This window comes from [Clostridium] aminophilum (assembly GCF_900101295.1).
GTDB lineage: Bacteria > Bacillota > Clostridia > Lachnospirales > Lachnospiraceae > Clostridium_R > Clostridium_R aminophilum_A.
In genome coordinates, this window is the sequence record NZ_FOIL01000024.1 from 1 (window position 1) to 46,655 (window position 46,655).

At 52.6% G+C, this 46,655-nt stretch carries 45 protein-coding genes; 32 read left to right on the forward strand and 13 right to left on the reverse strand.

Annotated elements, in window-relative coordinates; genetic code table 11:
* Window positions 1-6: 6 nt before the first annotated feature.
* The 5 genes from BMW41_RS15305 (at window position 7) to ggt (BMW41_RS07655) (ending at window position 5,924) form a co-directional block, all read left to right on the forward strand.
* Window positions 7-138 (forward strand): iron hydrogenase small subunit, encoded by a 132-nt coding sequence (locus BMW41_RS15305; protein ID WP_083378839.1) that lies wholly within the window; start codon window positions 7-9, stop codon window positions 136-138.
* Window positions 139-552: 414 nt separating this feature from the next.
* A complete protein-coding gene (locus BMW41_RS07640) occupies window positions 553-1,992 on the forward strand; it encodes a sensor histidine kinase (protein WP_242870310.1) in 1,440 nt (479 codons plus the stop codon).
* Window positions 1,949-2,671 carry a response regulator gene (locus BMW41_RS14950; protein ID WP_242870311.1) on the forward strand — a complete coding sequence of 241 codons (723 nt, stop codon included), beginning with the start codon at window positions 1,949-1,951 and terminating at the stop codon, window positions 2,669-2,671. Before BMW41_RS07640 ends, BMW41_RS14950 begins: the two co-directional genes overlap by 44 nt.
* Before the next feature lie 284 nt (window positions 2,672-2,955).
* Window positions 2,956-3,990, forward strand: a complete 1,035-nt coding sequence (locus BMW41_RS07650) for a succinylglutamate desuccinylase/aspartoacylase family protein (RefSeq protein WP_074649581.1) — start codon at window positions 2,956-2,958, stop codon at window positions 3,988-3,990.
* Between the two features lie 98 nt (window positions 3,991-4,088).
* Complete coding sequence (ggt, locus tag BMW41_RS07655; protein WP_074649611.1) at window positions 4,089-5,924, forward strand: gamma-glutamyltransferase; 1,836 nt, start codon at window positions 4,089-4,091, stop codon at window positions 5,922-5,924.
* 281 nt (window positions 5,925-6,205) lie between these two features.
* Here the strand turns inward: ggt (BMW41_RS07655) and BMW41_RS07660 are convergent, their stop codons facing one another.
* The 6 genes from BMW41_RS07660 to pgsB all read right to left on the reverse strand — a co-directional run bounded on the left by BMW41_RS07660 (window position 6,206) and on the right by pgsB (window position 11,607).
* Window positions 6,206-6,589 (reverse strand): hypothetical protein, encoded by a 384-nt coding sequence (locus tag BMW41_RS07660; protein ID WP_074649582.1) that lies wholly within the window; start codon window positions 6,587-6,589, stop codon window positions 6,206-6,208.
* 12 nt (window positions 6,590-6,601) lie between these two features.
* Window positions 6,602-6,841 (reverse strand): hypothetical protein, encoded by a 240-nt coding sequence (locus tag BMW41_RS07665; protein WP_074649583.1) that lies wholly within the window; start codon window positions 6,839-6,841, stop codon window positions 6,602-6,604.
* Window positions 6,842-6,931: 90 nt separating this feature from the next.
* Window positions 6,932-8,578: a dicarboxylate/amino acid:cation symporter gene (locus BMW41_RS07670; RefSeq protein ID WP_074649584.1), complete on the reverse strand. Its 1,647-nt coding sequence runs from the start codon at window positions 8,576-8,578 to the stop codon at window positions 6,932-6,934.
* A gap of 157 nt (window positions 8,579-8,735) precedes the next feature.
* Window positions 8,736-9,839, reverse strand: coding sequence for a poly-gamma-glutamate system protein (gene pgsW / locus BMW41_RS07675; RefSeq protein WP_074649585.1), 1,104 nt, complete (start codon window positions 9,837-9,839; stop codon window positions 8,736-8,738).
* A gap of 51 nt (window positions 9,840-9,890) precedes the next feature.
* Complete coding sequence (gene pgsC, locus BMW41_RS07680; protein ID WP_074649586.1) at window positions 9,891-10,298, reverse strand: poly-gamma-glutamate biosynthesis protein PgsC; 408 nt, start codon at window positions 10,296-10,298, stop codon at window positions 9,891-9,893.
* A 76-nt stretch (window positions 10,299-10,374) separates the two neighbouring features.
* Window positions 10,375-11,607, reverse strand: a complete 1,233-nt coding sequence (gene pgsB, locus BMW41_RS07685) for a poly-gamma-glutamate synthase PgsB (RefSeq protein WP_074649587.1) — start codon at window positions 11,605-11,607, stop codon at window positions 10,375-10,377.
* Window positions 11,608-11,845: 238 nt separating this feature from the next.
* Between pgsB and BMW41_RS07690 the strand changes: the two genes are divergently transcribed.
* From BMW41_RS07690 to mutY, 10 genes are all read left to right on the forward strand, one after another.
* Complete coding sequence (locus BMW41_RS07690) at window positions 11,846-12,553, forward strand: DUF6305 family protein (RefSeq protein WP_074649588.1); 708 nt, start codon at window positions 11,846-11,848, stop codon at window positions 12,551-12,553.
* Window positions 12,554-12,820: 267 nt separating this feature from the next.
* The gene (locus tag BMW41_RS07695) at window positions 12,821-14,107 is read left to right on the forward strand and encodes a TRAP transporter large permease subunit (protein ID WP_031474301.1); all 1,287 of its coding nucleotides are present in this window, start codon (window positions 12,821-12,823) and stop codon (window positions 14,105-14,107) included.
* 16 nt (window positions 14,108-14,123) lie between these two features.
* Window positions 14,124-14,279 (forward strand): hypothetical protein, encoded by a 156-nt coding sequence (locus BMW41_RS14570; RefSeq protein WP_169738158.1) that lies wholly within the window; start codon window positions 14,124-14,126, stop codon window positions 14,277-14,279.
* Between the two features lie 12 nt (window positions 14,280-14,291).
* A complete protein-coding gene (locus BMW41_RS07700; RefSeq protein WP_031474303.1) occupies window positions 14,292-15,416 on the forward strand; it encodes a M14 family metallopeptidase in 1,125 nt (374 codons plus the stop codon).
* A 111-nt stretch (window positions 15,417-15,527) separates the two neighbouring features.
* Window positions 15,528-17,399, forward strand: coding sequence for a gamma-glutamyltransferase (ggt, locus tag BMW41_RS07705; protein WP_074649589.1), 1,872 nt, complete (start codon window positions 15,528-15,530; stop codon window positions 17,397-17,399).
* A gap of 173 nt (window positions 17,400-17,572) precedes the next feature.
* A complete protein-coding gene (locus BMW41_RS07710; protein WP_074649612.1) occupies window positions 17,573-18,895 on the forward strand; it encodes an acetyl-CoA hydrolase/transferase family protein in 1,323 nt (440 codons plus the stop codon).
* A 90-nt stretch (window positions 18,896-18,985) separates the two neighbouring features.
* Window positions 18,986-19,513 (forward strand): hypothetical protein, encoded by a 528-nt coding sequence (locus tag BMW41_RS07715; protein ID WP_074649590.1) that lies wholly within the window; start codon window positions 18,986-18,988, stop codon window positions 19,511-19,513.
* Between the two features lie 124 nt (window positions 19,514-19,637).
* Window positions 19,638-20,105, forward strand: a complete 468-nt coding sequence (locus tag BMW41_RS07720; protein ID WP_051684795.1) for a PaaI family thioesterase — start codon at window positions 19,638-19,640, stop codon at window positions 20,103-20,105.
* Window positions 20,106-20,337: 232 nt separating this feature from the next.
* Window positions 20,338-21,744, forward strand: a complete 1,407-nt coding sequence (locus tag BMW41_RS07725) for a sodium-dependent transporter (RefSeq protein ID WP_074649591.1) — start codon at window positions 20,338-20,340, stop codon at window positions 21,742-21,744.
* Between the two features lie 9 nt (window positions 21,745-21,753).
* A complete protein-coding gene (gene mutY, locus BMW41_RS07730; RefSeq protein WP_074649592.1) occupies window positions 21,754-22,860 on the forward strand; it encodes an A/G-specific adenine glycosylase in 1,107 nt (368 codons plus the stop codon).
* A gap of 150 nt (window positions 22,861-23,010) precedes the next feature.
* On the opposite strand, the gene sufU is transcribed toward mutY, so the two are convergent.
* The 5 genes from sufU to sufC form a co-directional block, all read right to left on the reverse strand.
* Window positions 23,011-23,442: a Fe-S cluster assembly sulfur transfer protein SufU gene (gene sufU / locus BMW41_RS07735; protein ID WP_074649593.1), complete on the reverse strand. Its 432-nt coding sequence runs from the start codon at window positions 23,440-23,442 to the stop codon at window positions 23,011-23,013.
* A 98-nt stretch (window positions 23,443-23,540) separates the two neighbouring features.
* On the reverse strand, window positions 23,541-24,779 hold the full coding sequence (locus BMW41_RS07740; protein ID WP_074649594.1) for an aminotransferase class V-fold PLP-dependent enzyme: 1,239 nt from the start codon (window positions 24,777-24,779) through the stop codon (window positions 23,541-23,543).
* Complete coding sequence (locus BMW41_RS07745) at window positions 24,776-25,834, reverse strand: SufB/SufD family protein (RefSeq protein WP_074649595.1); 1,059 nt, start codon at window positions 25,832-25,834, stop codon at window positions 24,776-24,778. Before BMW41_RS07745 ends, BMW41_RS07740 begins: the two co-directional genes overlap by 4 nt.
* A gap of 10 nt (window positions 25,835-25,844) precedes the next feature.
* Complete coding sequence (gene sufB / locus BMW41_RS07750; RefSeq protein WP_074649596.1) at window positions 25,845-27,260, reverse strand: Fe-S cluster assembly protein SufB; 1,416 nt, start codon at window positions 27,258-27,260, stop codon at window positions 25,845-25,847.
* A gap of 38 nt (window positions 27,261-27,298) precedes the next feature.
* Entirely contained in the window at window positions 27,299-28,042 is a 744-nt protein-coding gene (sufC, locus tag BMW41_RS07755; protein WP_031474325.1) for a Fe-S cluster assembly ATPase SufC, read from the reverse strand.
* 350 nt (window positions 28,043-28,392) lie between these two features.
* Here sufC and BMW41_RS07760 point away from each other — a divergent pair, with 350 nt between their 5' ends.
* The 9 genes from BMW41_RS07760 to dnaB all read left to right on the forward strand — a co-directional run bounded on the left by BMW41_RS07760 (window position 28,393) and on the right by dnaB (window position 35,482).
* A complete protein-coding gene (locus BMW41_RS07760) occupies window positions 28,393-29,151 on the forward strand; it encodes an NAD-dependent protein deacylase (protein WP_083378836.1) in 759 nt (252 codons plus the stop codon).
* A 131-nt stretch (window positions 29,152-29,282) separates the two neighbouring features.
* The gene (locus tag BMW41_RS07765; RefSeq protein WP_031474329.1) at window positions 29,283-29,471 is read left to right on the forward strand and encodes a DUF951 domain-containing protein; all 189 of its coding nucleotides are present in this window, start codon (window positions 29,283-29,285) and stop codon (window positions 29,469-29,471) included.
* A gap of 202 nt (window positions 29,472-29,673) precedes the next feature.
* Window positions 29,674-29,961, forward strand: coding sequence for a 30S ribosomal protein S6 (rpsF, locus tag BMW41_RS07770; protein WP_031474331.1), 288 nt, complete (start codon window positions 29,674-29,676; stop codon window positions 29,959-29,961).
* Between the two features lie 18 nt (window positions 29,962-29,979).
* Window positions 29,980-30,462, forward strand: coding sequence for a single-stranded DNA-binding protein (locus tag BMW41_RS07775; protein WP_074649597.1), 483 nt, complete (start codon window positions 29,980-29,982; stop codon window positions 30,460-30,462).
* Between the two features lie 26 nt (window positions 30,463-30,488).
* Window positions 30,489-30,758: a 30S ribosomal protein S18 gene (gene rpsR, locus BMW41_RS07780; RefSeq protein ID WP_031474335.1), complete on the forward strand. Its 270-nt coding sequence runs from the start codon at window positions 30,489-30,491 to the stop codon at window positions 30,756-30,758.
* Between the two features lie 204 nt (window positions 30,759-30,962).
* On the forward strand, window positions 30,963-31,577 hold the full coding sequence (locus BMW41_RS07785; protein WP_074649598.1) for a cytidylate kinase-like family protein: 615 nt from the start codon (window positions 30,963-30,965) through the stop codon (window positions 31,575-31,577).
* 16 nt (window positions 31,578-31,593) lie between these two features.
* Window positions 31,594-33,636 carry a DHH family phosphoesterase gene (locus tag BMW41_RS07790; protein ID WP_074649599.1) on the forward strand — a complete coding sequence of 681 codons (2,043 nt, stop codon included), beginning with the start codon at window positions 31,594-31,596 and terminating at the stop codon, window positions 33,634-33,636.
* A gap of 1 nt (window position 33,637) precedes the next feature.
* Window positions 33,638-34,084, forward strand: a complete 447-nt coding sequence (gene rplI, locus BMW41_RS07795) for a 50S ribosomal protein L9 (RefSeq protein WP_074649600.1) — start codon at window positions 33,638-33,640, stop codon at window positions 34,082-34,084.
* 33 nt (window positions 34,085-34,117) lie between these two features.
* Complete coding sequence (dnaB, locus tag BMW41_RS07800; RefSeq protein WP_074649601.1) at window positions 34,118-35,482, forward strand: replicative DNA helicase; 1,365 nt, start codon at window positions 34,118-34,120, stop codon at window positions 35,480-35,482.
* Window positions 35,483-35,663: 181 nt separating this feature from the next.
* On the opposite strand, the gene BMW41_RS07805 is transcribed toward dnaB, so the two are convergent.
* Both BMW41_RS07805 and BMW41_RS07810 read right to left on the reverse strand, forming a co-directional pair.
* Window positions 35,664-35,834, reverse strand: a complete 171-nt coding sequence (locus tag BMW41_RS07805) for a DUF362 domain-containing protein (RefSeq protein ID WP_074649602.1) — start codon at window positions 35,832-35,834, stop codon at window positions 35,664-35,666.
* A gap of 237 nt (window positions 35,835-36,071) precedes the next feature.
* Window positions 36,072-36,902, reverse strand: a complete 831-nt coding sequence (locus BMW41_RS07810) for an adaptor protein MecA (protein ID WP_074649603.1) — start codon at window positions 36,900-36,902, stop codon at window positions 36,072-36,074.
* Between the two features lie 1,185 nt (window positions 36,903-38,087).
* On the opposite strand from BMW41_RS07810, the gene BMW41_RS07820 reads away from it, so the two are divergent.
* From BMW41_RS07820 to BMW41_RS07855, 8 genes are all read left to right on the forward strand, one after another.
* Window positions 38,088-38,327, forward strand: a complete 240-nt coding sequence (locus tag BMW41_RS07820; RefSeq protein ID WP_031474599.1) for a hypothetical protein — start codon at window positions 38,088-38,090, stop codon at window positions 38,325-38,327.
* 188 nt (window positions 38,328-38,515) lie between these two features.
* Window positions 38,516-40,189, forward strand: coding sequence for a glycosyl hydrolase family 18 protein (locus BMW41_RS07825; protein WP_177171195.1), 1,674 nt, complete (start codon window positions 38,516-38,518; stop codon window positions 40,187-40,189).
* A 139-nt stretch (window positions 40,190-40,328) separates the two neighbouring features.
* Window positions 40,329-41,393 carry an L-threonylcarbamoyladenylate synthase gene (locus BMW41_RS07830; RefSeq protein WP_074649606.1) on the forward strand — a complete coding sequence of 355 codons (1,065 nt, stop codon included), beginning with the start codon at window positions 40,329-40,331 and terminating at the stop codon, window positions 41,391-41,393.
* Window positions 41,394-41,788: 395 nt separating this feature from the next.
* A complete protein-coding gene (locus tag BMW41_RS07835) occupies window positions 41,789-42,454 on the forward strand; it encodes an AIR synthase-related protein (RefSeq protein ID WP_083378838.1) in 666 nt (221 codons plus the stop codon).
* Complete coding sequence (locus BMW41_RS07840) at window positions 42,451-42,933, forward strand: Lrp/AsnC family transcriptional regulator (RefSeq protein ID WP_031474591.1); 483 nt, start codon at window positions 42,451-42,453, stop codon at window positions 42,931-42,933. The genes BMW41_RS07835 and BMW41_RS07840 overlap by 4 nt, the downstream gene beginning before the upstream one ends.
* On the forward strand, window positions 42,930-44,105 hold the full coding sequence (locus tag BMW41_RS07845; RefSeq protein WP_074649607.1) for an aminotransferase class I/II-fold pyridoxal phosphate-dependent enzyme: 1,176 nt from the start codon (window positions 42,930-42,932) through the stop codon (window positions 44,103-44,105). Before BMW41_RS07840 ends, BMW41_RS07845 begins: the two co-directional genes overlap by 4 nt.
* Entirely contained in the window at window positions 44,098-44,595 is a 498-nt protein-coding gene (locus tag BMW41_RS07850; protein ID WP_074649608.1) for a tRNA (cytidine(34)-2'-O)-methyltransferase, read from the forward strand. The genes BMW41_RS07845 and BMW41_RS07850 overlap by 8 nt, the downstream gene beginning before the upstream one ends.
* Before the next feature lie 85 nt (window positions 44,596-44,680).
* Window positions 44,681-46,381 (forward strand): EAL domain-containing protein, encoded by a 1,701-nt coding sequence (locus BMW41_RS07855; RefSeq protein WP_074649609.1) that lies wholly within the window; start codon window positions 44,681-44,683, stop codon window positions 46,379-46,381.
* Window positions 46,382-46,655: the final 274 nt, after the last annotated feature.

Genomic DNA, 46,655 nt, shown 5'->3' on the forward strand with positions numbered 1-46,655 from the left:
AGCAATCTGAGATTCTCTCACGAAAACCCGTCCATCAAACAGGTTTATCAGGATTTCCTGGGGGCACCGCTCTCGGAGAAGGCCGAAGAACTTCTGCACACCAATCATCATGACTGGCGAATGCCGAACGAGAGATAAGACGACAAAGAGAACTGAACTCAGGCCGGAATTGCTGCCGGGACGTTTCGTTCCGGCAGCAGATTTCGGTCTTTTCGTTTCATAGGAAATTTCTCCGAAATTCCCTATGAAACAAAAACGCTCCGCGAGGATGCGCACGCCGCTGTAAGGAAGCTGTCACCTAACGGTGACCAGCGGCGGCGCGCAAAGTCCGCGGTGCTCCCCTCAGGACTGAGGGGATGGGGGAGCCGAAGTCCGCTTGCGGACTTTGTTCTGTGTTATCCGTTATGGCACAGGAAAGCTCTCCGGATTTTCCTATGACATAAAAATGCTCTGCGGGGATGCGCGCGATGTGGAAAGAAAACTGCTTCATTTGCCGGATGGCGCGGAGAAGAGTTATAGTAAAAGAAATTGGAACTGGATACGGGAGGAAACGTGGATAAGAATGTGAGTGTGTATCGTCGGGGAAAATATGAAATTCTCTACGACCCGGAGAAACTCCGCATAGGCTTTGGCGTTTATCTTCTGGGGCTTTGGGGACCGCTCATCGTGCGTCCCGACGGGTTCGGAATCTATGATCATCTTCGCCGCGGACTGGCGGAAGACCGGTGTTCCGATATGATTCTGGCGGCGCTGATGCTGGTAATGATGAATGTTGTGCGAATGATGCCGCATTACCTCGGCGCATTTCTGATTGACGAGTCCATTGAGTTTCAAAAAGCCGGAAAACGGCGCTTTGAGTGGAATGTCTGGCTTACCTTCGGACTCATTCTCGGTATGTACCGGCTGATCGATATTATTCACGGCGCAAGCTATGACTTCGGTTTCCCGGCACTGTTTACCGTCAGTGTGATTCTGCTTTTGTCGTATATGAATCTATTCGGCGTCAGCCCATTCAACAAAGTCATCGTCGTGATGACGATGCTGCTCAGCATTCAGTGGCTGGATGTCATGCCGGCACTGACCCGTTACGGTTTTGGCCGCGGAGAAGTGTCCAGAGATATCAAGACCTTCGCCTTTGCGATGGGAGAGGCGGATACACTGACGATTTTTGCGGTATGTCTGACCGTGATCTTTACCTTCGCGTCCGCCATGCAGATTGCCCTCCTATGGAAAGAACACAAACTCCGGATTGCCGGAGAAGAAACGAGAAGGGCGCAGCAGAATCTGTATGAATCGCGGATTGAGGCACTGAATATGAGGAGCACGACGGAGGCGCAGAGTCTGGTCCATGATCTGAAAAGTCCGCTGACCACAGTGCAGGGGCTGATCAGTCTTGCGGAGATGATGGAGGAAAACCCGCTGATCCGGGAATATTTCGCCAAGATCACAAAAGCACTCAGCAATATGAGTGTGATGATTTCGGAGATCCTTTATGAAAACCGGAAAAAACCGCTGAATATGGATGACCTGTTCCATGATGTGCTTGCGCAGGTTTCCATCATGATTCCTGCGGAGATGATCCGCTATGAAAATGAGTGCCCGGAGGCGCAGATTCTCGGAAACCGGATTCGACTGGTCCGTGCGGTGATCAACCTCATCAACAATGCATACGCGGCTGTGGACAAGAAAAAAGGCCGGATTGATCTGATCGTCGGCCGGAGGAACGGCGGTATTGAGATCATGGTGCAGGACAATGGATCCGGAATGACGGAACAGGAGCGGGTACAGGCATTTGAACTCGGATATTCCGGGGCCGGATCTTCGGGACTGGGGCTTGCATTTACCCGACAGGTAATCACTGCCCACGGAGGAACCATCGGAATTGAAAGCGAGAAGAATCGCTACACGCGGGTGAAAATCCTGCTGGATGAAGTAAGGGAGGAAGAACATGACGGAAATGACGGCGCAGACGGTCAGGATTCTGGCGATTGATGACAATCCGGATATTCTGTACACATTGGAACAGATCTGCCGGTTTCAGGGGTGGATACCGCTGATGGCGAACGGTTATGATGAGGCGGTGGAAGTGATCCGCAGTCAGACACCGGATCTGGTTCTGGTGGATTATCATATGCCGGGCCGGGACGGGATCAGCACCGTCAGCGAGCTGCGAAAAATTCTTCCGGAAGTACCGATCGTTGTGCTCACGATAGAGGAGAGTGACGGTGTGGTGCAGCGTTTTGCGGAAGCCGGGGCGGACGATTATGCCCTGAAACCAATCAAGGCGATTGATCTGATCTCCCGGATCAAGGTTCATCTTCAGCTGGCGGCAAAAAGAGTATCGTTACAGGCTTCCGGTACGGAGGATCATGGGGGCAGAGCCGCGGAAGCCGGCGAAAATCAGGCCGACACCGGAGAGAAAAATCATCGTCAGGATGTTTTCCGAGAGAAGGGGATCAGTGAGGTGACACTCACAAAACTTGAGAAGGCATTGAAAGGGGAAGCCGGCTTCCGTGATATTGACGAGATCGAAACGGCGACGACCATCAAGAAGAAGACTCTTTACCGCTATCTTCAGTTTCTTCTCAAAGAGGGAAGGATTGAGCAGGATTATTCGTACGGCGAGATGGGGCGCCCCAGAACGCTGTACCGTTGGAAAAACGAGCATTAGGTATAATACGGCGTCGGGGGATGTGGATCGGATTTTTTTCGGAATGAATGTAATGGGGGCGAAGTCTGTTTTGGGACTTCGTCCCCATTACATTTGAAGGCAGCGGTCCGGAAACTGCAGCGCAGGTATGGTCAGAATCCCGCAGACGGGAAGAAATTCTGTGAAGATAAAAATGAGAAAAATGAGAGAAAATAGACAAGATGTGTAGAATTCTGTAATTATAAGATTATGCGCGGCATAAAAATGAAAATTCAGATTTGATTGCGTTTCGGGAGAAATAACGTATGAAAAGACAACACGGAATCGTTTTTCCGGGGCCGTTGATCGAGGGAGCAGGTATGTCGAGACACATTCCGGCAGCATTGTCTGCGATAGGGATTGCTTTGGCGGCAGCCGGCTGCGGATCTTCCGCTTTTTCTGCGGCGATTCCGAGTCGGACGGCGCAGGAAACCGGTCTGAATGGTTCGGAATGTCGCGAAGACAAAAACGGGAATGATGCTTTAAAACCGGAACTGTTATCCAAAACAGATGAAAGGAATTCGGATGTATCTGAAAAAACAGAGAATATGACCGGGAACGATACCGAAGAACCGGAAGAAAAGCGGATAACAGACCGGAATATTATCAATTCTTCGGAACAAAGCATCGAGAGTTACACGATTCCGTCGGGAAGCGGTCCGAACACCGTGATTCACATCCGAAGCGGAAAGAAAGGTCCGGTTCTCTATATCGAAGCCGGGATCCACGGCGATGAAACAGCCGGTCAGGGGGCGGTCCGGAAGCTGGCAGAGACACTGTCACAGGGAGAAGAACTCTCTGCCGGAGAAATTTACCTGATTGAAGCGGTGAACCGGTACGGAGCGGAACACGGAAAGCGGACCACAAGAGAGAATGAAGACATCAACCGGGCATTTCCGGGAGAGAACAACGGAAGCGGAGCGGAAGTGACTGCTGCGGCGCTCTTCCGGGACATTCGGGAGAAGAAACCGGATCTGGTGTTGGATCTGCACGAGGCGAGAAAACATGCGGACGGGATCGACCAGCTCGGCGAAAGTGTGATCGCCGGTTCTCTGGACGGGATCGAAGATCTGATCCTCGGTCTCATCGCCGATTCCGAACAGAACCCGGAAATCGGCGTCAAACTGGATTTGTTTGGATCACCGCCGGAAGGCAGCATCAACCGGACAGTGACGGAACAGCTTCATATTCCGGTCATCACGATCGAGACGTCGAGAGAAAAGCCGGAAGCGGAGCGGATCCGTGTGCAGCTCGGTATCATTCAGTATGTTCTTGATTTCTATCATATGCGCGGCCGGTAGGGCAGCCATAAGCCGGCATGGATGGAAATGGAGATAGCGCAGCCGTGGCGGACTGCGGAATCAGAATGGAACGGAATGACAAAGGAAGGAGAGAAAGTATGAAAAAGAAACTGCGCAGAATAGTCAGCGCGGCACTTTCCGCGGCGATGGCAACCAGCCTTGCAGCCTGCGGAAACACGGCGGCGACCTCCACCACAGCGGCAACCTCGGAGACAAACGCAGCGGCGGAAACAGAGACAAAGGCGGAAAAACCGGCTCTGACACCGGCATACAGTGTTGCGGATTTCCAGACAGTGGATGCGGAAGGAAACCGGATCACGACCGGACGCGATGCAACCAGCAAGAAGGCGGTAGCGGTTGCTTCCAAGTATGAGGTATCCCAGGTCGGCGCGGAAATTATGAAAAAGGGCGGAAACGCGGTTGATGCGGCAGTAGCCATGGGGTTTGCGCTCGGCGTCTGCGAACCGTTTACGTCCGGTCTCGGCGGAGGCGGTATCGCAACCATCCATATGAAGGACGGATCGAATTATTTCATCGATTTCCGGGAGGTTGCTCCGGCACTCGCAACGCTGGATAAGTATGTGGATGAGAAGGGCGAGCCGAACGGCAACACCAAGAAGGGCGGCCTGGCATCCGGTGTTCCGGGCGAGTGTGCCGGTCTCCTCTACATGCTGGAGAAGTACGGCACCATGACCCGGGCAGAGGTTATGGCTCCGGCGATCCGCATTGCGAACGAGGGATTTACGGTATCCACCTACTGCGCAAATGCCATCAATGACGCTTATCAGACCGCACAGGAGTTCCCGGAGATGCAGAAGGTCTATTGGGACGAGAATGATCTTCCGTACGGCGAGGGCGCGGTGATCAACAATCCGGATCTGGCAAAGACACTGCAGAAGATTTCTGATGAAGGCGCAGATGCATTCTACAAGGGTGAGATCGGACAGGCCATGGTCGACACTCTGAAAGAGTACGACGGTGTCATGACCATGGAAGATCTGGCAAAATACACCGTTCTTGAGCATGAGCCGGTGGAAGGGGAATACAGAGGATACAAGATTATCTCTTCCCCGCCGCCGTCTTCCGGTGGTACTCACCTGATCGAGATCCTGAATATTCTGGAAAATTATGACATCGGCAGCATGAAGATCAACTCTCCGGAGTACGTTCACACCTTTACGGAGGCATTTAAGCTTGCCTTTGCGGACCGTGCGAAGTATATGGCGGATACCGCATTTACGGACGTGCCGCTTGATGGCCTGACCAGCCAGAAGTATGCGGATGAGAGAGCGAAGAAGATTGATCCGGCCAAGGCGATGGAAGAGGCTGCACCGGATGATCCGACACTCTTTGAACACACCGATACCACACACTTCTCTGTCGGCGATATCGACGGCAACTGCGTGGCGATCACCAAGACCATCAACTACTACTTCGGCAGCGGCGTCATGGTCAAGGGCTGCGGATTCATGATGAACAACCAGATGGATGATTTCTCGACCGATAAAGACAGTGTCAATGTGATCGAGCCGGGCAAGAAGCCGCTTTCATCCATGAGCCCGACAGTGGTACTGAAGCCGGACGGCACGCCGTTCATGGTTACCGGTACTCCGGGCGGATCCCGCATCTTCTCCTCGGTAGCACAGACCATCTCCCGTGTCATCGATCACAAGATGACGCTTCTGGATGCGATCTGTGTTCCGAAGATCTGGAACTGCAGTAACAAGAATAAGCTTGACTATGAGAAGAATCTGAAGGGATACGAAGAGTATGCCGTAACGGAGGATACGATTGCAAAACTGACCGAGATGGGCCATGGCGAGATCAAGACCGCGGCCAGCGGCAGCGTAAACTCCATCATCTATAACGATGACGGCACGATCACCGGCGTTGGCGATCCGCGCCAGGACGGCAAGGCGGTCGGTGTAGACTGACCCCGGATGGAACTGAGGGACGGGGGCAGCGGTTCATTTTGCCCCATCCGGACCGCAGCCCGTTCAAAAAATACGTTTAATAGATAACAGCAAAAGCTTCCATACTTGCCGGATAATGAGGTCACGGCGAGAATGCGAGAAAGAATCAAAGCGCATAAAGACAGGCCAAGAGCCCGGCGGACTGCCCCCGCCGGGCTCTTGGCCTGAATGAAAACGGTATTCTGTGATGAGGGTTTATCAAAGCATCAAAGAATTCTTCAGAGTCATAAGAAATGAGGTGGTCAGGCTTCGTAGGGAGGAATATCTGATAAAGTAATACGGGCATATGAGCCATTCTTTTTGTCTTCAGGATGCGGTTCTAAACCGATAATGGTGATAGATTGATCATCAGGACCATAAACCCAATACATACGCATTGCACCGCTGGTCTTATTCTCGAGATAGGACTGCCAGACCCGCTCACCGTATCGATCCGATAATGCTTCAATATCATGTGTCTTAAGGCTGGGATGTCGGGGATTCTCCGAGAGCAGCTTTAAAGCCTTGCCCCATTTTTTGAATAGGAGAGCGTTTTTTTTGCTGATTGTTCCGGTTCTATAGTCTGACAAAAGTTTATTCCATAATTCATCCATTTCTGGAATGCCCATTCGAATTAAAAAATGCATAATGCATACCCTTTAAAAATCAGACAGATCGATCGGATCGGAAACTTTGCCGGATTTGAAATTGCGAATTGCATTATCCATATCTTCCAATGTTTGAACAGATATTGTTTCTGGTACGGTCAATTCGCGTGGCTCTAACATGATGCATCCGTTCTCATATTCTTTTACGTTGTAATATTGATAGATGGCTCCTCGCAAAGTGATGCGCTTTTTGCTGTCAAGGTGAACGTTATAACTTTTTACTGCTTCCATGTTGCACCTCCCTATCGGAAGTGGGAATTCCCACGTGATTATATTTATAATATGCTATATTGGGTCATGTGTCAATGGCAGCAAAAGCAGTTATGAATTGAATTTTTTCGTATCGAGAAGTCCTTCTCGCTTGGCAACGATCGTGGATACCACTGCGTCTCCGGTTACGTTAGTGCAGGTCTGCATCATTCCAACCAGCGGGTATAATCCCATGATAAGGCTTATTGCCTCCGCCGGAACACCGATCTGTGGAATCAAAAGCGCGATGCAGACCAGATTTCCGCCCGGAACACCGGGGCTTCCGACAGAAAGTACCATGATCGAAATAAACAGAGACAGCAGTACGCTCGGAGTGACCGGTATCTGGAAGATCTTTGCGCAGAATAAAGCGGATATCAAAAGTGAAATGCAGCTTCCATCCATATTGATCGTTGCTCCCAGTGGCAGGGAAAACGAATAAATCTTCGGCGAAATTCCCATTTTATCGCATCGCTCGATGGAAGTGGGGAGCGCCGCATTACTCGATGCACAGGTAAATGCGGAAACCATTGCGGGAAAATATTTTTTGAGGAATTTGTGCGGAGCCAGACCGGCAAACACTGCCAACAGGATGATATACATTCCGATCATCAAAATGTCTCCGAAGTAAACAACCGGTGTCCATACGAATACATTTAAGAGAGTTCCAAAGTCCATTGCGATCATCATTTTTGCCATAGAGCAGAAGACAACGATGGGAATTAATTTTACTATCACAGATGTAATTTTGGAAAAAACAGCATTAAAAATTCCCAGCATTCTTTTGAATTCCGGCATTTTTCCTGCCAGAGAGGCCGCAGCTATGCCGAATATCACAGCCATAAATATCAGCTGAAGCATATCGGATTTCTGAAATGGTGTAATGATATCACTTGGTATGATGCCTACAAGCGTGTCCTTGATGGAAATTGTTACGCTTTCCGCTTTCTGCAGTGTCGACTCTGCGGTCTCTTCGGAAACCGCCATTGCCAGATCAGTATTTCCGATTGGAAAAAGCTGATATGTGAAATATCCAACAAAGATCGCGATGACAGAGGTCATGAGATAAAAGATAACCATCTCGAACGCAATCCTCCCAAGTGCTTTCAGATCCCTGAAGTCAGCAATGCTGTAAGCCACAGAGAAAAAGACAAGCGGAGCCACGATCATTTTCAGGAAATTGATGAACATGGTATATATCGGTGTAATGATGATCGTGCTGATGTTTTTTCCGACTGCCGCAGGAAATAACTTATGGATCAGAAATCCCGTCAGAATACCAAGTACCAGCGCAGCAATCGTATAGACCAGACTGGAGTACGGAGATTTTTTTACAGGAAACGTGACGGTGGTCTTTCCCCTGCTATTACGTATGGAAAGGGTGTCTGCAAATAACTTATCGTAAAGTTTTCGGATAACATCGCCTGCGTCTTCATCAAATTCATCAATCCTGAGATTCTCATAGATATCAGAAACCGCAAAAACTTCGCAGGCTGATTTTATCTGAATTGCCAGATTCCCAAAATGCCCCTTGATTTCTATCACAATATCACTTTCCGCAGGAGCAGATTCCAAAATCTTGGCCAGTACCTCCTCAGAAGTCAAAAGGGTCTGAGCAATCTTTCGCTTGCTAATATCCCTTGCTTTCAGCGATTCCTGAATAAAATTTACTCCGTTTGCAATTGCATCACGATCTGCTTTTAATACCTTCTTGTTCATACGGATCTCCCTATGAAAAATGTTGTAAGAATCTTCCGGTCAATTTATGGTCGCGTGAGGTATATTGTGACCATCTATTCTTCTACTTCGCCATTTTCTTTAAAAACATAAATTTTCCATGATTGATTAATAAGAGAAGGTTTTAAGATAACGTATATTAAAGCGGTATATGCCGTCTCGGAAAGATCCGAAAGCATAGAAATGACAGAATGAAAAATCCCGCACCGAGAAAACCGGCAATTTTCCGGTCATAGCGCAGTTCCGAGTAGACATCTCCCTCGCCGACCGCCGGAAGCGGGACCGGATCGTAGGGGAGACCGTTGGCCGGCATCAGCGTCTTCATATTCAGAAGATGGATGACCGGTGTTCCATGGCGGAAGAAATACGGGATCAGGCCCTGCGGTTCGGAGGAGGATCGGACTTCTGTCACGATGCCGTCGGCCGCCGTCAGTTTTTCCTCCGCGCCGGCGAAGGACAGGAGATTTCCTCCGACATTGATGAAGCACACCGGTTTTTCCGGCACGGCCGCGTAGATTTCCTTCCGGATCTCCAGATTTGCGGACAGATCCGGTTCGTGGATATAGGAAAGTCCATGGGAACGCGCACGTCGGACGATCTCTTCCGTCACTTGCTCCGGCATACCGGTTCCGACATCTCCTGCCCCGCCCAGTGAGAACCATTCTGCATGATTCCGGATCAATCCCTTTCCGAGAAGCTCCTGTTCCATATCGAGATAGGTCAGATCCGAAAGATTGGCTCCATAGGTGGAGGCACCGACGGAATTGATGATAATGCCGTGGGCTCCGATGCTGTCCAGTGCACAGACTGTTGCGAGGTTCAGCGTCGGAAAAGAGCTGGAGAAATTGCAGGCGACGTAGTCCCCTTCCTTCACGCCGCACCGGATCAGAAGATCTGTGACCATGGCGGCACTGTTGGGATTGGCGGCAGAGCGTTTGGCTTCCAGAATGCCGTGCGTGGTCGTGATATCGGTCAAAAGATCGCCGATCATTCCGGTTTCGTTCGGATCATCGAGTTTGTCGATGGGATGTCCCAGCGAAAGACGGAGATCCTTTATCGCACCGAACGCAGTATTCAGCTGCTCGGAGGCCTGAAGCATGATATCCGCATACGGCTTGGGAGCGCGGTATCGCGTGGCTTGAAGGAGGCCGCAGCTTCCGCCCAGATACACGGTCAGAAGACTGAGAAGAATCAGGCGTTTCCGGGAATCGGAGAGCGCCGAAAAACGGGATGACAGGAACAAGGGACACCTCTTTTCGGATGATAGGAAACAGGGTTTCGTCGGAGATATTCTCTACCGCAGAAGAAGGATCACAAAATAGGTGGCAAGGGTCACCACCGCCAGTGAAAGGAGTGTCGGCAGGATGTGCTGCCGCTCCATCTCACGGCCGAGAATTCCCGGGATCAGGCTGCCGATGGAGAGTGCCGTGCTGCCGATCAGCGCCGACATCAGCACCTTCAGCAGGACGCCGGAGATCAGGAAAACGGCGTACCGTCTTCTGCCGTAGAGGATCATGTACCGGGACAGAAAACTTACGATCAGCATTGTTACAAGGGCGGCGGCTACCGTTGTGAGAATCCGCACGGGGCTTGCGAGATAGAGCGCAAAATATGCCGGGACGATGACGCCGCCCGGAGACAGATCGGTAAATTCGGTAAAGATCAGGGCAAAAATGATGCCGATCAGGAGTGTTTCGTTCATGTGGTTCCTTCTTTCATAGAATGTTCGCCTTAAAAAAACGCGGGCTTTGTTTTGAAACCGGATTGTTGATTTGTAATCAGGTCCGGCCGGATTCCAGCGTCTCGATCAGATGATAGGCGGGACCTTTGATGTTTCCGATACCGGTGATCAGGATGCGGGGAATGCATTCGGATCTGGCGGCGGGAACCGTTTTGTCTGCCGGATCCGTAGTGCGGATCATATTCCGGAGCACCTCCGGTGTCAGCTCTTTCTCCCCGAGAATCCGGATATTTTCCGCGCCAGCCTCCCGGAAGAACCGGGCCGCAAGTGCTCCTCCTTTTCCGGAAATGAACCACCGGGCGTCGCGGTGGAGCGGCACGAAGTGCTTCGCAAACAGGATGGCGCGGTCCGGACGGTCGAGTCGGTGGTTGTAGAGGAAAATGACCTCGGCCGGTGCCCGGAGTTCGCCGGCAGGACTGTTTTTTTTCACCTCTCGGAGTTCGTCGGCAGGACTGTCTTTTGCTGCCCCCCGGAGCTCGTCGGCCAGATTGCTTTCCGTCGATTGGGGATCGTTGGCGGAGAACAGATTGAGAAAAGCGAGTTGTCTTCCGGATACTTCTCCGAGCCGGTAGACTCTTCGGATTCCGAAATCCTGCTTTGTGCGGGAGAGTCCGTCCCATGCATCGGATTCCGGAATTCCGAGAGTGCGGGCAACGGCCAGCGCAATGCCCTCATTTTCGGCGGCGGTATCGGTGGATGGGCAGGTGATGAGCCTTGTTCCCCGTTGGCGGCATTTTTCGCCCCAGTATTCTTCGGCATGCGGGTCGGCGGAGATCAGGATGCCGTGATCCGGAATGACGGCGCTCAGCGATTCGGCAATCTCCGGAAGGGTGTCACCCATTTCGAAGGTGTGATCGTAACGGACGTTGGTGATGATGCTGATTTTGGACCGGAGGATCCGTTCCTGGGCGATTTTCTGCAGATCGGGGCGGACCGCCATACATTCGAGAATAAGAACCTCGGCGCCCTCCTTCCGGGCTTTCCGGATGGTACGGATCTGCTCGTGGATGTTGGCAGGGCCGAGACGCTTTACGGGGTGTTCCGCTCCGTCGACACCGATGCAGACTGCGTCGGTTCCGGTGGTTTTTGTGAAGACCCGGTAATGTGTCCGGAGTGCGGCGTCAATCGCACGGCAGGTCGAGGTCTTTCCGCGGATTCCGTTGACGTGAATGACATATCGAAACGAGGAAAGCGCCCGCCGGTTAAATTCATTTTCCAGAAAAAGACCGGCAAGATAGGCCGCGGTCAGAAACAGAAGCAGGATGAGCATTCCGATGTGATCCTCCTTAAAAATGTTGCGATCAATACAATGTATATAGAAGTTTATCGCAAATCGCAGAGAAATTCGAGTTCTTCTCCCGTACAATCCATGAGAAAAATGAGAGAAAATAGACATTTGAAGTTGAATTTTGTAATCTTAAAGACATCAGGATGAAAACTGTGAAAATGTCGCAGAGAATTCCGATTCTTAATGAGGTACTGAAAACCAGCAGAAAGGGAGAAAAAACATGAAAAAGAGAAATCTTGTACTTGCACTTGCAATGGCAGCAATGACATCCGCAGCAGCATGCGGCGGAAGTTCCGCACCGGCGGCAGCAACGACAGCAGCGGCTGCAGCGACCACAGCGGCTGCAGCAGAGAGCAAAGTCGAGGAGACAAAGGCAGCAGATACAAAGACTGCGGAGACCAAGGCTGCGGACGCGGCAAAGAGCGATGCGAAGGCAGAGGCATCTCTGGAAACTCCGGCTGTTCTGACCAGCATCGGTCAGTCCGCAGACGTTGACATTGTAAAGACACTCTGCACAAAGGCAGGACTTACCATCGAGACCAACGGAACCCTGAAGGCTGACGATCTTCCGGCAGACTGCAAGACGCTGATCCTTGCGGTGGGCGGATCCTCCAAGGGTCTGGGTGCTGCAGGAATTGATGCGGACGGCGAGCTTGCCCGCACAAAGGCACTTCTTGAGAAGGCAAAGAGCCAGGGCACCAAGGTTCTTGCAATGCACACCGGCGGCTCCGCAAGACGCGGCACCCTGTCCGACAGCTTCATCAAGCCGGCATTCGAGGCTGCTGATGTGGCAATCGTTGTTTCCGAGGGCGATTCCGACGGACTGATGAAGGGAATCATCGACGGCAACGGCGCACAGGGCGTATACGTTGAGAAGATCACCGATGTTCTGACTTCACTTCAGGGACTGTTCGGCGTTTCCAAGTAATTCAGGATCTGTGGCGGTATCGTGCGCTGCGCGCGGACGGAGAACAGAATGTCCGCATGCCGTTATCCGGATGCCGCGTTTATGAATGAAATTCCGGAAATCCAAAAGAATTTCATCTTGTTGGGGATATTTATTTCGATATAGCAAACACGTTTCTATCTTTATTTCTCAAAACTATAAAAAGCTTTTTATAATAAGAACTTCATAACACGCCCGGAATGCCTTTAGGGGAGACATTCCGGGTCTCACCTGAAAAAGGAGATACCTATGACTGGCTATCTGATTACATTCCTTATCATGCTCGGTGTCTTCATGATCGGATGTTTCGCCTTTAAACTTCCGGTTGGTGTGTCCATGCTTCTCGCAGCAGTTCTGGGTGCACTCGAAGGCGGACTCGGCATCGACGGTATCCGTATGATGGTTGAGGGCGAATTTGGTTATGTTGACACGATTCTCACCATCGGAACCGCGATGATCTTCATGAAAGTATTCGAGGATTCCGGTGCGCTGGATGCGCTGAGTTCTCTGATTATCGAGAAATTCCACAAGGTTCCGGCCGTTCTTCTGATCCTGATCATGCTCATCATCATGTTCCCGGGTATGATTACCGGATCTTCCACCGCAGCGGTTCTCTCCGCGGGATCCATTATGGCGCCGGTACTGACGCTGATGGGAATTGACGCGGTTACGGCAGGTTCGATTATCGCCGTCGGCGCTCTTCTCGGCATGATCGCTCCGCCGGTTAATACCGCAGCGCTGATCATCTGCGCCGGCATTGACGTTCCGTATGTCGGTTTTGAAGGCCCGCTGGCACTTCTGACATTCCCGCTTGCTGTCCTCTTTGTACTGATGCTCGGATGGAAGCAGGCAAAGAACATTGACTATGAAAAACTGAAACCGGCTCTGGTAAAGCAGGACGAGGTCAGAAAACAGTACGGATTCCGCATTTACGTTCCGCTGTTTGTACTGGTGATCCTGATGATCCTCTTTAAGGTGGTCAAGATCGGAGAGGATATCGGCATGCCGCTGATGTTCCTTCTGTCTGCCATCTCCGGACTCTTTACCGGTAAGAAGATCAACGTTCTGGAGAGCGTTCCGGCGGCAATCCGTACTGCAGCTCCGGTTATGGGTATCCTGATGGGCGTAGGAATGTTCATCGAGGTTATGACCGCAACCGGTGTCCGCGGCCTCATTGTTACCAGCTGCCTCAGAATTCCGTCCTCTCTCTGGCTTCTCGCATGCTGCATCAGCATTCCGCTGTTCGGCGCGGTTTCTTCTTACGGAGCCTGCTCGGTTCTCGGCGTGCCGTTCGCGTACATTTACGCTTCGCTCCTTGGCGGAAATGCCGTCGTTGTACTGGCTGCCATCTCTCTGATCGCATCCGTCGGCGATATGATGCCGCCGACCGCTCTGGCCGGACTCTTTGCCGCACAGGTTGTCGGAGTAAAGGATTACACGAAGATTCTGAAGAAATGTATCATTCCGATCGTGATTCTTCTGGTATATGCAGCATTTGTCCTGGCGAATTCCAAGATGATCGCCGGCCTGTTCTGAAGAAAGGAGTGCAACCATGTCAGTTATCACAATTATTTATCTGGCGATCGCAGCGCTCGTCTTTGTGAGCACGCTGTATAACATGATCTTCAAGGAGGAGAGAATTGTCGATCAGATCAATGCCGCGATGATTCTCATTCCGCTGGTGTTAAGAATCTTTCTAATCAAATAAGGAGGGCAGACCATGAAGAAACAATATGCATCCGCAGCTGCTATTCTGGTCGCTGCCGCCATTGTCGGAGGGATCGCAGGAAACAGCTTTTATACCAAACGTCATTTTAAAGAAGATATCGTGAAGGGCGACGGGGTAACCGAAGTGCGTATGCTCTCGGATTACAACCCGAGACTCAAGGGAACCATCGCCGATACCGAGATTTACGTGCTCAAGGGTGAAGAGCCGGGCGGATCGGTTCTGGTACTCGGTTCCACTCACGCGAATGAGCCGGCAGGACACATGGCCGGAATCGTGATCGAGGAGAACGCGAAGGTGAAGAAGGGTACCGTCTATGTCATCCCGAGTGTCAATCAGTCGGCGCTGACGCACAATGATGCCCTTGACGGCGCACCGCAGTACATGCATTACACTACGAAAACCGGTGAGCTGAGAACCTTCCAGTACGGATCCCGTGCAACCAACCCGATTGACCAGTGGCCGGATCCGGATATCTACACACACCGCTCTTCCGGTCAGTCTCTGTCCGGTTCGGAGACAAGAAACCTGAACCGCTGCTATCCGGGCGTGGAAGACGGAACCATATCCGAGCAGGTCGCGTATGCGGTTAAGAACCTGATCACCACGGATGACATCACCATGGAGATCGACCTTCATGAGTCGAGTCCGGAGTACGCGGTAAACAATGCGACGGTCGCGCACGAGAGAGCAATGGGCATCGCCTCCGAAGGTGTTCTGAACCTTCAGCTTGAGGACATCGCCATGAGCCTTGAGCCGTCTCCGGCAACCCTGCACGGTCTGACCCACCGTGAGCTGGGTGATTTCACCAATACGTATGCACTTCTGATGGAGACCGGAAACCCGTCCCAGGGCCGTTTGCGCGGAAAGACCGATGAGGCGCTGGTTCAGACCGGTATCGATCCGTGCTATGTGGTCAACTACGGTCTTGGACTTCTCTATGTAGACTACAGCTCCGGAAGCTTCCCGATGGAACTCCGTGTAGGCCGTCACCTGCAGGGAATTTCGGAATACATCGCCGCGCTCGGCAACAACGAGCCGGATAAGGCGATTATCGTAGAAGGCATTCCGAGTTATCAGGAAATGCTGGACAACAAGGTCGGCTTCTACCTGAAGTGATGGTACATTTTCCCGGAAACGGGATATGTAAGGCACCGGACCGGCTTTCCGGTCCGGTGTGATACAGCAACCTGTCAACGTTCATATGTTACCAAAAGAGGGGAGTAATTTATGAAAAGACAACTTGCACTTGCTGCCGCCATGATGATGGGCGTCAGCTCCATCGCGGCATGCGGAAACGGATCCGCAGCAGCAACCACAGCAGCAGCGACGACAGCAGCAGAGTCCGCCGCTGAAGAAACCAAGGCAGAAGAAGTAAAGAAGCCGGAAACATTCCACGGTGAAGATGTATGGCTTCCTTACGACGAGAAACTGGAGAAGAAGAAGGATGACCGCGACGCCACCGGAACCAAGGGCGCGGTTGCAGCATGCTCCTGGTATGCATCCAAGGCCGGTCTTGAAGTTCTTCAGAAGGGCGGAAACGCATTCGACGCGGCAGCAGCGACTGCTTACGCACTCGGTGTGGTAGAGCCGTATTTCTCCGGTCTCGGCGGCGGCGGTTTCATGACGCTGTACGATGCAAAGACCAAGGAAGTCAAGGTAATCGACTTCCGAGAGACTGCTCCGGCAGCAGCAACTCCGGAGATGTGGCTCGGTGAAGACGGCAAAGTAAAGAATTACACACCGGACGGCGCAGATCCGACGACAGCGGCAGCTCCGGCAAGCCAGTACGGCGGCCAGTCGGTTGCGGTACCGGGTGAAGTAGCAGGAATGGAGTTCCTTCTGGAAAAGTACGGTTCCGATAAGGTAACCAGAAATGATATCTTCCAGGGCGCGATCGATCTTGCGAAAGACGGTTACGTTGTCGGTGCAACCTTCAAGGAAGAGCTGGATGAGAATTACAACCTGATCCATGCGATGCCGGATCTCTCCAAGATCTACCTGAACGATCTGGAACTTGCATACGAGATCGGCGATCACATCAGCAACCCGGATCTTGCCAAGACACTGGAAGCAATCCGCGACGGCGGAAAAGACGCATTCTATAAGGGCGAGATTGCGCAGAAGATGGTGGATGCCACCAAGAAGTACGGCGGCGTTATGACCATGGAAGACCTCGCGAATTACACGGTTAAGGAAAGAGAACCGGTAAAGGGTACCTACAAGGATTACACCATTTATTCCCTTCCGCCGGCATCCTCCGGTGGTACACACCTCTGCGAGATCCTGAACATTCTGGAGAATGCGGACATGAAGTCTCTGGAAATCAACTCTCCGGAGTATGTTCACCTGTTCTCTGAGGCGTTCAAGATCGCATTTGCCGACAGAGCAAAGTACATGGCAGACACCGATTTCGTCGATGTTCCGCTGAAGCAGCTCACCAGCAAGGACTATGCAAAGTCCCGCTGGAGCCAGATCGATCCGGAAAAGAGCGGCGCTTATGAGGCTGTTCCGTCCGACGAGCTGGAGCACTATGCAACCACTTCCTTCTCCGTAATCGATGAGGAAGGCAACATGGTAGCATGCACAAAGACCGTAAACTATGGCTTCGGTTCCAAGATCGTTCCGGAAGGAACCGGATTTGTACTCAACGATGAGATGGATGACTTCTCTCCGGATCCGAAGAGCACAAACTGCGTAGCCGGCGGAAAGAGACCGCTTTCCTCCATGTCCCCGTCCATCGTTCTGTATCCGGACGGCAAGCCGTTCCTGACCATCGGAACTCCGGGCGCAACCCGTATCTTCCCGACCATCGCTCAGGTTGTTCAGAGAATGATCGATTATGATATGGACATTCAGGATGCGATCGACTGCGCGAGAATCTATGATAACTCCTCAAAGAAGGTTTGCTACGAGTCCGACGGCGTGAAGCCGGTGACTGCCGAGACAGTGGCAAAACTGCAGGAGATGGGCCACGAGGTAACCGACAAGGGTGCTTGGCAGCTCTTCTTCGGCGGTGTTCAGGGTATTGAGATCAAGAAAGACGGAACCCTCCGCGGCGGTGCTGACCCGCGCCGTGACGGTAAGGCTCTCGCTTACTGATCCACCCTTTTCCTCCCATAAAAATAAAAAGTACGAATAAGTAGGACGGTGCCGTCTTCGGGATAGATTTCCGGAGGCGGCACCGTCTTTTTCTGACGAAATGATGCCGGGTTGTGATAAAATAACAGAAAAGAGAGGAAGCCGCCGGTGAAGGCGGCGGAATGGAGAATACAATGAATCATACATTTGCTGGAAAACTGGTCACTCCGGAACAGGCGGTCAAAGCGGTTCAGCCGGGGGACTGGGTTGATTACGGATTCGGCGCCGGATTTCCGGAGCTTCTGGATAAGGCGCTGGCAAAGCGCAAAGGAGAGCTCTCGGACATCAAGATCCGCGGCGGTCTGATCATTCACCCGTGGATCGAGACGGTAGAGTGCGATCCGGAGCAGGAGACATTTTCTTATTACAGCTGGCACATCGGCGACTATGAGCGGAAACTTCAGAAGCGGGGGCTGGTACGGTTCTCCCCGATGATCCTCCGTTATCTTCCGCAGATGTACCGGGAGAAGATGGCGAAGGTTGATGTCGCGTTCGTCCCGGTTTCGAAGCCGGATGAGAACGGCTACTGCGGTCTCGGAATCGGAAGCTACGGATGGAAGACCATTATGGAGTGCGCGAGAGTGGTGATCTTTGAGATCAATGAAAAGTATCCGACACTCCAGGGCGTGGACGGCTCCCATCGCGTTCACCTCTCGGAGGCGGATTACATCGTGGAGGGAGAGCACGAGGATCTTCCGGTCCGCACCTATCGTGAGCCGAGCACCGAGGACATTCAGATTGCGAAGAATGTGGTTGCGGAGATTCCGGACGGAGCGACGCTCTCTTTCGGTGTCGGAACGGTGCCGTTCACCGTGGCGAAAATGCTGGCGGAGTCGGATAAGAAGGACCTGGGCTGCCATACCGGAACCATCAGTGATGCATTCATGGAAATGTGGAAGGCCGGAAAACTGACCAACGCGAAGAAAGAGATTGATACCGGCCGGTCCACCTGGAATCTGGCGATGGGAACAAAGGAATTCTATGACTGGATCGCGGAGAATCCGGAACTCTTCAAACCGGCCGGCCTGGACTATGTGCATATGCCGGAGATTATGGGGAAAATCAGCAATTTCATCTCCATCAACGGCGGCGTTCAGCTGGATCTGGTCGGCGGAGAGAACGGTGAGTCCTCCGGAACCAGGCAGCTCTCCGGAATCGGCGGACAGATGGATTTCCTGGAAGGAGCCTTCCGGTCCAGAGGCGGAAAAGGATACATCTGCATCAATTCCACACACAAGAAGAAAGACGGTTCCCTTCAGTCCAATATCGTTCCGTTTATTCCGCAGGGAAGCACGGTTTCCGTTCCGAGAACGATGATCCAGTGCGTAGTGACGGAGTACGGTGTGGCCAATCTGTTCGGCAAGACGCTCCGGGAGAGAGCTGAGGAGATGATCAGGGTGGCACATCCGGATTTCCGTGATGAGCTGCGGAAATATGCGGACGAGGCGTTTCGGTAATCCGGGTTTATCAATCACAGACCGGAAATGAGACAATGCGGGTATAATGTTCGGGTATCGTGTACGGAAGACGAAAGAAAGGCGGTTTGTATGAAATTCGAAAACGTAATAAAAACAGCAGTGATTCTGACCGGCGTCGGCGTAGCAGTCAGCGGTATTTTCGATATCAGAAAGGGCCGCGGATGCGGAGACAGCAAGGACTCATGCTGCTGCGGCGGACATGGCGAGGGGGTGGACGGTCACGACGGAGACGGCTGCCGTTTCGACGAGGATGACGAGACCATCATTGAGATGGAAAAAGAATGCAGCTGCGGATCTTCATGCTGCCGGACCGCAAAGGGAATTCTGAAAGTCCTGACCGGCGGCATTGTCATCGGTCTCGGTGTTGCCTCCGCTTTTCTGGATTTCGAGGAAAAGATCGGACAGAAGAATCCGGAGCTGGCAGAGCGGATCGCCCGGGCGGAGGAATGGTGCCAGAAGCTGCTGGACGACGGCGCGGCAAAAAGCAGAGTGCTGGCGGCGCAGGGAAGAGATCTCGCCGTGCAGGGAAAAGACCGTGCATTTGCCGCATGGAAGAAAGCAAGAGAAACAGACTGCGTCGGAGAGTTTTCCGACTGAGTGAAAAACGATCCCCTGACAGGGTACGAACACCGGAACGTTATGGTGCTGCGAAAGCGGGGAACGCCCGGTGCAAGGCCAGCAGGAGAGGTTTGATTACAAAAGTTATTAAGGAATTTACAAGATGGAAGAAATGACACAGCTTACCGACGAACAGCTCGGAAAGATACGGGAAAACCGTAACAAAGATAACACGTTTGCCTATGAGATGGGATTTCAGGGCGTCCGGCTTTCTGCCGGCCATTGCCGCGGCGAACTGACCGTGACGGAACATCTGATGAATCCCATCGGCTCCGTCCACGGCGGCTGCCTCTTTACCATGGCGGATTCGACCGCCGGCATGGCGGCCAGCAGTTACGGCTATAAAGTGACGACGATGGATGCGGATTTTCACTATCTCCGTGCCGGCATCGGCGTGAAGAAACTGATCTCCGAGGCAAAAGTTCTGAAGAGAGGAAAGCGTGCGATCGTGGTCTCGGTCGATGTCATGGATGAGACGGAGCGGGTGCTCTGTACGGGAACATTTACCTTTATGTCCCTCGGTGAGCCCTATGACGCCGTGAAGGATGTGCTGAAAAGCATGAAGAAGTAATCCTGAATTACATACAGCATTCAGAAGAGGAACCGCGCGGAAGATTCTGCGCGGTTTCCTGTTTCATAGGAAATTTCTCCGAAATTCCCAGACCGCAGAACGTTCCGTGAGAATGAACACGCCGCCGTAGAAAAATAGTGGGCGGAGGCCGGTGTTTTCGCACATAGTGATTTGCTTTAAAGCGAAGAATCTAATATAATATCCGTGAATATGACATATGACGGAGGATTACATGACATCAGTCGAACATAACAACAGCACGGCATCCGGTGAATCCAGAGATTCCTGGAAGTCCAAATACGGCTTCATCATCGCCTGCATCGGATCGGCGGTCGGTATGGGAAATATCTGGCTTTTTCCCAGCAGAGTGGCAAACTACGGGGGCGCATTTCTGGCGGCGTACCTCCTTTTTGATGTACTGATCGGATTCAGCGGCGTGGTCGGCGAGATGGCGTTCGGGCGAAAAGCGAGATCCGGTCCGCTGGGGGCATTTTCCAAGGCAGGGGCGTCCATCGGTTATGGAAAAGTCGGCAGAATGCTGGGCGTTATCCCGATGATCGGCGCCTTTATGATGGCAATCGGCTATTCGGTTGTGGTCAGCTGGATCTTCAAATACACCTTTTACGCGGTGACCGGCCGGGTGCTTCATCTGGGCGACGCGGCGATGGAGATCGCGGAGGAAAACGGCGATTCGGCGGTGGCCGCGGGAATTTCCGGCTTTGCGTCGGAATTCGGACATACGGCCTCGGCGTTTGGCAACAGTTACTGGCTGGTGATTGCCATCGCGGTGACGCTGGTCATTATGGTGCTCGGCATTGCCAGCGGTGTCGAGAAGGCGAATAAGCTGATGATTCCGGTATTCTATGCATTGTTTATCTCGCTGGTCTTCTATGTGGCCGCACAGCCGGGATCAGCGGCGGGGTACCGCCATATGTTTACGATTGATCCGGAGAAGATCCGGGACCCGATGATGTGGGTATATGCGCTCGGACAGTCCTTCTTCTCCCTGTCGCTTGCGGGGAACGGAACCATCATCTATGGTTCTTATCTCTCGGACGATGTGGATGTGGTGGCGAGCGCATGGAAAGTTGCCCTGTTTGACACCCTTGCGGCAATGCTGGCGGCGCTGGTGATCGTGCCGGCCATGGCAGCAGCCGGAGAGACGGCATTTTCCGGCGGTCCGGGCCTGATGTTCATCTATCTCCCGCATCTGTTTGCGGCGATGCCGGGCGGCCCGATCGTGGTGATTGTCTTCTTTGTGGCGGTTCTTCTGGCGGGAATGTCCTCTCTGGTGAATCTGTTTGAAGTGCCGATCGCCGCGGTACAGGATCATCTGGGAAGAAGCCGTGTGCTGTCGGTGGCGCTGGTCGGCGTGATCGGTGCGATCATCTCCATCTGTATTCAGGGAATTGTCTCCGACTGGATGGACTTTGTATCCATTTATATCTGCCCGCTGGGCGCTGGTCTTGCCGGCGTGATGTTCGCGTGGGTATGGGGAAAGGATGCGGTTGTCGACGCGGTATCCCTCGGACGGGAACGCCGTGTGGGAAGCTGGTTCTACCCGCTCTATAAGTATCTGTTCTGTATTCTGTCGCTGGCGGTCTTTCTTCTGGGTGCGGTCAACGGCGGAATCGGATGAGGAAATTCTATGTCTTTGAATCGTGATATCAAAACCGAAATGCTTCTTGCCTGGTATGACCGGAACGGGAGAACGCTTCCCTGGCGGTCGGACCCGACACCCTATCATGTGTGGCTGTCGGAGATTATGCTTCAGCAGACCCGCGTGGAAGCGGTGAAGGAATATTATCGGAGATTTACGGAGGCTCTGCCGGACGTCCGCGCGCTTGCACAGGCGCCGGAAGAGCAGTACATGAAACTGTGGGAAGGACTCGGCTATTACAGCCGGGTCCGAAATCTTCATAAGGCGGCTGTGCAGATTATGGAGGATCATGGCGGGCAAATGCCGCCGACCAAAAAAGAACTCTTGGCGCTTTCCGGAATCGGAGATTACACTTCCTCGGCCATTGCCTCCATCGCATTCGGCGAGCGGACGCCGGCGATTGACGGCAATCTCCTCCGCGTCTATGCGAGAATGATGAAGGAAGAGGAGAATATCAAGACCGGAACGGCGAAGAAGAAGGCGGAGGCGTGGTTTCTGAAGTTTATGCCGGAAGACCGGCCGGGGGACTTCAATCAGGCGGTGATGGATCTGGGAGCGACGGTCTGTCTTCCGAACGGCGCGCCGGAGTGCGGACGCTGCCCGTGGAAGGAATTTTGCCGGGCGCATGCGGACGGCACGGAACTCCGCTATCCGGTCATTCCGCCGAAGAAAGAGCGGCGAAAAGAAGAGAAGACGATTCTTGTTCTGATCGATGAGACGGGGCGGATTGCGCTTCGAAAGCGGCCGGAAAAGGGGCTTCTTGCGGGGCTCTGGGAATATCCGGCGGCGGAGGGAAAAAAGAGCTCAAAAGAGGTACTTTCGGCGGTGAGGGAGTTACTCGGCGGTGCGGCCGGGAATTCGCTTCCCAGCGGTTTTGACGTTTTGGATCTGGAGTTTCTTCCAAAAGCGAAACATATCTTTTCTCATATCGAATGGCATATGACGGGATTCGCTGTCTGGGTCAGAAAGCCCGCAGCGGGAGAGGTGCCGCTTCAGTGGGTGACGCCGCAGGAACTGTCCGAAACGTATGCGGTGCCGACAGCGCTGGTAAAATATACGGAGTGGATCAGAGATCGATTCAAAATAACAGAATAATTGTTGGCGAAGTTATGGAAAGAAATTCGGACAGCCGCCGCGATACAGAGGATATGTCAGGCTGTTATTCGGAGCATATCAAGCGAAAAACCGTGCCCGGTCAATGCGACCGGACACGGTTTTTTCGAATCTGTATTGTGTGATATTTTATTATTTGTCATCCCGGTCTTTGAACATCTCGTCCATGGTATGCCAGCCGAGAACCGCGCATTTTACGCGGGCCGGCATATGGGAGATATCCTCCAGGGCGCCGGCTTCCTCCAGTTCTTCCTTCTCTTCCGGGGTGATCTTGCCGCGGATCATGCGAAGAAAGATCTCCGAGAGATGCTCCGCCTCGTGAACTGTCTTTCCGATGATCATGTCGCACATGATATCGGCGGAAGCCTGGGAAATGGCGCAGCCGTCGCCGGTATATCCGGCATCTTCGATGACGCCTTCGTCATTTACCCGAAGCTGAAGGATGATATCGTCGCCGCAGGACGGGTTGACGCCCTCCAGCTCATAGTTCGGATTCTCAATCGGTTCTTTATGGATCGGATGAAGGTTGTGATCCGTGAGAATTTCATTATAAAAATTATTCATGGAATACGCTCCTTATGATATACAACAGCCTGCCGGCAGAGGGAACACAAGGTTCTCCCGGACGGCAAGCCATATCATACTGTATCTGTTTTCTTCTGTCAATCCGTATAACCCATCTTGCCGCGGACGGTCTTTAACGCCTCCGCGAGACGGAAGATATCGTTTTCGGTGTTGTAGAATGCGATGCTCGCGCGGGCAGTGGACATCGATCCGAGATACTTCAGGAGCGGCTGTGCGCAGTGATGTCCCACACGGATATCGACCTTGAAGGAATCCAGGATGGCGGCGATATCATGAGGATGAACGCCGTCAATGGTGAAGGAAAGGATTCCGTGGTGGTTCAGCGGATCATCGGATCCGAGGATATTCAGGTGCGGGATCCGGCTCAGCTCTTTCATGGCGAGCACAGTCAGGTAATCCTCGCGCTCCTCGATCACATCGATGCCGATGGCATTGTAGTAGTCGATGGCAGCGCCCAGGCCGACCGCTCCGGCCGCGTTGACCGTTCCGGCCTCGAACTTATGCGGAACTTCCGCATAGGTTGCGCTCTCGCGGGTGACATACTCGATCATCTCGCCGCCCGTCAGGAACGGGGACATTTTTTCAAGGATCTCCATCTTTCCGTAAAGAACGCCGATGCCCATCGGGCCAAGCATCTTATGACCGGAGAAGGAGAGGAAATCGACATCCAGATCACAGACATCCACTTTGATGTGCGGAACGCTCTGCGCGCCGTCGCAGGAGAAAACAGCTCCGTTTTCATGAGCGATGCGGGCAAAGGTCTTGATATCGTTCCGGACGCCGAGGACGTTGGAAATCTGTGTCATGGAGACCAGCTTTGTCTTCGGGGTCAGAGCCGCACGGAACATTTCCTCCGTGATGTTTCCCTTTTTGTCACACTCCAGGAACTTCAGGACAGCGCCGGTGCGCTTTGCGGCATGCTGCCACGGAAGGAGGTTCGAGTGGTGCTCCATGATCGTGATCAGGATCTCGTCCCCCGGCTTCAGGTTGTCATCCGCCCAGGTGTGCGCGATCAGATTCAGACTCTCCGTTGCGTTGCGGGTGAAAATGATCTCGTTCGGGTCTTTTGCGCCGATGAAATCGGCAACCTTTCTGCGGGCGTCCTCATACGCATCGGTGGCGCGAAGACTCAGCTCGTAGAGACCGCGAAGCGGGTTCGCGTTGTCATTCTCATAGAATTCGCGGGTTGCGCGGATGACACAGTCCGGTTTCTGGGTCGTCGCTGCGCTGTCCAGATAAACCAGATCGGTATCCTCAAAAATCGGAAATGCGTTCCGGATCAGACGATCCTGACGCTGTCTTGCTTCGCTTGTCATTCTTCTTCAACAGCTCCCTTCAGAAAACCGTGAACGTCGCATTTTGTCATTTCGTCGTTGACCTTCTTCAGGAGTGCTTCGACGTGAGCGGTGCTCATCATGCGGTAAATCTCTTCGGTGGAAAGTCCGCGGGACTCCATGTAGAAGAGGAGCTCTTCGTCGAGCTTGCCGATGGATGCACCGTGGTTTCCTTCGACATCTTCCTCGTCGCAGAGAATGAGCGGGATGGTCTGGTTGACGATGTTGTCGCTCATCAGAAGGATGTTCTCCATCTCATTGCCCTTTGCGCCGACCGCGCCGTTGCGCAGGTCGATGGTGCCGCGGAAGATCTTTTTCGCCGTATCGGCAATGGTTCCGTTGGCGTTGATGTTGCTGACGGTCTTTCTGCCGATGTGGTTGACGGCGTAGTTGATATCGAGAAGGTGATCCTTCTCAACCATGTATGCGGAGTCGAGTTCGAGCTCTGCGGCTTTGCCCATCAGGTCGGCCTGTGCGCCGAGATAAATCTTTCCGCCGGCCAGGACGATCTGGATCAGCTCGAGTTTGGCACTCTCGTCAAAGGTGCCGCCGACATCATTGAGGAAGGTGAGATCATCGCCCAGCTTGTGAATCTGGACCAGACGGACAACCGCGCCTCTTCCGGCGCGGATCTTGGTCTGAATGCCGGCAAAGCCGCTGGCGTCCATGCCGCTGAAATCTTCGATTACCCAGAGGTAACCGTTGTCTTCGGCGGTCAGTTCGACGCTGCTCATGTCCTGCGAGTCTTTTTCATAGCGGAAGGAGAGACGGACCGGTTCTGCGGTGCGCTCGCCCTTTTTCACGCTGTAGCGGTGGCACGGTACCTCCGCATCATGGATCAGCTTATCCACGTCGCGGCCGGAACCGGTCGCCAGATCGAGATATACCGGCTTGCTTGCCTTCATCTCGGCAACATTTTCCGGTTTTACGACTGTCAGATTCCCTTCTTTCACGGCAGTGATGCCGGAGAGATCTGCCTGGTTCATCTTCAGATGATTCCAGGTCGGAACAGGCAGTCGGTTAATCGTCATATTCATACTGTCCTCCTTATCCGATGCTGCCCTTCATTTCCAGTCTGATCAGGTTGTTCATCTCAACCGCGTATTCCAGCGGAAGTTCCTTGGATACGTTATCCGCGAAACCGCTGACGATCATCGCGCGTGCATCCTCCTCGGAGACGCCGCGGCTCATCAGGTAGAAGACAGCCTCATCGCTGATTCGTCCGATCTTCGCCTCGTGGCCGACATCGGCGTCCATGGTGCGGACATCCATCGCCGGGATGGTATCGGAGCGGGAGATCGCATCGAGCATCAGGGACTGGCAGGAAACGGAAGACTTTGCCCCCTTTGCCTTGTTTGTGATGACGACAGAGCTTCGGTAAGTGCTGACACCGCCGTCCTTGGAGATGGACTTGGTGCTGATGCTGGAGGAAGTGTCCGGCGCATTCATGACAACTTTCGCACCGGTGTCCAGATTCTGGCCTTTTCCGGCGAAGGTGATGCCGGTGAAGTCGGCTCTGGCGCCCTTTCCGTTCAGGATACTCATCGGGTAGAGGTAGGAAACATGGGAACCGAAGGAACCGGATACCCACTCGATGGTACCGCCCTCCTCAACCTTTGCACGTTTGGTGTTCAGGTTGTACATGTTCTTGGACCAGTTCTCGATGGTGGAATAGCGGAGCTTTGCTCCCTTTGCGACGTAGAGCTCGACACAGCCCGCGTGGAGGTTTGCCACGTTGTAGTGCGGAGCGGAACATCCCTCGATGAAATGAAGGTATGCGTCCTCGTCGACAATGATCAGGGTGTGCTCAAACTGACCTGCGCCCTTCGCGTTCAGACGGAAATACGACTGAAGCGGGATCTCCAGGTGCACGCCCTTCGGAACGTACACGAAGGAGCCGCCGGACCAAACCGCGCCGTGAAGCGCCGCAAACTTGTGATCGGTCGGCGGAACGAGCTTCATAAAGTGCTCTTTGACCATATCGGCATACTCGCCGGTCAGAGCGCTCTCCATATCGGTGTATACAACACCCATCTGGGAAACTTCGTCTTTGACATTGTGATAAACCAGCTCGGAGTCATACTGTGCTCCGACGCCGGCAAGGGATTTTCTCTCTGCTTCCGGGATTCCGAGTCTCTCAAAGGTATCCTTGATATCGTCCGGAACCTCGTCCCAGCTGGCCGCCATCTTGGTGTTCGGCTTGACGTAGGTTGCGACATTTTCCATGTCCAGACCCGCGATGGACGGACCCCAGTCCGGAACCTCAAGACGGTTGTAGATTTCAAGGGATTTCAGACGGAAATCCAGCATCCAGTCCGGATCATGTTTTTCCTCCGAGATCTGTCTTACGATCTCCGGAGTCAGTCCGGATTCGATGCGGTAAGCATCTTTTTCCTCATATCGGAAGTCGTAGAGGCTGCGGTCGACATCCGCAACCTGGGACTTTTCTTCGTTATTGCCCATTGATCGGTATCTCCTTTCAGGCAGCTTCGTTTTCCGGATTACTTCAGGAACTGCTCGAAACCGTTCTCATTGATGTTGTCAACGAGAGAAGCGTCGCCGTCCTTGATGATGCGGCCGTCCGCCAGCACGTGGGTGTAGTCAACGTGCAGAGCTTCCAGAATACGTGTGCTGTGAGTGATGATCAGGAGAGCGCCGTCATGGTTCTTCTGGTACTCTTCCACACCCTGGGATACGGTGCGGACTGCATCGACATCCAGACCGGAGTCGGTCTCATCCAGGATGGCAAGGTCCGGATTCAGCATCAGGAGCTGCAGGATCTCGGCTTTCTTCTTCTCGCCGCCGGAGAAACCGACGTTGAGATCACGGTCTGCGTAGGATTCGTCCATGTTCAGGACCTTCATGGCAGCCTTCAGCTGCTTGCGGAAATCCCAGAGGCGGATGTGCTTGCCGGTCTTCTGCTCAACGGAAGTCTTGATGAAGCTGCTGAGCGTAAGGCCCGGAACCTCCAGCGGATTCTGGAAGGAGAGGTATACGCCGGCCTGCGCACGCTTGTTGACCGGAGCGTTGGTGATGTCCTCGCCCTTAAACTGAATGGAGCCGCCGGTTACGGTGTATCTCGGGTTGCCCATGATCGCATAGCCGAGAGTGGATTTTCCGGCGCCGTTCGGGCCCATGAGAACATGAGTCTCGCCCGGTTTGATATCCAGGGAAACGCCGTGAAGAATCTCCTTGTCCTCAACGTTGACAGCGAGGTTTTCTATGTGTAATAATTGTTCGGACATGTCTGTTCCTCCGTCTGTATATTCTGCGGACGGTGCCGCATCTTTGATAACAGTTGTGTGTGCCTTGATCCGGATTGTTTCCTATTTAAATTATCGACCGGAAATGTCCCGAAATTCGGCTTGTGTTATTATATACTACGAATTTCCTATAAGCAAGCGCGAAAGCCGCATTCTGTACAATTCCTACAAAATCCAGTGTATTAGTCGATAAAACTTGGAATTATGACGGAATATAAGGAAAAGAAATGCATTCGGGATCATTTTCCGAAAGGCGTGCCGCACGGATGTCCGAAACGTAGTACAATAGCTGTATGCGTGAAGGTTTACACTCAGGAAAAGAGGTATGGATTATGGATGATAAGATCAGACAGCTGAATGAGTGGATCGGAGAGAGTGAAAAGATCGTGTTTTTCGGAGGCGCAGGCGTTTCGACCGCCAGCGGCATCCCGGATTTCCGGAGCAAGGACGGCCTGTATAACACGCCGAGCGTCGGCTTTGAGGCGTATCAGCCGGAATATCTGCTCAGCAACCGCTGCCTTGTGCACGAGCCGAAGGTTTATTTTGAATTCCACCGACAGAAGATGGATACGAGAAAGATCCGGCCGAATCATGCACACCGGTATCTGGCGGAACTGGAGAAGACCGGAAAGCTGACCGGCGTGGTGACCCAGAATATCGACGGTCTGCACCAGAAGGCGGGAAGCCGGAAGGTATATGAGATTCACGGGAGCGCGCTGCGCAACTATTGCATGAAATGCGGGAAAATCTATCCGTCCGACTATGTGTTTGAGTCGAAAGAACCGGTTCCGCACTGTGAGTGCGGCGGTGTGATCCGGCCGGATATCACCCTTTACGGTGAGAGTCTTCCGGAGGATGCGGTGGCCGGCGCGGTGAGCGTGCTCTCCAGCGTGGATATGCTGATCATTGGAGGCACATCGCTTACGGTGTATCCGGCGGCGTCCTTTATCAATTATTTTGGCGGAAAATATCTTGCGGTTATCAACCGCGATCCGCTGGATGTTCACATCGGAAAGAATGTGCTCAACATCACGGAGGATATCGACCGTGTATTTGCCGGGCTGGCAGAGATGGAGAATATGACGCTTTAACCGTGAACCGGAGAAGGACCGGAATGATGGCAGGAGAGTCATGAAGGACCGGCGGAAAACCACCGGTATCGAGAAAAGAAACAAGTATGAAATAAAGCATGAAACGCGGAATTTGAGCGGAGGAACCGGAAGTGGAGTATGAAGTCGGCGATATCGTAAAACTGAAGAAGCAGCACCCGTGCGGGAGTTTTGAGTGGAGAATTCTCCGCGTCGGAGCGGATTTCCGGCTGGAATGCCTCGGATGCGGACACCAGATCATGATTGCCCGTCGGATCGTGGAAAAAAGCACCCGTGGACTGCGGAAGCCCGAAAAGTTGTAAAAGTCGTTTCCGCTGCATATCCGCCGATTATCCGTCCGGAGAAGACGATGCGGGAGAAACGGTTTAAAAGCATCTTTTTTGATAAAAAAACCGCTTGCGGGCTTGCGGAAACTCTGCTATAATCGTTAGCCGTGATATACCAACAATCCTTACTCCCTGCTGGAGTCAGGGGGTCAGAGACCACAAGGAGGTTCTGAAACACATGAACAATTATGAGTTAGCCGTAATTCTCAGCAGTAAGCTTGAGGACGAGCAGAGAGCTGCCGCACTGGAGCAGATTAAAGAGCTTGTAAAGCGTTTTGGCGGCCAGATCAAGGATATCGATGAGTGGGGCAAGAAGAAGCTCGCTTACGAGATCCAGAAGGAAAAAGAAGGATTCTATTATTTCATCCACTTCGACGCTGAGCCGACAGCACCGGCTGAGATCGAGTCCAGAATCCGTATTATGGAGCCAGTTCTCAGATACTTATGCATGAGACCGGAAGCATAAATAAGGAAGAGTGATCGTATGAATAAAGTAATTCTGATGGGTAGACTGACAAGAGACCCGGAAGTGAGATATTCTCAGGGTGAGCGTTCCATGGCGATCGCGAGATACACCCTCGCAGTTGACAGAAGACGCAGATCCGGAAGGGTCGCGGAGGTCGGAAACGATCAGACTGCAGACTTCATTCCGTGTGTGGCTTTCGACAGAGCAGGCGAATTCGCGGAGAAGTACTTCCACCAGGGAATTAAGGTTGTAGTATCCGGAAGAATTCAGACTGGCAGTTACACGAACAAAGACGGCCAGAAAGTATATACGACAGAAGTTATCGTTGAAGATCAGGAATTCGCGGAGAGCAAGAACGCATCCTCCGCACCGATGGGCGCACCGCAGTCCGCTTCCTATGCACCGGATCGTCCGGCGCCGGCAAGCGCTGCAGCAGCGACAAGCGATGGTTTCATAAATATTCCTGACGGAGTTGAAGATGAGGGTCTTCCGTTCAACTAATACGGAAACCGCGAGGAGGAAATAAAATGCCATTCAATAAGACAGAAAGACCGGAAGGTGCAAGACCGAGAAGAAACGGTGGAATGCACAGAAGAAGAAAAGTTTGCGTATTCTGCGGATCCAAGGCAGAGCCGATCGATTTCAAGGATGCAAACAAGCTGAAGAGATACGTATCCGAGAGAGGTAAGATCCTTCCGAGAAGAATTACCGGAAACTGCGCAAAGCATCAGAGAGCTCTTACTGTAGCTGTTAAGAGAGCAAGACATCTTGCTATTCTTCCGTACACAGTAGAGTAATCTGAGGAAACACGGATTAAATCAGCGTTTCCTTAAACGACATAACGTCGAATACTGGATTAAACATCAAACATCAGAAGGGCTGCCCGTTTTTCGGGCGGCCCTTCTTCCTTCTGTTCGGGATTTATGGTATGATTAAGGCAAAGAGAAACCCCGCAAAGATACAGCTGCGGCAGTTCAAAAATCAGAACAGGGGGGTCAATCATGAAGAAAAATATCATTACGATCAGCCGTGAATACGGCAGCGACGGACGCAATATCGGTCTGCTTACCGCGAAAAAACTGGATATCGAGTTTTACGATAAAGAACTGATCGACGCGGCGGCGAAGGAGATCGGCTTTCCGGCGGAGACGGTGGCGGCAAAAGAGCAGAAGCTGACATCCAGCATTCTCTATAATTTTGCGGTGGGCACCATTTACGGAAGTGCCTATCCGCGGGAACCGAAACCGAGTGAGCTTCCGCTGGCGGAGCAGATCTTCCTTGCACAGAAGAAAGCGATCATCGAGAGAGCTAAGCGCGGACCGTGCGTGATCATCGGCCGCTGCGCGGATTATATTCTGAGAGACCGGGAAGATGTTCTCCGCGTCTTCATCTACGCCGATTACGAGAGCCGCAAACGCCGGGCACTCAAGGAGTACGGTGAGCTGGAGGAGAATATCGACAAGATGATGCGGGAAATCGATAAAAAACGCCGGATCCACTACGAGAATTACACAAGTCAGCGCTGGGGAGACCGGGATAACTACGATCTTCTTCTGAATACGGCGCTTCTTGATCCGCAGAAGTGTGCAGACATCATCTGCGAGGCAGTACGGTGATAAGAGGAACGATGAAATGAGAGGCAGAATCCGAACGCAGGGACTGTTACGCGCGTATCTGACATGGCCGCTGATCATGGCGGCGATCCTGGTGATCTCCAATCTGTCAGCCGCGCTGGTCAGTCCGCAGGCCGGAGCGGCGATGGCAGGCTTCACCTTTGTGGGGGTGCTGATCGCCGGCTGGCTCCTGCTCTACAGCAGAAGACAGATTTTAGCGGGGCTGGTCCGTTTTTCTTCGGAGTATTCCGAAGTGCAGGACCAGCTCCTTCGCGAGATGAGCGTTCCGTATGTGCTGGCGGACGAGGAGGGACGGATCCTCTGGGCGAACCGGGAGTTTGAAAACCTGATCCGCGAGGATAAGGGACATCACAAATTTCTGTCTTCGTTTTTCCCGGAGCTGAACGCAAACACCTTCTATAAGGTGGAGGATGACACCAGTCTTCACACGGAGTTTGGCGGAAGATTCTATGAGGTCGGCATCCGCTCGATTCTGATCGATGATTCGGCGCAGATCCGTCTCGGCATGGATCATTTTAACGGGACCCGCATGTACGGGATTTTCCTGTTTGATGAGACGCAGCTCCTCACGTATGAACAGGAGCTGGACCGCAGAAAACCGGTGGTTGGTCTGATCTATCTGGACAATTATGATGAGGCGCTGGAGAGCGTCGAGGCGGTCCGCAGATCTCTTCTGGCGGCGCTGATTGACCGAAAGATCACCAAGTACATCGACCGCATGGAAGGCATCGTGAAAAAGCTGGAGAAGGACAAATACTTCTTTGTCATTCAGCAGAAATATACGGACGAACTTCGCGACAACCGGTTCTCGATCCTCGAGGACGTTAAAACCGTCAATATCGGTAATGATATGGCGGTGACGCTGAGTATCGGCATCGGTATGAACGGCGGGACTTATCTCCAGAACTATGATTATGCCCGCGCCGCCATCGATATGGCGCTCGGCCGGGGCGGCGATCAGGCCGTGGTCAAGGATGCCGACCGCATCCGGTATTACGGCGGAAAGTCGCAGCAGGTGGAGAAGACGACCCGGGTCAAGGCCCGTGTCAAAGCTCACGCGATGCGCGAGCTGATGGATACCAAGGACAAGATTCTGGTTATGGGCCACCGGATCGGTGATATGGACTGTTTCGGCGCGGCAGTCGGTATCTGGCGTATCGCCCAGGCGTTCAACAAAAAGTCCCGGATCGTGGTCAATGACGTCAATTCGTCCGTTCGCCCGATCATGGCCAAATTCCGCGGCAATCCGGATTATCCGGAAGATCTCTTTGCGACGGCGGAGGAGGCGGCGGAATGGGCGGACAGCAATACCATGCTTGTTGTGGTGGACGTCAACCGCCCGAGCATTACGGAGGCACCGGATCTCTTGAAGAAGATCAGCACCATCGTTGTTCTGGATCACCATCGCCAGAGCGCGGAGCTGATCCAGAATCCGACTCTGTCCTACGTGGAGCCGTATGCGTCCAGCGCCTGTGAGATGGTTGCGGAGATTCTCCAGTATATCGGTGACGGAATCCGCGTAAAGCCGCTGGAGGCGGACGCAATGTATGCCGGCATCATGATCGATACGCACAATTTCATGAATCAGGCCGGTGTCCGAACCTTTGAGGCGGCGGCATTTCTCCGCCGGAACGGCGCGGATGTCGTGCGCGTGAGAAAGCTTCTCCGGGACAAGCCGGAGGATTACCGCGCAAAGGCGGCGGCCATCCAGAATATGGAGATCTACAAGGGAGCGTACGCCATCTCGGAGTGCCCGGCCGACGGTCTGGAAAGCCCGACGGTGGTCGGTGCGCAGGCGGCCAATGAAATGCTGGATATCACCGGCATCAAGGCATCCTTTGTGATCACGCAGATCAATGATACCGTCTTCTACAGTGCCCGTTCCATTGACGAAGTCAATGTTCAGGTCATGATGGAAAAACTCGGTGGCGGCGGACACCGCTCGATCGCCGGCGCACAGGTGAAAGAGATCAGTACCGCCGAGGCGCGGGACAGACTCAAGGCGCTCATCGATGAGATGAGTGAGAAAGGGGAAATATAACATGCAGGTAGTATTATTGGAAGATGTAAAATCCGTCGGAAAAAAGGGTGATATCGTAAAACTCAGCGATGGTTACGCAAGAAACTTTATTATCAAGAAGAACTTGGGTCTGGAGGCGACACCGCAGAATCTGAACGATCTGAAGCTGAGAAAGGCGAACGACGCAAAGATTGCGGCGGAAGAACTCGCTGCGGCGAAGCAGCTGGCAGAGGAACTTTCCGGCAAGAAGATCACCCTGGCGATTAAGGCAGGCGAGGGCGGCAGAGCGTTCGGTTCCGTATCGACCAAGGAAATCGTGAAGGCGATCAAGGATCAGCTCGGAATGGATATCGACAAGAAGAAACTCATTCTTCCGGAGCCGATCCGCAGCTTCGGTGTAACCGAGGTGCCGATCCGTCTGCATCGTGACGTGACAGGAAAGCTGGATGTTCACGTGGTAGAGGCCTGATTCTTCCCGTGACGCAATAATCAGGAGGAACGGATGGCAGCAGAAGATGCATTGGTAAAAAGGGTCCTTCCCAACAGTGTCGATGCCGAGCGATCGGTGATCGGCTCGATGCTGATGGATAAAGAAGCGATCATGGCTGCGGCCGAGACGGTGACGGGCGCGGATTTCTATCAGCAGCAGTACGGCATTATGTTTGATACGATCGTGGAGCTCTTTGAGAGCGGAAAGCCGGTCGATATCGTGACCGTGCAGAACCGTCTGAAAGAAAAAAACGTCCCGCCGGAGGTTGCGAGTCTGGAGTTTGTCCGGGACATTATGAAGTCGGTTCCGACTTCCGTCAACGCGAAGGCATATGCGGAGATTGTCTATGAAAAGTCGGTTCTGAGAAAACTGATCCGGATGAACGAAGAGATCGAGAATCTCTGCTATGCGGGAAAGGACACGCTGGACGAGATTCTGGATCACACCGAGAAATCGGTATTTGATGTTCTGGAAAAGAAGACGACCGGCGAGCTGGTTCCGATCAGCGATGTGGCGCTGAATGTTCTGGATAAGATTGAGAAGGCGTCAAAGAGCACCGGAACGGTAACCGGCATTCCGTCAGGATTCATTGATCTGGATTACCGGACCTCCGGTTTTCAGCCGTCGGATCTGGTTCTGATCGCGGCGCGACCGTCCATGGGTAAGACCGCATTTGTCCTGAACGTTGTTCAGCACGTTGCGATCAAGAAGAATCTCCCGTGTCTCGTGTTCAGTCTCGAGATGAGCAAGGAACAGCTGATCAACCGTGTTCTGTCCATGCAGTCCATGGTCGATTCACAGAAACTCCGTACCGGAGACCTGAATGATTCAGACTGGGATGCGGTTGTCGAGGGAATCGGCGTGATCGGAAATTCCAAGATCATGATTGACGATACACCGGGCATCTCTTTCTCGGAGATGCGGAGCAAATGCCGCAAGATCAAACTGGAATACGGTATCAGCATTATCATCATCGACTACCTTCAGCTGATGAGCGGCTCGGGCAAAGGACACAGTGCCGAGAGCCGTCAGCAGGAAATCTCCGAGATTTCCCGTTCTCTGAAGGCACTGGCCCGAGAACTGAACGTGCCGGTTCTGGCACTGTCCCAGCTCTCACGAGCCTGTGAACAGCGACCGGATCACCGGCCGATGATGTCGGATCTTCGAGATTCGGGCGCGATCGAGCAGGATGCCGATGTGATTATGTTCTTATACCGCGATGATTATTACAACAAGGCGACCGAGAAGCCGAATGTGGCGGAGGTCATCATCGCAAAACAGCGAAACGGTCCGATCGGAACCGTCGAGCTGATGTGGAAGCCGGAACTGACGAAGTTTGTCAATATGGAACGGCAGCCGCGTGACGGAGGCGTGTAAACGGAACAGGATCCAGGTCCGCGGGCGGACTTCGGAGAAATGTCTTATAACACAATAAAAAAGTGCAGATGTCAGAGCTGACTGCTCTCGGACATCTGCACTTTTTATGGCACTAAAAAGACCGGGGCGCTGAGCGCTCCGGTCTTTTTGCTGTTCTGTATCAGCAATCTCAAAGGATTTATCAGCCCTGAGAGATAGCACCTGTCGGACATACACCTGCACAAGTTCCGCAATCGATGCAAGCAGTTGCGTCGATCTCGTACTGAGAAGCTCCTGCAGAGATAGCACCTACCGGGCACTCGCCAGCGCAGGAACCACAGCTTACACAAGTATCATTAATAACATATGCCATTGCAATATACCTCCTTCATCACGGTAAATTCTCTATGCCACTGCATTGTACAATATGGTTGTTGAGTTATTCAAGGATAACTCAACGAATTTTTGTTTCATCGCACAGGGGACACCGAATGCGATGACGTGAAAATGGGGTTCGGATCAGAGCCGGGACCCGTGATGATTCATTCCGGATCACGATCCGCTCCCACATATTCCATTCATGATAAACGAGCCGTTTTTTCGGCGCAGGTCAGATGGCAGAAAGCTTTTTTAAAGCGTTCTCTGCGAGTATGACTTCATAGTGCTCCCGGAAATATGCCTCGGTGCCGGTCTTGGCGCGTACCGACCGTCCGTACTCCGCCATGCGGTTGCAACAGCGGATAAAGGAGGACTCACCCGGTTCGGATTCCCGGAGCATCAGATAGAAGGTTCCGTCTGAGGAATCCTTCATCAGGGCACTTTCTCCCCGGTAGGCCGGATCGGAAGCTTTGGCCGCATCAATAACGCTGTCCAGATCCGGGAACGCAAAGAGGCGAAGCGCCGGAGCGGTTTTAACAGGTTTTGCGGTCTTGTTTGTTTTTTCGCCGGTATCTGCCGGAGCGGCAGTCTGGTCTGCCGGCTTGGCCTCGACAATGGCCTGAACGGTGTCAAACAGTTTGGCAAAGTCGAGATTCTCTTCTTTTTTCGGTGTTACGGAAGCCGGGTCGGTCGTATTGCCGGAGATCATATGGAAAATTTTCTCCGCTCCCTCCAGAAGTTCCGGGGACAGGGCCGGTGTCCGGGGTGTTTCCTCTGCCGGTGAAAAATGAGAAAACCGTGCATCCAGTTCTTCCGGATCATCCACCTTGGTGATGATCAGCATGATATTGTCGGTGGAGAGCGGGATGGCTTCCATCATAAGCGGTGTGTCATCGACATCGAAACCGACCTGTGAGGATGCGGTCTGAAGCATCTCGCGGAACAGGTTTCTTGCGTTTTCGGTTCCGTAGGACAGCTCGCTGAGACTCATTCCCCGCTGTGCGAGGTCTTCGCCGGTGAGCGTGCAGCGGATCTGCTTGTCACTGATTCGTTCTATTTTCACAGGATCATCTCCTTCTTTCTTATGTCAATATCAGAGTGCAGTATAAATGAAACGAGGAGAAATAGCAATTGCCGTAAGAAAATTTTAGAAAAACTTTATCGGCAAAAGAATCAAACATACAACGGATCAGGAGTGTTCCAAGCCGAAGGACATCCGAAAGCGCACCCTGCCATATAGAACAATTATCGCCGGAAACCGGAAGTCGATAAGAGCGGAGGGAAAACCTTACAAAATTTTCCGGAGAGCGGGAGAGAAAAAACTGCGATAGCGACAAAGCACCGCGGATATAATCCATCGTATCGGCATATCTGTTCAATTACATCCGAAGAGTTGTTAGAAAATAAATATATACAACATTGAATTATTTGAAAATAATACTAAAATATTAATTACTGAGAAGCCGAACACGACAAGGAGGTGAGATAGGACAGATGTCCTGCTGGTAAACGGTTTCAATGATTGGAGAAGGCGGGTTGTAAGGCGGAACGGAAACCTGCCGGATACGCTTCGCAGCCGGCACATCGCGCCGGAAGCGGAATTCTGTTATCTCATCCTGGCGCGCACAATGGATGAGATTCTGCATGTGTGCGGTTCCGCACACTGTCTGTCTGCGGGAAGCGGTCACCGGTGACCGGAAGAACGCAGCCTTTATTATCTTTATAAGCTGAGACCGGAGAAGAACTGTCACCGTGAATTCGGAGCAGAATGGAGATGACATGATCATTGCGGTTTTTGCGCGCAGAAAGCGGGTGCAGAAATGTTCGGGGCATTATCTGCGGACGACCTGCGCGGGACCGCCAAAGAGCTGCCATGGAATTCGGCGCGTGCGGGGATTTTTCCGGAACAACAACGAAATGTCAGCGGAATGGATGAAAACGCAGCAGGTGGAGCTGCGGAGAGATTACGTTGACTTCTCAGAACGGAAAACAGGAACGGAAAAAAGAAGAAAACGGATTCGGCACGGAGCGGGATGCGGTACTCCAGACGGCATTTCCGCTGCAGGATATCGCGTTTTCTTGCACGGGCGATGAAACCCGATGGAGTTGCTTCGAAACATGGAATTACTGTTCGGAATCAGGGAGAGGGGCGGCCGCGGTATGTCACGGAAGAACCTCCGGCCGTACCGGAAACCGGGCAGCAGAACACCGGCGCGGGGAAAGACGCCGGTGGGGGAGGTGCTAAAGAATGTTTTCAGAGTCTCAGGAGGAAAGGCGGGACCGACGGAGACAGGAACAGCTGTTTCTTGAGGGACTCGAGCGTTTCAGGAGACGGGGAATCCCGATCTTTATCGACGGAAAGGAAATGCTGCCGAAGGATTATCGGAGGCTTTTCGTCTGTGAAGGCCGGCATTTCTACATGGGTGATTATATTCCGGGAGCGGACGGAAAGCTGAAAGAGATCCATTTTGACCGGGTACATCTCTGACGGAAAGGCGACCGGAAAAACAAAGAAACCGAAAACGGAGAAAATGAACAAGTTCTGCCTGACAACTGCAAGAAAGAAGCACAGAAAAAACAAAACAAAGAAATAACATTCGCCGACCGCTTATGCTATACTTTGTGGTACAGAAATCGGTGACAGATCATAGGATCTGTCGGAATCGGAGGATGTTCATGGGAAGAAGACTGATGTCATGTTTGGGCTTTCTGCTCCTGCTCGGGCTGATTGTACTGGCGGCAGCGGGAGGCGTGTACGCGTATCTGCGGTATATGCCGTCCAATAAGAGAGCGGATCTCTCCAAGATATACACGCCGAAAAACGGGGACGGTGTCATACTGTATCTGAATTATGACCGGCAGGAGACCGAAGGCCGGAAAATCGGCGGCAGGGTCTATCTTCCCATTGATTTTGTCAATGACAATCTGAATGAGCGTTTTTATTACGACAGCGAGGAGAAGGTCCTTCTCTATACGCTGCCGGAGGAGATTCTCCGGATGACCGCGGAATCGAAAAATGATGACGGTTCGGCGGTATATGTGGAGGACGGGGATTCGATTCTGGTGTCCGCGGACGAGGTGAGAATGCACACGGCCATGGCTATGGAAGATTTTTCGGATACAGAGTATCCGAGACTGTATATCCGCAACTCCGGCAACACCACGACCGGAGCAAATCTCCGGGAAGATACGGCGGTGAGAACCAAGGGCGGCATCAAGGCGGAGATTGTCGAGGATGCCAAAAAGGGAGATCATGTCACGGTTCTCGACAGTATGGAGAACTGGTCCAAGATCGTTACGGCAAAGGGATTCACGGGATATGTGAAAACCAAATGCCTGACGGATTTCTGCGATGAGGAACCGGATACCGGTTTTGAGGAACCGGAGTATAAGACGGCGATGCTGAAAGACAAGATCACTTTGATCTGGCATCAGACAACCTCGCAGGCGGCCAATGCCCAGCTGACCAATTCTCTGACCGGGACAAAGGGGGTCAACGTGATCGCGCCGACATGGTTCGGCATGAAAAACAACAGCGGCGAGTATGAATCCATCGCTTCGGCGGATTATGTGAAGACCGCACATTCCCTCGGAATGAAGGTCTGGCCGGTTGTGGACAATTTTGGCCATGATTACAGCAGCAATGTCAACACCGAAAAACTTCTGGCGAGGACATCGGTTCGAACAAAGCTGATCAAAAACCTGATGAAGGAGGCTGCTTCATACGGTTTTGACGGCTTCAACCTTGATTTTGAGGGGCTGAAGGAGGAGGCCGGAGTCCATTACACCCAGTTTATCCGGGAAATGTCGGTGGCCTGCCGGAAGGCGGGACTGACGCTTTCCATCGATGATTACCCGGCGGAGTCCTACAATCGTTTTTACAATTATCAGGAGCAGGGCGTATGGGCGGATTATGTCATTCTGATGGCATATGATGAACACTATGCTGGCGGAGAGGCTGGATCGGTATCGTCCCTTTCCTATGTGGTGAACGGAATCGATAATCTCCTGTCGATGGTGCCGAAGGAGAAGATCATCGCGGGACTTCCATTCTATACGAGACTCTGGACCGTGAGCGGCGAGGATACCTCTTCGCAGGCGCTTCATATGTCCGAGGCCAACGAATGGGTGAAAAACCATAATCTTGAGACCGTATGGGATGAGGAGACCGGTCAGAATTATGCAGAGTTGGAAGAAAACGGCAAAAAGAGTATGATCTGGCTGGAAGATGCCGATTCCATGAAGAAGAAGGTACAGGCGGTGAAGGAGGCGGATGTCGCCGGAATGGCCGGATGGAAACTTGGAATGGAGACGTCGGATATCTGGAACATCTTCGGATGGAAGAACTGAGAGAACGCCGTTATTCCATAAAAACGCGAAGCGGAGAGCGATCCCGGCGGCGGTCGGAAGGGGCTCTCCGCTTTACTTTTGAATTAAACTATATTAAACTAAAACGAAAAACATTTTCTATAGAAAGAAGCGAAAAAAAGTGATCACAAAAGTACTTCAGGTTTCGGATTCCGGGAACTTTTCCGGGGAAGACATCCGTAATATTCAGGAAGCGGCGGACGTTATCCGTTCCGGCGGCCTGGCGGCATTTCCCACGGAGACCGTCTACGGTCTGGGCGGCAATGCGCTGGATGCGGACGCATCCCGGAAGATCTATGCGGCCAAGGGCCGTCCGTCGGATAATCCGCTGATTGCGCATGTGTCCTGCATGGAGGAGATCACGCCGATCGTATCGGAGATCCCGGAGGCGGGAAGAAAATTGGCAGAGGCATTCTGGCCGGGGCCAATGACGCTGATTTTTCAAAAGAGCGAGGTCGTGCCGTATCAGACAACCGGCGGCCTGGAAACCGTGGCTGTCCGTATGCCGTCCGATCCGGTGGCACAGGAACTGATCCGCAGAGCCGGCGTACCGATTGCCGCGCCCAGCGCCAATACATCCGGAAGACCGAGCCCGACCAAGGCCGGGCATGTATATGAGGATCTGAACGGGAAAATCGAAGTGATTCTGGACGGAGGACCGGTCGGAATCGGCGTGGAATCCACGATCGTGGATGTCACGGAAGAAGTTCCGACGCTGCTTCGACCGGGTGCCGTGACGATGGAGATGCTCCGTGAAGTTGTCGGTGAAGTCCGGATCGATCCGGCCATTCAGGGACCGCCCAGCAAGGATCTGAAACCGAAGGCACCCGGGATGAAATACCGTCACTATGCGCCGAAGGCGGATATGACCATCGTCGAGGGCGAAGCGGAACAGGTGATCGCAAAGATCAACGCCATGGCGGCGGAGAAAATCGCGGAAGGAAAAACGGTGGGCATCATCTGCACCGATGAGACGAAAGACCGCTATCCCCGGGGAATCGTGGAGTCTATCGGTGAGAGGGCAAGGAAGGAAACCATTGCTCACAATCTGTACGCCGTTTTGAGGGATTTCGACGGACGGGGAGCGGAATTTATCTTCTCCGAGGGATTCTCTGAGGACCATCTGGGACAGGCGATTATGAACCGGCTGAAAAAAGCCGCGGGATATCACATTCTGAATCTCTGAACCGGCTTGGGAAAAGTCAGGAAAGACCATTCCGGAAAACGGGAATACTGCCTGCCCGACGGAGCGTACGTTCAAATGGAGACCGGGACAGAACAGAGAATGTTGCAGAAATAAAGAAATTGCAGAAAACAAAAAAAGATACAGAAAATAAAGAAGTTACAGGAAGATAAGGTCTGAAGGGAGATTTTCAGACTTTGATGGGCAGCTCAGATACGAGCGGAGAATGATCAGACGTAAGTCTTAGTCTGGAGGAGAAAATCATGGAAAAACAGAGCAAAGCACAGAAGAAGAGACAGATGGTTGTCGGCGTGATCGCCGTCGTTCTTGTGATCTGCATGATCGTGCCGATGATCGGAGCCGGTCTCAGCGCTTTCGGCTGATTCGGGTGAAATGTGATGACGCAGGAAAATAATTCCGGCGCGGCGGAGGCGTCCAGAAAGACGTTCCGTGTCCGGCAGTGCAGAGAGGCGGAAGTGACCGGCGAGGTCACGGCGGGACTTTCGATCGTTCTGATCGGGCCGGCGGCGCTCCGAGGAACGGAGACGGCGGCGATGCGGCTGGGAAAACGGCTGGATGAACGTTTTTCCGCGTGTTTTGCGGAACGATGCCGGAATGCGTACCGGGATCATGCCGTGGAGGCCGATGAAAAAATGCTTCAAAAGGCAGGGGTGAAGGCCTTCTGCCTTCCGGGCGACGGTGGCCTTTACGCGGCACTCTGGGATCTCAGCAGCGCGGGCGGACGGGGATTTGACATTGATCTCCGGAAGATTCCGCTCCTTCAGGAAACGGTGGAGGTCTGCGAGATCTGGGATCTGAATCCGTACCGGCTGGACAGCACCGGCTGTATTCTCGCAGCGGCATCCTGCGGCGAGAGTCTTGCCGCGCAATACCGCGCCATGGGGAAAACGGCTGAGGTCATCGGCTGGTTTGACCGCACCAAAGCAGGAAAGATCCGAAGCGGGGAGACGACTACCTATCTGGATTTCCCGGCTCCGGATGAAATACATAAAACAGAACAGCAGCAGACAGAAAAAGAGAAAGAAGGAGGAAACGGACTATGAAGGAAAAGATTCTTGCCGTACTCGAACAGAACAGCAGAATCAGTCTCGAGGAACTGGCCGCGAAGGTCGGCGTGAGCGCGGAGGAAGCCGCGTCTGCGATCGACCTTATGGAGCAGGAACATGTTATCTGCGGCTACAACGCTCTGATCAACTGGGATAAGGTTGACCAGGAGCGGGTTGTCGCCCTGATCGAGGTAAAGGTAACCCCGCAGAGAGATATGGGATTTGATACCATCGCGGAGAGAATTTACCAGTATCCGGAAGTTCAGTCCGTTTATCTGATGTCGGGAGGTTTTGACTTCACGGTCATTGTCCAGTCCGGCTCCATGCGTTCGGTTGCGAACTTCGTATCGGAAAAATTGGCACCCATTGATTCCGTCCTGAGTACCGCAACGCATTTCATCCTTAAGAAATACAAAGACTACGGAACCATTCTCAGCGACGGACCGAAAGATGAAAGAGAGATGTTCCTGTCGTGAGAAATCCATTATCCAAAACCATAACCGGCATTCAGCCGTCCGGAATCCGTAAATTCTTTGACATCGTCAGCGAGATGGATGATGCGATCTCTCTCGGTGTCGGAGAGCCGGATTTTGATACTCCGTGGCATGTGCGTGAGGCAGGCATTCACTCTCTGGAAAAAGGCCGTACCTTCTACACATCAAATTCCGGACTGAAGGAGCTTCGCCAGGAGGTCGTCAACTATCTGGAGCGATCTCAGGGAATCACATATGATCCGATCAAAGAGACCATGATTACGGTCGGCGGAAGTGAGGCGATCGACGTGGCGCTCCGTGCCATGCTGGATCCGGGCGATGAGGTGCTGATCCCGCAGCCGAGTTATGTTTCCTATGTGCCGTGCACGATTCTGGCCGGCGGAACACCGGTATCGATTCCTCTTGAGGAAAAAGATGAGTTCCGTCTCACGCCGGAAAAGCTTCTCGCGCACATTACCCCGAAGTCCAAGGTTCTGATTATGCCGTTCCCGAACAACCCGACCGGCGCGATCATGGAGAGGGAGGATCTGGAAAAGATTGCGGAGATCGTCCGCGAAAAAGACCTCTTCATCATCAGCGATGAGATCTACTGCGAGCTGTCCTACAAGGAAAAACATGTATCCATCGCATCCCTGCCGGGGATGCAGGAGAGATGCGTTCTGATCAACGGATTCTCCAAGGCATATGCGATGACCGGCTGGCGTCTTGGTTATGCCTGTGCACCGCAGCTGATCCTTCAGCAGATGCTGAAGATCCATCAGTTCGCAATCATGTGCGCGCCGACCACCAGCCAGTATGCAGCGGTGGAGGCTCTCCGGAACGGCGATGCGGATATTGAGAGAATGCGGAATTCCTATGATGAGAGACGCCGCTTTCTGGTGGCGGAACTCCGGAAAATGGGAATGGACTGCTTTGAGCCCTACGGCGCATTCTATGTCTTTCCGAGCATCAAGCGCTTCGGCATGACATCGGAAGAGTTTGCCAACCGTCTTCTCCGTGAAGAGAAGCTGGCGATCGTTCCGGGAACTGCGTTTGGCGATTGCGGAGAGGGCTTTATGCGAATCTCCTATGCGTATTCCATGCGCGATCTGAAGAAGGCGCTGGATCGGCTCAGAAGATTTACGGAAAGACTGCAGGCGGAAAAGAATGTTTAATATTGTCCTTTACGAACCGGAGATGCCGGAAAACACGGCGAACATCGGCCGGACCTGCGTGGCGGCGCATGCAAAGCTTCATCTGATCGGTCCCCTCGGGTTTAAACTGACCGATAAGCGCGTGCGGCGCGTGGGCATGGACTACTGGCAGAATCTGGACTATGAGGTTTATGTGGACTTTGCGGACTTTCTGGAAAAGAATCCCGGCGCAAAGATCTGGATGGGAACCACCAAGGCGCACCGGATCTATACGGAGGCGGAGTTTGGGCCGGAGGACTATCTGATGTTCGGCCCGGAAAGCCGCGGGATACCGGAAGAGATTCTGGTGAATCACGAGGAAACCTGCATCCGGATTCCGATGTGGGGAGAGGCGCGGTCCCTCAACCTCTCCAATTCGGCGGCGATCGTTCTCTATGAAGCCTTGCGGCAGAATGATTTTGCGGGGATGAAGAAGACCGGAGAACTGCATGAAATGCACTGGAGAAGATAAATCACAAAAAAAATAGAATAAATTATTTAAAGATGCCGATAATCCGTTATATGCTTTTTGTTTCAAGATAGAATAACCGAATGTTATGTGGGTTAATGGAATGACGAAAGAGATAACAGAAAAACGGCTTCAAAAGTTAAATGCGGTATTTGAATCATATGCCATGGTCGCGGAGGGAACCGACGTATATGTGTGCGACGTTGCATATGATTATTCCCGCTGGTCAAAAAAAGCGGTGGAACTGTACGGGCTTCCCGGAGAATACATGTATGCCGCGGGAGATATCTGGGAGAGTTATGTCCATCCGGATGACCGGAATGTGTACCGGTCGAGTATCGATGAAATTTTCGCAAACGGCTGCGGAATACACGATATGCAGTATCGGGCAAAGAACCTTGCGGGAAAGTACAATATGTGTACGTGCAAGGGGGTTGTCCTGAAAAATGACGCCGGGGAACCGGAGTATTTTGTCGGAATGATCCGGAATCATTCGTTGAATGAAAGTGTGGACAATGTAACCGGACTGCGCAACAAAAACGGATTTTTTAATGATGTCAGCCGGTATCTGGACTGTGGCATCCCGTTCCGGATTGTCATGTACGGTGCGACCAATTACACGGGAATTAATGACCTGTTCGGTTATGATTTCGGAACGAGAATTCTTCAGCACTGTATAAGGTATGTTCAGGATCACAACCAGAATATCGGTGATTTGTACCGACTGGACGGCGTGCGTGTGGCTCTGATCAGCAGGACCGCCACGATAGAACAGCTTCGGGAAAACTACCGGCAGTACCAGGAGGTCCTTCAAAAACCGTTCCTGCTGGACGGAAGGCAGGTCCTGCTTGAGATCAATGCGGGTGCGGTTGCGGTAGACCGTTTTGACACCAATGCGGATACCATTTTTTCCTGCCTGACGAGGGCGTATCAGGAATCCAAATACAACAAACAGGGAGATTTCAGTTTTTTTGAAAACGGGAACAGCAAAAACGGAATCTACCGTCTTGAAAGGATCAACCGGATCCGCAACAGCGTCATTCAGCAATGCAGTAATTTTGAGGTGTTTTATCAGCCGATTATGACTGCGGAGAATGAGGAACTGGAGGGGGCGGAGGCCCTGATCCGGTGGATCGATGAGGGCGGAAACATTGTCCCGCCGGACGATTTCATACCGGTACTGGAAAACGATGCACTGTTTCCGGAACTGGGAGAATGGATTCTCCGTCAGGCCATGAAAGAGTGCCGGGAGATATTGAAAACCATTCCCGATTTCGTCCTGAATGTGAACCTGTCCTATGCGCAGCTTCAGAAGCTGGATTTTCTGGATACGGTAAAAAGTGCCATGGAAGAGGTTGGCTATCCTCCGGAGAATCTCTGCCTGGAAATTACGGAGCGCTGCCGTTTCCTCGATATGGAACGGCTGATGGCGATCTGTCGCGACCTGAACCGGTACGGCATTAAGGTGGCGCTGGATGATTTCGGCACCGGGTTTTCCTCTCTGTCGATCCTGCAGAGTCTCCATATCGACATACTGAAGATCGACCGGCAGTTCGTAAAAGACATTGTCCGTGACGGCCGTCAGGAACGCCTTGTCAGGAGTATCGGAAAAGTGGGCGAAATCTTCGGCTCAAGAATTTGCGTGGAAGGTGTGGAGACCGAGGAAATGCGGGATATTCTCCGGAAGTATGACGTTTATACGTTTCAGGGATATCTGTATTCGAAGCCGATTCCTCACCGGGAATTCATGAAGCGATACGTGGAAAAACATGCGGATGCGGAGCAGTGAGGCGCCCCGGGGATTCGGCCCCGAAGACCGGCGTTGCCGGCGGAGACGCCGAAAAGAGAGATAAGACAGAAAAGACAGGTTTGATGAGAATCCAAATCGAATGAGAATAAAAAAGGTGCTGTCGCATTAGTTGATTTTTCAACTGGTGCGCAGCACCTTTTCGTATGCAAAATCAGCGGCTTTCGCCGCTGATTTTAAGTTTATGTGAGGCAAAGACGATTCGAAAACGCACTTTAACAAAGCCACTGATGTGGCTGATTCCATTTTCTGGATT

Bases quoted from the DNA above. Each gene is read 5' to 3' on its own strand.
- BMW41_RS14950 (WP_242870311.1), top strand. From the start codon at position 1,949: ATGACGGAAATGACGGCGCAGACGGTCAGGATTCTGGCGATTGATGAC.
- BMW41_RS07650 (WP_074649581.1), top strand. From the start codon at position 2,956: ATGAAAAGACAACACGGAATCGTTTTTCCGGGGCCGTTGATCGAGGGA.
- ggt (WP_074649611.1), top strand. From the start codon at position 4,089: ATGAAAAAGAAACTGCGCAGAATAGTCAGCGCGGCACTTTCCGCGGCG.
- BMW41_RS07660 (WP_074649582.1), bottom strand. From the start codon at position 6,589: ATGCATTTTTTAATTCGAATGGGCATTCCAGAAATGGATGAATTATGG.
- BMW41_RS07665 (WP_074649583.1), bottom strand. From the start codon at position 6,841: ATGGAAGCAGTAAAAAGTTATAACGTTCACCTTGACAGCAAAAAGCGC.
- BMW41_RS07670 (WP_074649584.1), bottom strand. From the start codon at position 8,578: ATGAACAAGAAGGTATTAAAAGCAGATCGTGATGCAATTGCAAACGGA.
- pgsC (WP_074649586.1), bottom strand. From the start codon at position 10,298: ATGAACGAAACACTCCTGATCGGCATCATTTTTGCCCTGATCTTTACC.
- pgsB (WP_074649587.1), bottom strand. From the start codon at position 11,607: ATGCTCATCCTGCTTCTGTTTCTGACCGCGGCCTATCTTGCCGGTCTT.
- BMW41_RS07690 (WP_074649588.1), top strand. From the start codon at position 11,846: ATGAAAAAGAGAAATCTTGTACTTGCACTTGCAATGGCAGCAATGACA.
- BMW41_RS07695 (WP_031474301.1), top strand. From the start codon at position 12,821: ATGACTGGCTATCTGATTACATTCCTTATCATGCTCGGTGTCTTCATG.
- BMW41_RS14570 (WP_169738158.1), top strand. From the start codon at position 14,124: ATGTCAGTTATCACAATTATTTATCTGGCGATCGCAGCGCTCGTCTTT.
- BMW41_RS07700 (WP_031474303.1), top strand. From the start codon at position 14,292: ATGAAGAAACAATATGCATCCGCAGCTGCTATTCTGGTCGCTGCCGCC.
- ggt (WP_074649589.1), top strand. From the start codon at position 15,528: ATGAAAAGACAACTTGCACTTGCTGCCGCCATGATGATGGGCGTCAGC.
- BMW41_RS07710 (WP_074649612.1), top strand. From the start codon at position 17,573: ATGAATCATACATTTGCTGGAAAACTGGTCACTCCGGAACAGGCGGTC.
- BMW41_RS07715 (WP_074649590.1), top strand. From the start codon at position 18,986: ATGAAATTCGAAAACGTAATAAAAACAGCAGTGATTCTGACCGGCGTC.
- BMW41_RS07720 (WP_051684795.1), top strand. From the start codon at position 19,638: ATGGAAGAAATGACACAGCTTACCGACGAACAGCTCGGAAAGATACGG.
- BMW41_RS07725 (WP_074649591.1), top strand. From the start codon at position 20,338: ATGACATCAGTCGAACATAACAACAGCACGGCATCCGGTGAATCCAGA.
- mutY (WP_074649592.1), top strand. From the start codon at position 21,754: ATGTCTTTGAATCGTGATATCAAAACCGAAATGCTTCTTGCCTGGTAT.
- sufU (WP_074649593.1), bottom strand. From the start codon at position 23,442: ATGAATAATTTTTATAATGAAATTCTCACGGATCACAACCTTCATCCG.
- BMW41_RS07740 (WP_074649594.1), bottom strand. From the start codon at position 24,779: ATGACAAGCGAAGCAAGACAGCGTCAGGATCGTCTGATCCGGAACGCA.
- BMW41_RS07745 (WP_074649595.1), bottom strand. From the start codon at position 25,834: ATGAATATGACGATTAACCGACTGCCTGTTCCGACCTGGAATCATCTG.
- sufB (WP_074649596.1), bottom strand. From the start codon at position 27,260: ATGGGCAATAACGAAGAAAAGTCCCAGGTTGCGGATGTCGACCGCAGC.
- sufC (WP_031474325.1), bottom strand. From the start codon at position 28,042: ATGTCCGAACAATTATTACACATAGAAAACCTCGCTGTCAACGTTGAG.
- BMW41_RS07760 (WP_083378836.1), top strand. From the start codon at position 28,393: ATGGATGATAAGATCAGACAGCTGAATGAGTGGATCGGAGAGAGTGAA.
- rpsF (WP_031474331.1), top strand. From the start codon at position 29,674: ATGAACAATTATGAGTTAGCCGTAATTCTCAGCAGTAAGCTTGAGGAC.
- BMW41_RS07775 (WP_074649597.1), top strand. From the start codon at position 29,980: ATGAATAAAGTAATTCTGATGGGTAGACTGACAAGAGACCCGGAAGTG.
- rpsR (WP_031474335.1), top strand. From the start codon at position 30,489: ATGCCATTCAATAAGACAGAAAGACCGGAAGGTGCAAGACCGAGAAGA.
- BMW41_RS07785 (WP_074649598.1), top strand. From the start codon at position 30,963: ATGAAGAAAAATATCATTACGATCAGCCGTGAATACGGCAGCGACGGA.
- BMW41_RS07790 (WP_074649599.1), top strand. From the start codon at position 31,594: ATGAGAGGCAGAATCCGAACGCAGGGACTGTTACGCGCGTATCTGACA.
- rplI (WP_074649600.1), top strand. From the start codon at position 33,638: ATGCAGGTAGTATTATTGGAAGATGTAAAATCCGTCGGAAAAAAGGGT.
- dnaB (WP_074649601.1), top strand. From the start codon at position 34,118: ATGGCAGCAGAAGATGCATTGGTAAAAAGGGTCCTTCCCAACAGTGTC.
- BMW41_RS07805 (WP_074649602.1), bottom strand. From the start codon at position 35,834: ATGGCATATGTTATTAATGATACTTGTGTAAGCTGTGGTTCCTGCGCT.
- BMW41_RS07820 (WP_031474599.1), top strand. From the start codon at position 38,088: ATGTTTTCAGAGTCTCAGGAGGAAAGGCGGGACCGACGGAGACAGGAA.
- BMW41_RS07825 (WP_177171195.1), top strand. From the start codon at position 38,516: ATGGGAAGAAGACTGATGTCATGTTTGGGCTTTCTGCTCCTGCTCGGG.
- BMW41_RS07835 (WP_083378838.1), top strand. From the start codon at position 41,789: ATGACGCAGGAAAATAATTCCGGCGCGGCGGAGGCGTCCAGAAAGACG.
- BMW41_RS07840 (WP_031474591.1), top strand. From the start codon at position 42,451: ATGAAGGAAAAGATTCTTGCCGTACTCGAACAGAACAGCAGAATCAGT.
- BMW41_RS07850 (WP_074649608.1), top strand. From the start codon at position 44,098: ATGTTTAATATTGTCCTTTACGAACCGGAGATGCCGGAAAACACGGCG.
- BMW41_RS07855 (WP_074649609.1), top strand. From the start codon at position 44,681: ATGTGGGTTAATGGAATGACGAAAGAGATAACAGAAAAACGGCTTCAA.